The organism is Thioclava nitratireducens (assembly GCF_001940525.2).
GTDB classification, from domain to species: Bacteria; Pseudomonadota; Alphaproteobacteria; order Rhodobacterales; family Rhodobacteraceae; genus Thioclava; species Thioclava nitratireducens.
Genome location: NZ_CP019437.1, coordinates 3,221,028 through 3,276,834, shown reverse-complemented (window position 1 = coordinate 3,276,834; position 55,807 = coordinate 3,221,028). Strand labels below are relative to the sequence as shown.

Annotated in this window: 55 protein-coding genes, 1 tRNA gene, 1 other RNA gene and 1 pseudogene (2 of these 58 only partly in view); 43 read left to right on the top strand and 15 right to left on the bottom strand. The window is 64.0% G+C overall.

Going from position 1 to position 55,807, the window contains the following annotated elements:
• Positions 1-68, bottom strand: partial view of a capsule biosynthesis protein gene (locus BMG03_RS15685; protein ID WP_075774218.1) — the 5' end (the start) only. Its footprint begins 1,219 nt before the window's first position; 68 of the gene's 1,287 nt are visible here — the first part of the coding sequence; the start codon lies at positions 66-68; its stop codon lies off the left edge, out of view.
• Between the two features lie 208 nt (positions 69-276).
• Between BMG03_RS15685 and BMG03_RS15680 the strand changes: the two genes are divergently transcribed.
• The 5 genes from BMG03_RS15680 to BMG03_RS15660 all read left to right on the top strand — a co-directional run bounded on the left by BMG03_RS15680 (position 277) and on the right by BMG03_RS15660 (position 3,594).
• Complete coding sequence (locus BMG03_RS15680) at positions 277-900, top strand: riboflavin synthase (protein WP_075774219.1); 624 nt, start codon at positions 277-279, stop codon at positions 898-900.
• On the top strand, positions 897-2,054 hold the full coding sequence (gene ribB, locus BMG03_RS15675) for a 3,4-dihydroxy-2-butanone-4-phosphate synthase (protein WP_075774220.1): 1,158 nt from the start codon (positions 897-899) through the stop codon (positions 2,052-2,054). The genes BMG03_RS15680 and ribB overlap by 4 nt, the downstream gene beginning before the upstream one ends.
• Before the next feature lie 3 nt (positions 2,055-2,057).
• Entirely contained in the window at positions 2,058-2,603 is a 546-nt protein-coding gene (locus BMG03_RS15670; protein WP_075774221.1) for a 6,7-dimethyl-8-ribityllumazine synthase, read from the top strand.
• Positions 2,600-3,118, top strand: a complete 519-nt coding sequence (gene nusB / locus BMG03_RS15665) for a transcription antitermination factor NusB (RefSeq protein WP_075774222.1) — start codon at positions 2,600-2,602, stop codon at positions 3,116-3,118. The genes BMG03_RS15670 and nusB overlap by 4 nt, the downstream gene beginning before the upstream one ends.
• Before the next feature lie 131 nt (positions 3,119-3,249).
• Positions 3,250-3,594 carry a hypothetical protein gene (locus tag BMG03_RS15660; RefSeq protein ID WP_075774223.1) on the top strand — a complete coding sequence of 115 codons (345 nt, stop codon included), beginning with the start codon at positions 3,250-3,252 and terminating at the stop codon, positions 3,592-3,594.
• Between the two features lie 77 nt (positions 3,595-3,671).
• Here the strand turns inward: BMG03_RS15660 and ssrS are convergent.
• Positions 3,672-3,826, bottom strand: a non-coding RNA gene (gene ssrS, locus BMG03_RS21350) — 6S RNA.
• A gap of 166 nt (positions 3,827-3,992) precedes the next feature.
• On the opposite strand from ssrS, the gene BMG03_RS15655 reads away from it, so the two are divergent.
• On the top strand, positions 3,993-4,451 hold the full coding sequence (locus tag BMG03_RS15655; RefSeq protein ID WP_075774342.1) for an MmcB family DNA repair protein: 459 nt from the start codon (positions 3,993-3,995) through the stop codon (positions 4,449-4,451).
• 9 nt (positions 4,452-4,460) lie between these two features.
• On the opposite strand, the gene BMG03_RS15650 is transcribed toward BMG03_RS15655, so the two are convergent.
• Positions 4,461-4,676, bottom strand: coding sequence for a DUF6324 family protein (locus tag BMG03_RS15650; RefSeq protein ID WP_075774224.1), 216 nt, complete (start codon positions 4,674-4,676; stop codon positions 4,461-4,463).
• Positions 4,677-4,806: 130 nt separating this feature from the next.
• On the opposite strand from BMG03_RS15650, the gene BMG03_RS15645 reads away from it, so the two are divergent.
• The 4 genes from BMG03_RS15645 (at position 4,807) to BMG03_RS15630 (ending at position 9,492) form a co-directional block, all read left to right on the top strand.
• Positions 4,807-4,883, top strand: a tRNA-His gene (locus BMG03_RS15645).
• A gap of 98 nt (positions 4,884-4,981) precedes the next feature.
• Positions 4,982-5,545, top strand: a complete 564-nt coding sequence (locus BMG03_RS15640; RefSeq protein ID WP_075774225.1) for a PAS domain-containing protein — start codon at positions 4,982-4,984, stop codon at positions 5,543-5,545.
• A gap of 166 nt (positions 5,546-5,711) precedes the next feature.
• Positions 5,712-9,128, top strand: coding sequence for a CheR family methyltransferase (locus tag BMG03_RS15635; protein WP_099049367.1), 3,417 nt, complete (start codon positions 5,712-5,714; stop codon positions 9,126-9,128).
• A complete protein-coding gene (locus tag BMG03_RS15630; protein WP_075774227.1) occupies positions 9,103-9,492 on the top strand; it encodes a response regulator in 390 nt (129 codons plus the stop codon). Before BMG03_RS15635 ends, BMG03_RS15630 begins: the two co-directional genes overlap by 26 nt.
• Here the strand turns inward: BMG03_RS15630 and BMG03_RS15625 are convergent.
• Entirely contained in the window at positions 9,476-10,372 is an 897-nt protein-coding gene (locus tag BMG03_RS15625) for a LysR substrate-binding domain-containing protein (protein WP_075774228.1), read from the bottom strand. The two genes, BMG03_RS15630 and BMG03_RS15625, sit on opposite strands and share 17 nt — an antisense overlap.
• Positions 10,373-10,487: 115 nt before the next feature.
• Between BMG03_RS15625 and BMG03_RS15620 the strand changes: the two genes are divergently transcribed.
• The 4 genes from BMG03_RS15620 to BMG03_RS15605 all read left to right on the top strand — a co-directional run bounded on the left by BMG03_RS15620 (position 10,488) and on the right by BMG03_RS15605 (position 15,028).
• Positions 10,488-11,552: a YeiH family protein gene (locus BMG03_RS15620; protein WP_077701294.1), complete on the top strand. Its 1,065-nt coding sequence runs from the start codon at positions 10,488-10,490 to the stop codon at positions 11,550-11,552.
• A 149-nt stretch (positions 11,553-11,701) separates the two neighbouring features.
• Positions 11,702-12,181: a MarR family winged helix-turn-helix transcriptional regulator gene (locus BMG03_RS15615; protein ID WP_077701293.1), complete on the top strand. Its 480-nt coding sequence runs from the start codon at positions 11,702-11,704 to the stop codon at positions 12,179-12,181.
• The gene (locus BMG03_RS15610) at positions 12,178-13,983 is read left to right on the top strand and encodes an MFS transporter (RefSeq protein WP_077701292.1); all 1,806 of its coding nucleotides are present in this window, start codon (positions 12,178-12,180) and stop codon (positions 13,981-13,983) included. Before BMG03_RS15615 ends, BMG03_RS15610 begins: the two co-directional genes overlap by 4 nt.
• Before the next feature lie 4 nt (positions 13,984-13,987).
• A complete protein-coding gene (locus BMG03_RS15605) occupies positions 13,988-15,028 on the top strand; it encodes an HlyD family secretion protein (protein ID WP_075774229.1) in 1,041 nt (346 codons plus the stop codon).
• Positions 15,029-15,431: 403 nt separating this feature from the next.
• Here BMG03_RS15605 and BMG03_RS21345 read toward each other — a convergent pair whose 3' ends face one another.
• A complete protein-coding gene (locus BMG03_RS21345; RefSeq protein ID WP_075774230.1) occupies positions 15,432-15,860 on the bottom strand; it encodes an SH3 domain-containing protein in 429 nt (142 codons plus the stop codon).
• A gap of 101 nt (positions 15,861-15,961) precedes the next feature.
• On the opposite strand from BMG03_RS21345, the gene BMG03_RS15595 reads away from it, so the two are divergent.
• From BMG03_RS15595 to BMG03_RS21390, 16 genes and pseudogenes are all read left to right on the top strand, one after another.
• Positions 15,962-16,435, top strand: coding sequence for a hypothetical protein (locus tag BMG03_RS15595; protein ID WP_208858027.1), 474 nt, complete (start codon positions 15,962-15,964; stop codon positions 16,433-16,435).
• Between the two features lie 185 nt (positions 16,436-16,620).
• Positions 16,621-18,192: an acyl CoA:acetate/3-ketoacid CoA transferase gene (locus BMG03_RS15590; RefSeq protein ID WP_075774231.1), complete on the top strand. Its 1,572-nt coding sequence runs from the start codon at positions 16,621-16,623 to the stop codon at positions 18,190-18,192.
• Positions 18,189-18,956: an enoyl-CoA hydratase/isomerase family protein gene (locus tag BMG03_RS15585; RefSeq protein WP_075774232.1), complete on the top strand. Its 768-nt coding sequence runs from the start codon at positions 18,189-18,191 to the stop codon at positions 18,954-18,956. Before BMG03_RS15590 ends, BMG03_RS15585 begins: the two co-directional genes overlap by 4 nt.
• A 2-nt stretch (positions 18,957-18,958) precedes the next feature.
• Complete coding sequence (locus BMG03_RS15580) at positions 18,959-20,485, top strand: aldehyde dehydrogenase family protein (RefSeq protein ID WP_077701291.1); 1,527 nt, start codon at positions 18,959-18,961, stop codon at positions 20,483-20,485.
• Positions 20,486-20,541: 56 nt separating this feature from the next.
• The gene (locus BMG03_RS15575; protein WP_075774233.1) at positions 20,542-21,792 is read left to right on the top strand and encodes an ABC transporter substrate-binding protein; all 1,251 of its coding nucleotides are present in this window, start codon (positions 20,542-20,544) and stop codon (positions 21,790-21,792) included.
• A 73-nt stretch (positions 21,793-21,865) separates the two neighbouring features.
• On the top strand, positions 21,866-22,759 hold the full coding sequence (locus BMG03_RS15570) for a carbohydrate ABC transporter permease (protein WP_075774234.1): 894 nt from the start codon (positions 21,866-21,868) through the stop codon (positions 22,757-22,759).
• Positions 22,759-23,643 carry a carbohydrate ABC transporter permease gene (locus BMG03_RS15565; RefSeq protein WP_075774235.1) on the top strand — a complete coding sequence of 295 codons (885 nt, stop codon included), beginning with the start codon at positions 22,759-22,761 and terminating at the stop codon, positions 23,641-23,643. Before BMG03_RS15570 ends, BMG03_RS15565 begins: the two co-directional genes overlap by 1 nt.
• Before the next feature lie 5 nt (positions 23,644-23,648).
• Entirely contained in the window at positions 23,649-24,761 is a 1,113-nt protein-coding gene (locus tag BMG03_RS15560; RefSeq protein WP_075774236.1) for an ABC transporter ATP-binding protein, read from the top strand.
• Positions 24,758-26,257: an FAD-dependent oxidoreductase gene (locus tag BMG03_RS15555; RefSeq protein ID WP_075774237.1), complete on the top strand. Its 1,500-nt coding sequence runs from the start codon at positions 24,758-24,760 to the stop codon at positions 26,255-26,257. Before BMG03_RS15560 ends, BMG03_RS15555 begins: the two co-directional genes overlap by 4 nt.
• A gap of 41 nt (positions 26,258-26,298) precedes the next feature.
• On the top strand, positions 26,299-27,885 hold the full coding sequence (locus BMG03_RS15550) for a GMC family oxidoreductase (RefSeq protein ID WP_075774238.1): 1,587 nt from the start codon (positions 26,299-26,301) through the stop codon (positions 27,883-27,885).
• Between the two features lies 1 nt (position 27,886).
• Positions 27,887-28,219: a Dabb family protein gene (locus BMG03_RS15545; RefSeq protein WP_088722447.1), complete on the top strand. Its 333-nt coding sequence runs from the start codon at positions 27,887-27,889 to the stop codon at positions 28,217-28,219.
• A 1-nt stretch (position 28,220) separates the two neighbouring features.
• A complete protein-coding gene (locus tag BMG03_RS15540) occupies positions 28,221-29,246 on the top strand; it encodes a LacI family DNA-binding transcriptional regulator (protein ID WP_075774240.1) in 1,026 nt (341 codons plus the stop codon).
• 93 nt (positions 29,247-29,339) lie between these two features.
• Entirely contained in the window at positions 29,340-30,509 is a 1,170-nt protein-coding gene (locus tag BMG03_RS15535; RefSeq protein WP_075774241.1) for a Gfo/Idh/MocA family protein, read from the top strand.
• Positions 30,510-30,533: 24 nt separating this feature from the next.
• Positions 30,534-32,624 (top strand): FAD-dependent oxidoreductase, encoded by a 2,091-nt coding sequence (locus BMG03_RS15530; RefSeq protein ID WP_075774242.1) that lies wholly within the window; start codon positions 30,534-30,536, stop codon positions 32,622-32,624.
• Complete coding sequence (locus tag BMG03_RS15525) at positions 32,621-33,565, top strand: sugar kinase (RefSeq protein WP_075774243.1); 945 nt, start codon at positions 32,621-32,623, stop codon at positions 33,563-33,565. Before BMG03_RS15530 ends, BMG03_RS15525 begins: the two co-directional genes overlap by 4 nt.
• Positions 33,566-33,962: 397 nt before the next feature.
• Positions 33,963-34,043: pseudogene (locus tag BMG03_RS21390) on the top strand (ATP-binding protein); the annotation flags it as partial.
• 53 nt (positions 34,044-34,096) lie between these two features.
• On the opposite strand, the gene BMG03_RS15515 reads toward BMG03_RS21390, so the two are convergent.
• Positions 34,097-34,792, bottom strand: coding sequence for a helix-turn-helix transcriptional regulator (locus tag BMG03_RS15515; protein ID WP_075774244.1), 696 nt, complete (start codon positions 34,790-34,792; stop codon positions 34,097-34,099).
• An 86-nt stretch (positions 34,793-34,878) separates the two neighbouring features.
• On the opposite strand from BMG03_RS15515, the gene BMG03_RS15510 reads away from it, so the two are divergent.
• Positions 34,879-36,483, top strand: coding sequence for an FAD-dependent monooxygenase (locus tag BMG03_RS15510; protein WP_075774245.1), 1,605 nt, complete (start codon positions 34,879-34,881; stop codon positions 36,481-36,483).
• Positions 36,480-36,659 carry a hypothetical protein gene (locus BMG03_RS15505; RefSeq protein ID WP_075774246.1) on the top strand — a complete coding sequence of 60 codons (180 nt, stop codon included), beginning with the start codon at positions 36,480-36,482 and terminating at the stop codon, positions 36,657-36,659. Before BMG03_RS15510 ends, BMG03_RS15505 begins: the two co-directional genes overlap by 4 nt.
• A gap of 104 nt (positions 36,660-36,763) precedes the next feature.
• Here BMG03_RS15505 and BMG03_RS15500 read toward each other — a convergent pair whose 3' ends face one another.
• The 5 genes from BMG03_RS15500 to BMG03_RS15480 are packed head-to-tail and all read right to left on the bottom strand — an operon-like array spanning position 36,764 to position 42,585.
• On the bottom strand, positions 36,764-37,996 hold the full coding sequence (locus tag BMG03_RS15500; protein ID WP_075774247.1) for a Tm-1-like ATP-binding domain-containing protein: 1,233 nt from the start codon (positions 37,994-37,996) through the stop codon (positions 36,764-36,766).
• A 10-nt stretch (positions 37,997-38,006) separates the two neighbouring features.
• Positions 38,007-39,491: an aldehyde dehydrogenase gene (locus BMG03_RS15495; RefSeq protein ID WP_075774248.1), complete on the bottom strand. Its 1,485-nt coding sequence runs from the start codon at positions 39,489-39,491 to the stop codon at positions 38,007-38,009.
• A gap of 3 nt (positions 39,492-39,494) precedes the next feature.
• Positions 39,495-41,018 carry a tripartite tricarboxylate transporter permease gene (locus BMG03_RS15490; RefSeq protein WP_075774249.1) on the bottom strand — a complete coding sequence of 508 codons (1,524 nt, stop codon included), beginning with the start codon at positions 41,016-41,018 and terminating at the stop codon, positions 39,495-39,497.
• 12 nt (positions 41,019-41,030) lie between these two features.
• Positions 41,031-41,642 carry a tripartite tricarboxylate transporter TctB family protein gene (locus tag BMG03_RS15485; RefSeq protein ID WP_077701290.1) on the bottom strand — a complete coding sequence of 204 codons (612 nt, stop codon included), beginning with the start codon at positions 41,640-41,642 and terminating at the stop codon, positions 41,031-41,033.
• Complete coding sequence (locus tag BMG03_RS15480) at positions 41,632-42,585, bottom strand: tripartite tricarboxylate transporter substrate binding protein (RefSeq protein ID WP_075774250.1); 954 nt, start codon at positions 42,583-42,585, stop codon at positions 41,632-41,634. The genes BMG03_RS15485 and BMG03_RS15480 overlap by 11 nt, the downstream gene beginning before the upstream one ends.
• Positions 42,586-42,597: 12 nt before the next feature.
• Between BMG03_RS15480 and BMG03_RS15475 the strand changes: the two genes are divergently transcribed.
• The 3 genes from BMG03_RS15475 to BMG03_RS15465 are packed head-to-tail and all read left to right on the top strand — an operon-like array spanning position 42,598 to position 45,504.
• Positions 42,598-43,500 (top strand): IclR family transcriptional regulator, encoded by a 903-nt coding sequence (locus BMG03_RS15475; RefSeq protein ID WP_233242983.1) that lies wholly within the window; start codon positions 42,598-42,600, stop codon positions 43,498-43,500.
• Complete coding sequence (locus BMG03_RS15470; protein WP_075774252.1) at positions 43,493-44,140, top strand: HAD-IA family hydrolase; 648 nt, start codon at positions 43,493-43,495, stop codon at positions 44,138-44,140. Before BMG03_RS15475 ends, BMG03_RS15470 begins: the two co-directional genes overlap by 8 nt.
• Positions 44,141-44,151: 11 nt before the next feature.
• On the top strand, positions 44,152-45,504 hold the full coding sequence (locus tag BMG03_RS15465) for an aminotransferase class III-fold pyridoxal phosphate-dependent enzyme (RefSeq protein ID WP_075774253.1): 1,353 nt from the start codon (positions 44,152-44,154) through the stop codon (positions 45,502-45,504).
• 136 nt (positions 45,505-45,640) lie between these two features.
• Here BMG03_RS15465 and hpaR read toward each other — a convergent pair whose 3' ends face one another.
• Positions 45,641-46,123, bottom strand: a complete 483-nt coding sequence (gene hpaR / locus BMG03_RS15460) for a homoprotocatechuate degradation operon regulator HpaR (RefSeq protein ID WP_075774254.1) — start codon at positions 46,121-46,123, stop codon at positions 45,641-45,643.
• Positions 46,124-46,227: 104 nt separating this feature from the next.
• On the opposite strand from hpaR, the gene BMG03_RS15455 reads away from it, so the two are divergent.
• The 7 genes from BMG03_RS15455 to BMG03_RS15425 all read left to right on the top strand — a co-directional run bounded on the left by BMG03_RS15455 (position 46,228) and on the right by BMG03_RS15425 (position 53,185).
• The gene (locus tag BMG03_RS15455) at positions 46,228-46,626 is read left to right on the top strand and encodes a 5-carboxymethyl-2-hydroxymuconate Delta-isomerase (RefSeq protein ID WP_075774255.1); all 399 of its coding nucleotides are present in this window, start codon (positions 46,228-46,230) and stop codon (positions 46,624-46,626) included.
• Positions 46,626-48,134 (top strand): 5-carboxymethyl-2-hydroxymuconate semialdehyde dehydrogenase, encoded by a 1,509-nt coding sequence (hpaE, locus tag BMG03_RS15450; RefSeq protein ID WP_075774256.1) that lies wholly within the window; start codon positions 46,626-46,628, stop codon positions 48,132-48,134. The genes BMG03_RS15455 and hpaE overlap by 1 nt, the downstream gene beginning before the upstream one ends.
• A gap of 54 nt (positions 48,135-48,188) precedes the next feature.
• Complete coding sequence (hpaD, locus tag BMG03_RS15445) at positions 48,189-49,169, top strand: 3,4-dihydroxyphenylacetate 2,3-dioxygenase (RefSeq protein WP_075774257.1); 981 nt, start codon at positions 48,189-48,191, stop codon at positions 49,167-49,169.
• Between the two features lie 38 nt (positions 49,170-49,207).
• Positions 49,208-50,620 carry a pyridoxal phosphate-dependent decarboxylase family protein gene (locus BMG03_RS15440; RefSeq protein ID WP_075774258.1) on the top strand — a complete coding sequence of 471 codons (1,413 nt, stop codon included), beginning with the start codon at positions 49,208-49,210 and terminating at the stop codon, positions 50,618-50,620.
• Positions 50,617-51,498, top strand: coding sequence for a fumarylacetoacetate hydrolase family protein (locus BMG03_RS15435; RefSeq protein WP_077701289.1), 882 nt, complete (start codon positions 50,617-50,619; stop codon positions 51,496-51,498). Before BMG03_RS15440 ends, BMG03_RS15435 begins: the two co-directional genes overlap by 4 nt.
• Positions 51,492-52,292, top strand: coding sequence for a 2-oxo-hept-4-ene-1,7-dioate hydratase (hpaH, locus tag BMG03_RS15430; protein ID WP_075774259.1), 801 nt, complete (start codon positions 51,492-51,494; stop codon positions 52,290-52,292). The genes BMG03_RS15435 and hpaH overlap by 7 nt, the downstream gene beginning before the upstream one ends.
• A gap of 143 nt (positions 52,293-52,435) precedes the next feature.
• A complete protein-coding gene (locus tag BMG03_RS15425; protein WP_075774260.1) occupies positions 52,436-53,185 on the top strand; it encodes an HpcH/HpaI aldolase family protein in 750 nt (249 codons plus the stop codon).
• A gap of 487 nt (positions 53,186-53,672) precedes the next feature.
• Here the strand turns inward: BMG03_RS15425 and BMG03_RS15420 are convergent, their stop codons facing one another.
• From BMG03_RS15420 to soxR, 3 genes are all read right to left on the bottom strand, one after another.
• Positions 53,673-53,891, bottom strand: a complete 219-nt coding sequence (locus tag BMG03_RS15420) for an FCD domain-containing protein (RefSeq protein ID WP_075774261.1) — start codon at positions 53,889-53,891, stop codon at positions 53,673-53,675.
• A gap of 262 nt (positions 53,892-54,153) precedes the next feature.
• Positions 54,154-54,570 (bottom strand): GFA family protein, encoded by a 417-nt coding sequence (locus BMG03_RS21340; RefSeq protein ID WP_075774262.1) that lies wholly within the window; start codon positions 54,568-54,570, stop codon positions 54,154-54,156.
• A gap of 225 nt (positions 54,571-54,795) precedes the next feature.
• Positions 54,796-55,236 (bottom strand): redox-sensitive transcriptional activator SoxR, encoded by a 441-nt coding sequence (soxR, locus tag BMG03_RS15410; RefSeq protein ID WP_075774263.1) that lies wholly within the window; start codon positions 55,234-55,236, stop codon positions 54,796-54,798.
• Positions 55,237-55,671: 435 nt separating this feature from the next.
• Between soxR and BMG03_RS15405 the strand changes: the two genes are divergently transcribed.
• A protein-coding gene (locus BMG03_RS15405) for a VOC family protein (protein WP_240497832.1) crosses the window boundary here: on the top strand, positions 55,672-55,807 show its start. Its footprint extends 293 nt past the window's final position; 136 of the gene's 429 nt are visible here — the first part of the coding sequence; it begins with the start codon at positions 55,672-55,674; the stop codon falls past the right edge of the window.

Here is a 55,807-nt window from a genome sequence, read left to right as displayed (position 1 = left end):
AGCTGATGAAAGAAGGGGCCGTGGGGCCCCTGGAGCATCAGGAAGTGGCGATTTTCGAAGCGGTTCATCCAGTCTTGTGTCCTTGGCCTGCCTCCCTGATTGCGCAGGATCCGCGCGAAGTCACGGAGTTTGTGGGGTAATCCCTTAAATATTGGACAATTTTAGGGCAGGCGCTGTGCGGGGCTGCGCATAGCGTGACGGGACGGCGGGGCGCTCATCTCTTGCGAAGGCGCGCCCTGCGGGCTAGCTAAGGTCCGAAATCTGAGGGGATATGCCATGTTCACCGGGATCGTGACCGATATCGGAGAAATTCTCGAGCTGGAGCAGCGCGGCGATCTGCGCGCGCGGATCGGCACAAGCTATGACGTGGGCAGCATCGAGCTGGGCGCGTCGATCGCTTGCGACGGCTGCTGTCTGACCGTGATCGCCACCGGCACCGAGCCGAAAAACTGGTTCGACGTGGAGATCTCCGCCGAGAGCCAGGCCAAGACCAATATCGGCGGTCGCGGCAATGACGCCAGCGGCGGCTGGCAGGTCGGGCAGAAGATCAATCTCGAACGCGCGCTGAAAGTAGGCGACGAGCTGGGCGGTCATATCGTCTCGGGCCATGTCGATGGCGTGGCCGAGATCGTGGCGATGGTGGATGAGGGCGACAGTACGCGGTTTACCTTCCGCGCGCCTGACGCCCTCGCGAAATACATCGCGCCGAAAGGCTCGGTTGCGCTGAACGGTACCTCGCTCACCGTGAACGAGGTCGACGGCGCGACCTTCGGCGTGAACATCATCCCGCACACCAAACAGGTCACCAACTGGGGCCACGCCAAGGCAGGCGACCGGATCAATCTCGAGATCGACACGCTCGCGCGTTACGTCGCGCGGCTGCAGGAGTGGAACGCATGACCTCCGACGGAAAGCCCCTCACCCCGGTCGACAAGTCCGGCACCCATGACGTCCCCGGCGAGGTCGAGGAAAGCCTGCGCCACGCCATCTCGCCTGCCGAAGAGATCATCGCCGAGGCAAAGGCCGGGCGCATGGTGATCCTCGTCGATCACGAGGATCGCGAGAACGAGGGCGACCTGTATATCCCCGCCGAGAAGTGCACCCCCGAAGCGGTGAACTTCATGGCGACATACGGGCGCGGGCTGATCTGCCTGCCGCTCACTGCAGAGCGCGTCGACCAACTGGGCCTTGCGCCGATGGTGCGCGCCAATTCGATGCGCCATGAGACGGCCTTCACCGTCTCGATCGAGGCGCGTGAGAACATCACCACCGGGATTTCCGCCCATGACCGGGCACAAACGATCAAGGTGGCAATCGACCCGAGCAAGGGGCCGCAGGATATCGCCTCGCCCGGCCACATCTTCCCGCTGCGCGCGCGCGACGGCGGGGTGCTGGTGCGCGCGGGCCATACCGAGGCTGCCGTGGACGTGGCCCGTCTGGCCGGGCTCAAGCCCGCTGGCGTGATCTGCGAGATCATGGGCGATGACGGCCACATGCTGCGCCTGCCGGGGCTGATCGCCTTCGGCAAGAAACACGGCCTGAAGATCGGCACGATCAGTGACCTGATCGCCTATCGTCGCCGTCACGACAATCTCGTGCGCGAGGGCGTGCGCCAGATGGTAAGTTCCAGCCATGGCGGCGACTGGGAGATGCGCGTCTTCACGGATATGGCGGAAGGCGTCGACCACATCGTTCTGGTGAAGGGCGACATCTCGACGCCCGAGCCGGTTCTGGTGCGCACCCATTCGCTCAACATCCTCGATGATGTGCTGGGCATCGGTCCCGGTCCTGCCGACGAGGTGCGCCGCGCGATGGAGATCGTGGCTGCCGAAGGTCGCGGACTGGTCTGCCTCTTCCGCGACCCGTCGAACCGCCTCCTGCGCGAAGAGGATCAGGGGCCGCGCACGATCAAGCAGATCGGTCTGGGCTCGCAGATCCTGTCCTCCATGGGGCTTCACGACCTGATCCTTCTCACCGACAATCCGCAGACGAAATATGTAGGCATCGACGCATACGGCCTTCGTATCGTCGGCACCCGCCCCATCACGGAGTAAGACATGGCCGGAATTTCGCATTACACGCTCGAGCTGCCGAAATTCGACAGCGCGCCGCGCCTGCTGATCGTGGTCGCGCCCTATTACAAGGATATCGCGGACAACCTGATCGCGGGCGCGAAGGCCACCGCCGAAGAAGCTGGCGCCCATGTCGACGTGATCGAAGTGCCGGGAGCCTTGGAAATTCCGACCGCGATCGCGATGGCAGCGCGGATGGCCGATTACGACGGCTTCGTCGCGCTTGGCTGCGTAATCCGGGGTGAGACCACCCATTACGAGACCGTCTGCAACGACAGCTCGCGCGGGCTGACGCTGATGGGGCTCGAGGGGATTTGCATCGGCAACGGTATCCTGACGGTCGAGAATTACGAGCAGGCCGCCGTGCGCGCCGATCCCGCCGATCAAAACAAAGGTGGCGGCGCGGCTGCTGCGGCCTTGCATCTTGTCTCATTGTCGCGCAAATGGGCGCGCCGGACGAAGGGCATCGGCTTCAAGCCTGCCGAATCCTTCCGTATCGCCGGCGACACTGACGGATCGAATAACGCATGACCGACGACGCCTCCTCCGACGCGCCCCAAGACGCCCCGAAACCGCGCAAGCTCACTCAAGAGGAGAAGCGCCAGATGAAATCCGCCTCGCGTCTTTACGCGGTTCAGGCGCTGTTTCAGATGGAAGCGGCCGGGCAGGGCGCGGACAAGGTGCGCCGGGAGTTCGAGACCTATCGCTTCGGTGCGGTGGACGAGGACGGTACCGAGATGGCCGAGGGCAATCCCGACCTGTTCCGTCGCCTGATCGACGATGCGGTGACGTGGCAGGCGAAGATTGACCAGGCGACCGACCGCGCGCTCGTGGCGAAATGGCCGATCGACCGGATCGACCCGGTGCTGCGCGCCCTGTTCCGCGCCGCCGGGGCCGAGCTGATCACCCCCGCGACGCCGCCGCGCGTCGTCATCACTGAGTTCGTCGATGTGGCGCGCGCCTTCTTCCCCGAGGGCAAAGAGCCGAAATTCGTCAACGCGGTGCTCGATCACATGGCGCGCGCGCTGCAGCCCGACGCGTTCTGAGCGAACGCACCCCGCCCCTTCGCGACACCATGTCACGGGCAAACCCCCGCCGATCTCGCCGTCACCGCATGTTTCCCCGTTTGAAACTTGGGAATATGCACTAAATTGTGAGGTAAGCAGGAGGATTTTTCATGCCCGAACTGGTCCGGCTCTACATCAAGAACGTCGTCATCGGCTTCTTCATCGCGCTCGCCTTCGTTGGCCTGCTTCTCGGCTTCAACGTCGGCAATCTGCGTCACCTGATTTTCACCTCGGATGTCGGTTACATCGCGATGGCGCTGCTGATCGTCTTCAACACGGTCGTCTTCTCCGGTGTGCAATTCGCGATCGCCGTGATGCGCATGGCCGAGGATGAGGACAGTTCCGGCGGCGGTAAGCGCGACGGTATCCCCACCGATATGGCCGCCGAGCAACTGGCGATCCCGGTGCCCGTCGATACGCCCAAGTCGCGCTGGCAGATGCAGCTGCGTCGCTGAACGTGTCCACGTCCCAAGACGGCAAAAGCCCCGACCGATCCGGCGGGGCTTTTTGCTATCTGGCGGGAAGCGAAGTGACGGAAACCGCAGCAGACGTGTAGACGAGAGTTCCCGGAGACCTGAAAAGTCAGGTGGGCGCCAGATACCGAGGCCAGGACCCCGGCAGAGCCAGCTCCCTCAGGAATGGTATAGGCCACTGGAAAAGGGTCTTTCACGGAAAGAGCAGTAACCGTCAGACCCCGAGATAGGGGCGAAAACGCGTTCCGACAAGGGGGTGAATTCAACGAGGTGAACGACGCATGGGGACGACTGCCTCGCACGGGCGGAATTGCCTGCAGGGTCAGGGCGCGCCGCAGCGGCGGCTGGACATTTGTTCATACTTCGTTCATGGTTTCCGCATGACACAAATTCCGCTTTCCGATCTGCAGCCGGGGCAGGTGCTTGCGCGCGGGACGGCTCGGGCGCTGTCCGAGCTTGGTCTCGACAGCGTGCCGGAGATGGTGCTGCGCCCGCGGCTGCGCGCCGATCTGATGGCAATCGACCGGAAAGGAGAGATCTGGATCGTGGAGTGCAAGTCGAGTCGCGCCGATTTCACTTCGGATCGGAAATGGGACGGCTATCTCGAATGGTGCGACCGCTACTTCTGGGCAGTGGACCAGGATTTCCCGACCGATCTGCTGCCCGAGGGAACGGGACTCTTCATCGCGGATGGCTACGGTGCCGAGATGATCCGCGAGGCGCCACTCTCCAAGCTCGCGCCAGCGCGGCGCAAGGCGCTGACGCTCGATTTCGCGCGCGCGGCGGCGCGGCGGTTGCAGAGGCTGTACGATCCGGGCGCGAATCCGCCCGGAGTCTGATGCCCGGGCTCAGCGCTTCTTGCCTTTGCCCTTGCCGCCCTTGCTCATCTCGCGCGCGGCTTCGGCAGCGGCTTGCAGTTCTTCGGCGATTTCCATCGCCTCGTCGGGATCGAAATCGAGCGGCAGCTCTACGCCTTCGCCCTCGACATAGATCCGCACCATCCCGAGCGAGGTCGGGCCGATTTGCAGATTCGCGGAGATGTCGCTTTCCTTGTCGATGCTCATCGAAAACTCCTGAGAGGTTGGATGGAAAATGCACCTAACCCCCGCGACGTGCGCAGGCAAGACTTGGTGCGAATTTCTCGTCATCGGACACTTGCATTCCGCGCGAGAGGGGGCTAAATCCCGCGCCAGTGCCGCCTTAGCTCAGTTGGTTAGAGCGCTGGATTGTGGATCCAGAGGTCCCCCGTTCAAGCCGGGGAGGCGGTACCATCCTCCCCTGAAAACCGTTATAGATGATATTTCGCCTTATGCGCTGGACTTTTCCGCGCAGTGATCAATCTTGTCTCCTCGAACAATGCGGAGGCTGAATGCCCGTCTATACTGAATACGAATTACCGGACACGCTCGTCAGCTATTGCGACAAGTCGAATGTCGCGCTGACCATCGCCGCCGTCGATCGTGAGGACGTGCCGCTTGTCTACGTGAATCAGGCGTTTCTCAATCTGACCGGGTATTCCGCTGATGATGTTTTGGGGCAGAACTGCCGCTTCCTGCAGGCAGGCGCCGCGACTGAAGAAGAACGCGCCGCGATGCGGGAGTTCATCGACGACGAGGAGATTTCCGCGGGTCGCTTTCGCGTCACCAACAGCCGCGCGAATGGCGAGACTTTCCAGAATTTCGTCTTCATGACGCGGTTGCGCAAACCCGATGGCGAAACGCGGTTGATCCTCGGGTCGCAGTTCGACCTGACCTCCGCCGCCGAACGTCAGAACGTGAAGGCTGATCTTGCGGCGAATGACTCGAGCCTGCTACGCAATGCCGACGATCTCGCCGCGATCTCGCGCGGGTTTGGCCTGGCGATGATCGGCTCCGCCAAGGTCCTGTCGGAGAGTCTTTCAACCATGGCTACGATCATCTACCGTGAGGGCTGAGAATGGCTGCGGCCACGGTTATGTGTTCGACACTATGTCAAATGTTATTGCAGGGTTCTGAGACCAGTGACACCGATCTGCGGATGAACTGCAAAGATAACGATAGAGAAGGGCGCGCGGGCCGCGTCCTTTTGATCGCGCGCTGCGCGGATCGGCGGGCCATAAGGTGACCGACACCCCCGAGGATCTATATGTTGTCGGCATCGGCGCCTCCGCCGGTGGGCTTGAAGCGCTTCGCGATCTGCTGGAGCCTGCGCGTGCGGACGACCCGAGCGCCTATGTCGTCGTCCAACACCTCGATCCGAACCACGAATCCCTGCTGGCCGAGTTGCTCGGCCGGTCGACCTCGCTGGAAGTGCTACAGGCCGAAGATGGCGCCAAGCTGGAGGCTGGGCACGTCTACACGATCCCACCGGGCTATGGGCTGGAGGTAGAGAACGGCCATCTGAAGCTTTCGGAATTCGCCCAGCCGCGCGGTCTGCGCCGACCGATCGACGATTTCTTCGTGTCGCTGGGGCAGGATCTCGGGCGTCGGGCAGTCTGCGTGATCCTGTCGGGGACAGGCACGGATGGCTCGGTTGGGTTGCGCGCGGTCAAGGAACACGGCGGGTTCTGCATCGCGCAGGATGCCACCGCGCGCTACGACTCGATGCCCAATTCGGCTGTCGCGACCGGGATGGTCGACGTGGTCAGCGCGCCTGCCGATGTGATCGCGCGGATCACCGAATTCCGCAATGTCGATCCCGAGCAGGTCAATACCGCGCCGCCGGTTTCAGGCACGCTGGACGAGATCTGCTCTGCGCTGAATCGCCTGACGGGGCATGATTTCTCGCAGTATAAACGCTCGACGCTCGAGCGCAGGATTCAGCGCCGGATGCAGGTCGTGGGCATTCTTCATCCGCGCGAATATCTTGAACGGCTCGAACGAGAGGAAGACGAGCCCCTGGCACTGCTCGGCGATCTTCTGATCAACGTCACCCGCTTCTTCCGCGACAGCGAGCATTTCGAGGCGCTCAACGAGGCAGCCATCAAGCCGATGGTCGAGAAGGCCGAGGATGGCGGCGCGCTGCGCATCTGGGTGCCCGGCTGTTCGAGCGGCGAAGAGGCTTACACGCTGGCGATGCTCATCGATCGCGCGATCCATGCGAGCGGCAAGGAAATCGATTTCCAGATCTTCGCTACCGATATCGACGAACGGATGCTCGCGATCGCACGCGAGGGACGTTATCCGGTCTCGGTTCTGCTCGATCTGCCGGAAATGTATCGCGACACCTATACGGTCGGACGCGATGGCAATTTCCAGATCACCGTCGCGCTGCGCGACCGGGTGCGCTTCTCGCCACATTCGCTGATCAAGGATCCGCCATTTTCGCGTCTCGACATGGTCTCCTGCCGCAACTTGCTGATCTATTTCGGTGACAAGCTGCAGGCGCGGGCGCTGCCGATCTTCCATTACGCGCTCAACCCGGGCGGCGTTCTCTTCCTCGGCCCATCCGAGACGATCGGGCGGCACGAGGAGCTGTTCGAGCCGATCGACGGGGCGATGCGCATCTTCCGCAGCATTGGACCACGGTCACCTTACCCGACCGAACTGCCTATGCGCTCCGACCCTCATACGCGGCTTGCTCCGCTTCGACCAAAAACGACTGATAGAAGACCCAGAGACTGGAACACGACCTTGGCCAGCAATCGTATCCTCGATCTTTATGCGCCCGCGACGCTGAATGTCGATCGCGATGGGGCGATCCTCGCCGCTACCGGGCGCTTGGGCAAGTATCTCGAGATCGATCCGTCCGAGACCGGGCAGGGCTATGCGCAATCGCTCGCACGGGCGGGGCTGCGCGAGGCGCTTTCCGCCGTCATCCACGAGTCGGCTGAACTCGGGACGCGCAAGATCGTCCGCGACGTCGAAGTGATCTCGGAAACCGGGCGGCAGCGCGTCGACGTGCTCGCCGATCCGCTCTCGGACGACACGCTGCTGATCGTGTTCCGCGACCGTGGCCCGTTCGAGGCGCTCGACGAATACGATTTCGACGAGATCGCGCCCTCCGAGAGCCATGTGCAGGTCTTGGAAGCGGAGCTGCGCGCCACCCGCAACCGCCTGCGCACCACCGTCGAAGAGTTGGAAACCGCTAACGAAGAGCTCAAATCCTCCAACGAGGAAATGATGTCGATGAACGAGGAGTTGCAATCGACCAACGAAGAGCTCGCGACGGTCAATGACGAGCTGAAGACCAAGGTCGAGGAGCTTTCGACCGCGAATGCCGACCTGCGCAATATCTTCGATTCCAAGCTTCATGCGCTGGTGACGGTTGATCGCAAGCTACGCCTGCGCAACTTCACCGACGGCGCGAGCGAGATGATCCGCCTGCGCGGCAGCGATCGTGGCCGACCGCTCGGCGACATCAAGAACATGCTCGACACGCCGGAAGTCATGATCGAGTTGATCGATGCGGTGCTCGAGGGCGAGCTGCCGCGGCCCTGTCGGGTCAAATCCACCGAGCTCGACAAGGTCTGGTCGCTTGCCGCCACGCCTTATCTGAATGCGCGCGGCAATGTTGAAGGCGCGACGCTCGTCTTCACCGACATCACCGAGGCGCTGCGTCTCGAGACCGAACTCACGCAGAAGGGCGAACGGCTCCAACTCGCGCTGGAAATCGCACAGATCGGCATCTGGTCGATCATCGAGCCTAGCGGCGAGGTGGAGGTCGACGAGGCTGTCGCCGCATTCTTCGAACTCGAGGCTGCGGGCACCTATCCGCTCGAGCGGTTCTTCGAACGCGTGGCCGAGCATGACCGGGACGCCGTAGAACAGGCGGTGCGCGAAGCGCGCGAAAAGGGCGTCGATATGGAGGTCGACCACGAGCTCGACCTTCCCTCCGGGACGAAGCGCCACCTGCGCGCCACTGGCCGGATGATGGGCGAAGGCAAGGAAAGCCGTCTGTTGGGCCTCAGCGTCGATATCACCGCCGATGAAGAGGCCGCGCAGATGCGCGAATTGATGCTGCGCGAGATGAACCACCGGGTGAAGAACCTGTTTTCCATCGTTTCGGGCATGCTGCGCATCGCGGGACGTACCGCCTCGAGCCCGCGCGAGCTGGTCGATGACGTCGGTCAGCGGATCAACGCGCTCGCGCGCTCGCACGATCTGGCGCGCACCCGGACGAGCGGTGCGGCTATTCCGCTGCGCGAGGTTATCGAGACGACCCTCGCGCCCTATGACGATCCCTCGAAGTTCCTGATCGATGGGCCGGAGGTCGACGTTCCGACGCATCACCTGACCGCACTTGCGTTGATTTTCCACGAATGGAGCACCAATGCCGCGAAATACGGGGTATTGGGGCCACGCGAGGGCGATCTCGAGATCACTTGGTCGAAGGAAAACGACGACACTGTGATACTTTCGTGGAACGAGCGCTACCGTGAGGCGTTGCAGCTCGACACGAACAAACAGGGCTTCGGCTCGACGTTGGTCGATATTTCCGCCAGCCAGATTTCGGCGCGGGTCGACACGCGTCAGACGCCGGAAAGCCGTTGCAACAGGATTATCTTCGCACATGAAATCGACGGCGACGCTGACTGAGAAAGCACCGAGCGAGGTGCTCCTTGTCGAAGATGAAGCCGTCGTCGCGCTTGATCTTCAATTCATGCTGGAAGATCTCGGGATGGAGGTCTGGGGCCCCTGCGCCACGGTTCGCGCGGGTCTGGACTTGGTCCGCGAGCGTCTGCCCGGTGCCGCGATCCTCGACGTGATGCTGGCCGATGGCGAGGTCTACGAACTGGCCGACCGGCTCCACGAAGCGGGGGTGCCGCTCCTGTTCCATTCCGGACATGCGGAGGCCTCTCAGCTGCGCGAGCGCTACCCCGGTGCCGCGGTCTGCCCGAAGCCGGCTATGCCGTCCGAGATCGAAGCGAAGCTCGCGAAATGGTTCATTCCATCTGATTGAAGTCGTCCAACTGCGACTGATCGATCCGCGCCAGAAGATCGCCCGCGGCGTGGCTGACATGGTGGTCGCGGTGGCGTAGCGCGTAGAAGGGCCGCGGGGCGAGTTGCAGCTCCCAATCTCTGACCGTGCCAAGGCTCAGCGCCCGCGCGACGACATGGGCCGAGAGAATGGTGATCCCGGCCCCCGCCTCGACCGCGCTCAGCACCGCCTCGTTCGATGGCAAAACCAGCGCGGCCGAGAGCGCACCGGGCGCGACGCCCAGGTCGGCGAGGGCGGCCTCGGCGGTGGAACGCGTGCCCGAGCCGGGTTCGCGCAGAACCCAGTTCGCTTCGCTCAACGCGCGCGCATCCAGTTTGCCGGGCGGCGGGGCCGCACTGACCAATATCAGCTGATCCGCGCCGATCTGAACGCGCTCCAGCTTCGCATCCTCGACATCGCCTTCGACCAGCGCGAGATCGTGCAGGCCCGCGCGCAGCCGGTCCGCGGCTTCCTGTGTATTGCCGATTTCCAGCGTCACCTCGATCCCCGGGCGCGCCTGCCGGAAGGCGGCAAGATATGGCGGCAGCCAATAGCCCGCGATGGTCTGACTGGCGACTAGACGGATATGCCCTCGTTCGAGCCCGCGGGTCTCGGCGAGCATCGCCTCCGCCTCGGCGAGCCGTGCCAGCACCGCGCGCGCCTCGGGCAGAAAGGCGCGACCTTCCTCGGTCAGAGAAATTCCCCGCCCAATCCGGTCGAACAGGGCGATCTGATGACGCGACTCCAGGGCCGCGATGGCGGCGGAGGCGGTGGATTGCGTCATGTTCAGCCGCGCCGCGGCGCGGGTCATGTGCTGCTCTTCCGCGACCGCGACAAATACGCGGAGCTGTTCAGGCGTCATTCCTGCGTCCCTTTAATTAATCGATTTAACCGATCATATCGACAAAAACATTTTGTTTGAAGAATGAATTGTGGCGGGCAAATACAGGGTACGTGCTGCCCCCGAGGAGACCGTCTTGCCGCTTCATTCGATCCTGCCCTGCCGTTTCGCCCGTCCGCAGCTCGCGCTTCGCGCTTACGCTCCTGGGGTCGGGTTGAGCATCGGCGTCGCCGCGCTCGCGGCGTTGGGCGGTATGGCAGAGCACGCGCTGTTCGGGGCGAAATGGCTGGAGCCGTTGGTGCTGGCGATCCTGATCGGGGCGGTGGTGCGCTCCCTCTGGGCTCCGCCTGCACGTTTCGAGGCCGGTATCCGCTTCTCGGCCAAGACGGTGCTGGAGATCGCGATCGTGCTGCTCGGCGCCTCGGTGAGCGCACAGACCCTGTTGTCGGTCGGTCCGGGCTTGCTGGCCGGGATTGTCGCCGTGGTCGCGCTCATGGTGCCCACCGCATATCTGCTGGGGCGGGCCTTGCGCCTGCCGGCCCGGATGGCATTGCTGATCGCCTGCGGCAACGGTATCTGCGGCAATTCCGCCATCGCCGCCGTCGCCCCGGTGATCGACGCAGACAGCGACGATGTTAGTGCCGCGATCGCGTTCACCGCCGTGCTCGGCGTGGCGGTGGTTCTGTTGCTGCCGGTCGTCGGCCATGTGGCGGGAATGAGCGTCAACGGTTACGGGATCCTGTCGGGGATCACCGTCTATGCGGTGCCGCAAGTTCTGGCTGCAGCGGCGCCGATGGGGGCCGGGGCGATCCAGCTCGGCACGCTGGTGAAGCTGGTGCGGGTCCTGATGCTGGGGCCGATCACCGTGGTACTGTCGTTCCTCGCGCCGCACCTGCCGGCGGATGGACGCACTGCCGCACCGGAAGGGCGTGTGCGGCGTGGACTCATGCCGCCGCTTTTCATCCTCGGGTTTCTCGGGATGATCGTGCTGCGCTCTGCCGGGGCGCTGCCGGAAGTCGCGCTGGCGCCGATGGGGCAGGGGGCGTCGATCCTGACGGTGATCGCGATGGCAGCGCTGGGGCTTGGCGTCGACGCTCGCGCGGTGGCAGCCGCCGGGCCGCGCGTGATCGCGACGGTGACGCTGTCGCTGGTGATGCTCGTGGCGGCTGGTCTCGGCCTTGTGAGCTTGCTCGCAGCCTGAGCTCTCGCGCTGGATGCACGGCCAGATCGCTCCGTTTCGCAATTTCGCACGGCCCCCTGTGCAGGGGACCCATGTTGATCCTCGCGACACAGAAGATATGTGGGATGGGACAAAAACGTTAGCAGGCTAACTTTATTCCCGAGGCCCCCATGTCCGACCGTGCCGCAGAACTATCCGTGCCCAGCGAAGCCGCCCGCCGCGACCGTGCCGAGTTGACGCGCACGATGATGCTGACGGCGCGTTCGGTGCGCGCGATGTTCGACGCACAGGCGCGGGACATGGGGCTGACCTTCGCGCGGGCGCAGGCCATCCTTGCGATCTCGCGCGACGAGGGGATGAGCCAGCGGCAACTGGCGGAAACGCTGGTGATCGAGACGCCGACGCTGAACCGCACGCTCGACGGGCTGGAGAAGCTCGGCTTCGTGGAGCGGCGCGCCGATCCCAAGGACAAACGCGTCCGCCAGATTTTCCTGACCGATCACGCCCGTGCGAACGCCTCCGAGATCGAGACCTTCGTCGAGGCGCTGCGCGCGCAGCTCTACGAAGGACTCGACGCCGACGAGGTCGCCCGCGCCCGCAAGACGATGGAGCGGATGCAGGCCAACCTCGAAAGGATGCGCGGCCAATGAATTCCCAGATTCGCAATCTCAACGGCCCGGATGCGCGTCCGACGGCCGCCGAACCGGTATCGCCGGACGAGCGGACGCTGCGCGAGCGCGCGCGGTCTGAAGAGGCGGAGACGCGACCCGCAACCGAGGCCGCCGCAGAGCGTGAAGTCAAGCAAGACGAAGCCACAGCGGCAGAGACCGCAGAGCCGGACGCCGCGCCGCAGCCCGCCGCTCCGCCAGAGCCCGACCATTCCGGTGCAAAGCGGATCGTCTATGCCAGCGCAGCCGTTTTCGTGGCGCTGTCGCAATCGCTCGCGACCGGTTTCGTCTCGGCCAACCTGCCGCAGCTGGCGGGCGATCTTCACGCCACCACGAACAACACCTATTGGGTGATGGCGGCCTTCATGGCGCCGCGCGCCTCTATGCCGCTGATGCTGATCCGTATCCGCGACCAGTTCGGTCTGCGGCGCTTCGCCGAGGTGGGGATCGTTAGCTTCGTCCTGGCGATGGTGCTGAATCTCTGGGTCGACGACCTGCATTCCGCAGTGATCGTGGCGTTCCTGAGTGGCTGCGCCGCCGCGCCGCTGTCGAGCCTCGGCTTTCTCTACATGCTGGAGGCCATACCCGCTGCACAGCGTCTGAAGGTGGCTATCCCCGCCGTTCTGACGATGATCATGGTGGGCAGGCCTCTGGCGCGGGTGCTGCTGCCGGACCTCACCGCGAATGCCAGTTGGCACGCGGTGAGCCTTTTCCAGATGGGCATGGCGCTGGTGGCGCTGGCGCTGATTTTCGCGCTGCCGCTGACGCCGCGCCCTCTGCAAAAGGTGCTCAAACCGCTCGATTTCGTCTCCTTCAGCCTGCTCGCGTTCGGGTTCGGGGCGTTCACCAGCGTCTTCATGTTCGGGGCGCTAGATTACTGGACGCAGACCGAATGGTTGGGCGTGGCGCTCGTGGCGGCCATCGGGATGGTCGCGGGCGCGGTGCTGATCGAGATGCAGCGCCCCAATCCGCTGATTGATTTCCACTGGCTACTGAGCCCGCCAATCCTGCATCTGGCGGGAACGCTTCTAGTGTTCCGCATCGCGCTCGCCGAGCAGAGCGCGGGCGCGGTCGGCTTCCTGCGCACCATGGGGCTTCAGCCCGGGCAGGAGCAGTTGCTGTTTGGGATCATCGCGCTGTCGATGCTCGCCGCGACCGGCGTGCTGATGCTGACCAATAGCGGGGCGCGTGCGCCGCTGTTTCACGGCATCGCACTGGTTCTGATCGCGGCTGGAGCGTGGCTCGATTCGCAATCGACCGCGCTCACCGGGCCCGAGCAGATGTATCTCAGCCAGGCGATGGTCGGTTTCGCGGGCATCCTGTTTCTGCCGCCCGCGATGGCGAAAGGGCTGGGGGCGGCCTTCGCGAAGGGACCGCATTACCTGCTGAGCTTCGTCGTGCTGTTCCTAGCCACGCAATCCATCGGCGGGGTCATCGGCTCCGGCCTGTTCCGCTCGCTGGTGGTCGACCGCACCGCCTATCACATGGCGCAGCTTTCGCCGCAGATTTCGCCCGACAATCCGATGTTGAGCCAGACCCTCGCGCAGAGTGCTGCTTCGCTTGGTGGCCAGACCGCGGATGCGGGCGCACGGGCCGGGGGCGCGCTGTCCTCCGTCGCCTCCGCGGTGCAGCAGCAGGCCGCGATCCTCGCTTATGACGATGCGTTCCGCGCGGTCTTCTGGTTCGCGCTGGCGGCGCTCGCCGGGCTGATCGTCCATGTCGCATTGCACCGAAGCTGGCCGCTCCCGCGCCTTACGCCCTCCACCCCTGTTTCCACGAGTTGATCCGATGTCTCAGACCCGCCGCTATATTGCTTCTGCCCTGATCCTTTTGATCGCGCTCGCCGGTGTCGCGACCGTGCTCTATGCATGGCGCCTTCCGCCTTTCCGTTCCGACGTCGCATGGACCGACAATGCCTATCTGCAGGGCAAGGTCACGCCGATCTCCGCGCAGGTCGCGGCCGAAGTCACGGCGGTGCCGGTCAGCGATTTCGAGGAGGTCAAGAAGGGCGATGTGCTGGTGCGGCTGGACGATCGCGCGTTGAAAGCGGCGGTGGAACAGGCGCAGGCCGCGCTTGAGACGGCGAAGGCCGCGCAATCCAACGGGGCGCAGGCGGTGAACTCGGCCAAGGCGACGCTGGAGGCGAAACAGGCCGCGCTGGCCTCGGCGAAAGCGGCGCAGGCCACCGCGCAGACCGCGCGCGACCGGGCCTCGAAGCTGACGAAGAAAAGCTATGTCTCGCAATCGGATGCCGATCAGGCGCAGCTTACGCTCGATCAGGCGAAGGCGGGCGTGCAAGAGGCGCGAAGCGCCATCGATGTGGCCCAACAAGCGGTTCAGACGGCGGAATTGAACAAACGCTCGCTCGCCGCGAAGACCGATGCCGCGCAGGCGTCGCTGGATGCGGCGCAGGTGGCGCTCGATCATGCGGTGATCCGTGCGCCCCAGGATGGGCGACTGGGTCAGGTTTCGGCTCGGGTCGGCAAGTTCGTCAGCGCCGGGAGCACGCTGGTTTCGCTCGTGCCCTCCGACCTCTGGCTGATCGCGAATTACAAGGAGACCCAGCTGGCAGGGCTGCGCATGGGTGAGCCGGTGACCTTCACCGTCGACGCTCTGGGGAAGACCGAGTTCAGAGGCCATATCGAACGGTTCTCGCCTGCCACGGCAGGGCAGTTCAGCCTGCTGTCGGGCTCCAATGCGACCGGCAACTTCACCAAGATCGCGCAGCGCGTGCCGGTGCGCATCTCGATTGACCCGGATCAGCCGCAGACTGCGAGATTGGCCCCGGGACTATCGGCCGAGGTCAGCGCGCCGCAGCACGGATCCTGACCTTGCGACAGCTATGCGGAAGATGCAGCGCGGCTATGTCGAATAAGCTATTTCTGCGGCGCAGCATCTGTGCGAAAACAATCCCAACGCAGCGGGCAATTCGCTGCACCAGTTCCTGAGGCTCTCTCCTCCTCCCTGAGCCTCGGAAATTGGCGGTGGCCTCTCTCCTCCTCCCTGAGGTCACCGCCTCCTCCTCCCCTCCGATGACTGACGTGGGCCGCTTAACCGCGGTATTTCCTGTGTGGGAAGCGCTTGACGGTGGCCTGTGTCATGCGGGCTGCGTCGCGCGCTTACTTGACCGCGACGAGACGCTCATAGCTCGAGGGCGCATTGGTGCTGTTGATCACCTCGATCACATGATCGCCCGACTGGAAAAGCTGACCGCGGTAATCCTTGCTCTTCGTCATTTCGCCCAAGAGAGGGCTCTTGTCGGGGTTGTAGATTCGGTAGGTGAGGGGGCTTCCTGCACCATCACCCGAAGGTTGAGATCCTGCCGTCCCGCGCGTTGAGCAGGTAACGGCGCGATTTCCCGGGCTGGAGCCCCCCCCTGAAGTCGCGCATCCGAACTGCCTGAGGTGAAACCCACGCGTTCCTGACCTGAGCCTGTCACGATCTTCGGTTTCGGACTCGGGACGGCTTCCGCTCGAGTCGGTGTCCCGGTGCCTTCGATCAAATACTCTCCCGCAGCCCAGCCCTCGAAGCCAGGATCGGCGAGCGTCGCAACTTGGCACCAACGGCGCCCCTCTGCCATGCGACACCCGAGATTGCGCAGATTCTGCCCATCCGCGAGGCGGGTGACGATGCTTGCCCCGGTCGACGGGGCCGAGCGCATGTTCAGGGTCGCGACGTCGTTGATCGGATCGGGTGAACTTACCCGTGATGATCGCCTCGTCCCCAAGTCCCTTGCCGGGCGCGCGAGAGGGGGCGTTCACGATGACAGGGTATCAGTTCGTGCTTAACCAAGATCGCGACCGTCGCGACGATTGGGCCGAGAAGCTCCTGTCCCTCTATCGCGACATCGACGGGTTCCTGCTCGAGCACAGCCCCGAAGGGCCGTACCTGTTCGATGAGTTCGGGCTTGTCGAGACCGTATTCACTCCGATGTTCAAGAGGTTCTGGTTCCTCGACTATTACGAAGGTTTTCAGTTGCCCGAGGGTGTCGGGTATGACCGGGGCCGCGTGTGGCGGGAAGCCTGCATGGCCCACGAGGCGACGGAGCAGGTGAGCCGCGAAGAGATCGTCAAACTCTATTACGACTACGCGCACGGAGCAGGAAATGGGGCGCTCCTCGACGGGCGGTCGGTCTCGAGCTTCATCTTCACGCCGCCTTGGCAGGACCGGCCGTGGCCGCCGCGCGACAAGTATTCCGGCGCCGCAAGTGACGAGGCGCTCGGCCTCGTGGCCTGAACGCTTCGGAGGGACGGAGGGCACCGAAACTCCTTCGTTTCCTAGCTGTAGCCATGCCTTTCGGCACTCCTTGGGCCCCGCACTCAAAAAAGACGTTTGACAAAAAATTGGAACGTTCCTATCTATTTTGGAACGTTCCTAAAATTGTTTTAGCGGACGTGCGGTTGAACAGGGAGAAGCGGACTATGGGCACGATTGTCAGTGCGTCGGAAGCGGTAGGGAAGATTGCGGATGGTGCTGTCATCACGGTTTCCTCGTCTTCGGCGTTGGGGTGTCCCGACTCCGTGCTCAAGGCGATCGGCGAGCGCTTCGATCGGGAGCAGCATCCGAAAAACATCACTACAATCCACCCGATCGCCGCGGGGGACATGTACGGGGTGAAGGGCATCGACCACATCGCGAAGGATGGTCTGCTCGATACCGTTCTGGCAGGATCCTACCCGTCGGGCTCCTCGAACCTGCCGATGCCGGAAATCTGGAAGATGGTCGTTGAGGATCGGGTGGCAGCCTATAACGTGCCCTCCGGCATCCTGTTCGATATGCATCGCGAGGCGGCGGCGCGCCGTCCGGGCGTGATGACCAAGGTCGGCTTGAAGACCTTCGTCGACCCCGAGCGCGAGGGCTGTGCGATGAACGATCGCGCAGCAGGCGCGCCCATCGTGCGCCGGGTGGAGTTCGATGGTGACACCTGGCTCCATTTTCCGAATATTTACCCCGACGTCTGCATCCTGCGCGCCACCACCGCGGATGAGCGCGGCAATCTGACCTATGAGCACGAGGGAGCCTATCTCGGCGGGCTCGAGCAGGCGATTGCGGTGCGCAACAATGGCGGGCTTGTGATCGCGCAGGTGGAGCGCGTCACGGCTGCGGGCTCCCTGCGCCCCCACGATGTCCGGGTGCCGGGGCATCTTGTGGACTGCGTGGTCGTGGACGAGGATCAGAAACAAACCTGCGAGACGCCCTACGATCCGGCGATCTCGGGGCAAGTGATGCGTCCGTGGTCGAGCTTCGAATTGGCCGAACATGGCATCGAGAAGGTCATCGCGCGGCGCGCAGCAATGGAGCTTCGCGGCGGCATGACCGCCAATCTCGGCTTCGGGATTTCGGCGATGGTGCCGCGCATCCTGCTCGAAGAGGGCCACCATGATGCGGTCACCTGGGCGATCGAACAGGGCGCGGTGGGCGGGATGCCCTTGACCGGATTTGCTTTCGGCTGTGCATCGAACGCCGATGGCTACGTGCCCTCGCCGCAGCAATTCATCTATTTCCAGGGCGCCGGGTTCGACATGTCCTTCCTGTCCTTCCTCGAGGTCGATGTGCAGGGGAATGTGAATGTCTCCAAGCTCGGCAAGAAACCTTACCTCACCGCAGGCTGCGGCGGCTTCGTCGATATCACCGCCCATGCGCGCAAGATCGTCTTCTCGGGCTGGTTCGAGGCAGGCGCGCAGATGGAGATGGACGAGGCTGGCATCCGCGTCCGCGCGCCCGGCAAGTTCACCAAGATGGTCGACCGGGTCGAACATGTGACCTTCTCCGGGGAGCGTGCGCGAGAGCAGGGGCAGGAGGTGCTCTATATCACCGAGCGCTGCGTGATGCGGCTCGATGACAAGGGGCTCATCGCCACCGAAATCATGCCGGGGATCGATCCTGAGCGCGATATCGTCGGCGCCTCCGAGGGGCGTGTGCGCGTGGCGGAGAATGCCGTCACCATGTCCACGAAGTTGCTCGCCGACGCCCCGATGGGGTGGACGCCATGAGTGACATTCACCTGATCATCGACGGCGCGGTGGCAGAGCTGCGTCTCGACAACCCGGCGAAGATGAACGCCCTCACGGTCGAGATGCTGAGCGCGCTCGAGGCGCATCTCGATCGGATCGAAAGAGACGTCGAGATTCGCTGCGTGCTGGTGAGCGCCGAGGGCGACCGGGCCTTCTGCACCGGGGCGGATATCAACGGATGGGGCGATCTGAGCCCGACCGAGTTCGCGCGGCATTGGGTCCGCGACGGACATCGGATCTTCGACCGGCTCGCGCGCCTCTCGAAGCCGACGATTGCGGTGCTGAACGGACACGCCTTCGGGGGCGGTCTCGAACTTGCCGCAGCCTGCGACCTTCGGGTCATGGCACCCGGCGCCAGCCTTGCCCTCCCGGAAGCTGGCGTCGGGATCGTTCCCGGCTGGTCGGGCACGCAGCGGCTGATGCGTCTGCTGCCCGAACCGATGGTGAAGGAGATGGCGCTTTTCGGCCACCGCGTGAAGGTCGACCGGGCGCTGTCGGTCGGCTTCGTGGCCGCGGTCTCCGAAGATCCGCGCGCGGCAGCGCAGGCCCTGATCGACCGTGCGCTCGGGCTGTCGCCCCGCGCCGTCGAAATCACGAAATCGATGATCCATGTAGCGGCGGGTGAAGATCGCGGTGCAATGGCTGAGGCGCTTGGAAGTGCCGCCATTTCGGCCAGCGAAGATCGCGCCGAAGGGGTCACGGCCTTCCGCGAGAAACGCAAACCTAATTTTTCGGGACTTTGAACATGACCGAGCTGAACCTGATCTCTGCCGTTGACGCCGCGATCTCCGCAGAGCCCTTCATCTGCCGACACCTGATCGCAGGCGAGTGGCGCGACAGTGCCTCCGGCGAGACCTACGATCGGATGTCCCCGGCGCATGGTTGCCTCGTCAGCCGCGCGGCACTGGGCGCCGAAGCCGATGCGGAAGCCGCGATCGTCGCGGCGCGCGAGGCGTTCGACAGCGGCGTCTGGAGCCGGATCTCGGGCAAGGAGCGCGCGACAGTGCTGCTGCGCGTCGCCGATCTGATCGAGGGCAATGTCGAACGGATGGCGCTGCTGGAGACGCTCGAGAGTGGCAAGCCGATCTCGCAATCGCGCGCCGAAGTGTCGGGCGCGGCCGATCTGTGGCGCTACGCGGCGTCGTTGGCGCGCACGATGCATGGCGATAGCCACAATACGCTGGGGCCCGACATCCTCGGTGTCGTCGTCAAAGACCCAATCGGTGTTGTGTCGATGATCACGCCGTGGAACTTCCCGTTCTGGATCCTGAGCCAGAAGCTGCCCTTCGCGCTCGCCGCCGGCTGCACCACGGTAATCAAACCGTCCGAGCTGACGCCGTCGACCACGGTGATGCTCGGGGAGCTGTTGTTCGAGGCAGGGATGCCGCCGGGCGTCGTGAATATCGTTCTGGGCTACGGGGCGTCCGTGGGCAGCGTGATGACGACGCATGAGGCGGTTGACATGGTAACATTCACCGGCTCGACCGCGGTCGGCAAGGCGATCTCGGCGGCTGCGTCGAGCACGTTGAAAAAGGTCGCACTGGAGCTGGGCGGGAAGAATCCGCAGGTCGTGTTCCCAGATGCCGATATCGAGAGCGCAGCCGACGCGATCACCTTCGGCGTCTATTTCAATACCGGGCAATGCTGCAATTCGAGCAGCCGGATCATCGTCCATGAAGATATCGTGGATGAGGTGGTCGAGCGCGTCGTGGAGCTGTCGAAGCGCGTGGCCTTCGGCGATCCGCTTGACCCGCGCACGCAGGTCGGGGCGATCATCTCCGTCCAGCATCAAGGCAAGATCGACGACTACGTCCGCGCCGCGGTCACCGAGGGGGCCGAGATCGCGCTGGGGGGCGGGCCGATGACCGTGCCGGGGCTCGAGGGGCAATTCTATCAGCCGACAGTCGTGCGCGGCGTTTCGCCGGAGATGGCGATCGCCCGAGAAGAGGTGTTCGGGCCGGTTCTCTCGGTGCTGACCTTCCGGACGATGGACGAAGCTGTAGCGCTAACGAACGACGCAAGCTACGGTCTGTCTGCGGGCGTTTGGAGCGAGAACGTCCACACCTGTCTCGAGTTCTCGACTCGGGCGCAGGCGGGGACCGTCTGGACGAATACTTGGATGGACGGCTTTCCGGAATTGAGCTTCGGCGGAGTCAAGCAATCCGGTCAGGGGAGAGAGATCGGACGCTATGGCCTGGAGGAGTTCTTCGAGATCAAGACGCTCGTGATGCGCATCGGTCGCACGCGGGAGCCTTGGGTGAGACCCGAATGACCTGAAGGGTCGCGCGGGAGGGATGTGTAACGACAACGCAACAGGGAGGAAAATCAATGCGTAGTTACATCGGACGGACACTGAAAATGGCGAGCGTTCTGGCGCTCGTCGCAGGGTCGGCGCAAGCGAAGGATGTGGAGGTCCTTCACTGGTGGACGTCGGGCGGCGAGGCGGCCGCTCTCAACGTTCTCAAGGACGATCTGCAGAAGGAGGGGATCGGCTGGAAGGACATGCCCGTCGCCGGTGGCGGCGGCCAGAGCGCGATGACGGTGCTGCGTGCGCGCGTCACCTCCGGTGATCCGCCGACCGCGGTCCAGATGCTCGGCTTCGACATCTCCGATTGGGCACAGCAGGGCGCTTTGGCCCAGCTCGACAAGGTGGCGGCCGATGGCAACTGGGATGCCGTCGTGCCCGAGGCGCTCCAGAAGTTCTCGAAATACGACGGTCACTGGGTCGCGGTTCCGGTGAACGTGCACTCGACCAACTGGGTCTGGTCGAACAAGAAGATGCTTGCCGATCTGGGGATCGAAGAGCCGAAGACCTGGGATGAGTTCATCGCCGCGATGCAGAAGGTGAAGGATTCCGGGAAGATCGCGCTCGCCGCTGGTGGCCAGCCCTGGCAGGAAGCGACGATGTTCGATGGCGTCGTGCTCTCGGTCGGTGGCCCCGACTTCTATAAGAAGGCCTTCATCGATCTCGATCCCGACGCGCTCGGCGGTCCGCAGATGGTCGAATCCTTCAAGCGCATGGAGCAGCTCCACAGCTTCGTCGACCCGAACTTCTCGGGCCGCGATTGGAACCTCGCGACCGCGATGGTCATCAATGGCGAGGCCGCCTTCCAGATGATGGGCGACTGGGCCAAGGGTGAATTCCTGCGGGCCGGCAAAGAGGCCGAGGTCGATTTCGGCTGCTTCCGGACCCCGGGCACCGCGGACGATGTGACTTTCAACGCCGACCAGTTCGCGATGTTCAAGGTGGGCGAGGACGCACAGGCCGCACAGGACGCAATGGCGAAAGCCGTGATGTCGCCCTCGTTCCAGATCGCCTTCAACACGGTGAAAGGCTCTGTTCCCTCGCGCACCGACGTGTCGGACGAAGAGTTCGACGCTTGCGGCAAGAAGGCGATGGCTCAGCTGAAGTCGGCGAGCCAGAACGGCACGCTTCTGGGCTCTATGGCGCATGGCCATGCTGACCCGGCTTCGGTGAAGAACGCGATCTATGACGTGGTGACGGCGAATTTCAACGGCGACTATGACGCCGAGACCGCCGCCAAGGAACTCGTCAAGGCCGTGTCGCTGGCCCAGTAAAAGGCCCTCGGGCCGGTCTCTGAGACCGGCCCGTACGTCACCGATCCGTCTCATTTCCCTAAAGGAGAGAGCAATGGCCCGTCCGGTCCAGTCAGACTTGCGTACCCGGCTTCAGGAATGGATTCCCAAGATCGTTCTCGCGCCCTCTGTCGCGTCGATGCTGATCTTCGTCTACGGCTTCATCGTTTTCACCGGCTACCTGTCGTTCACGAACAGCCGAATTCTTCCAACGTTCGACCTTGTCGGGTGGCACAATTACTGGCGTCTCTTCCAATTGCCGACCTGGACGATCGCGGTGCAGAACCTCGCGATCTTCGCCTCTCTCTACATCGCGATCTGTATCGCGATCGGCCTTTCTCTCGCGATCTTTCTCGATCAGAAAATCCGCGGCGAGGGGCTTCTGCGCCCGATCTTCCTCTATCCGATGGCGCTCTCGTTCATCGTTACGGGGACGGCGTGGAAATGGCTTCTCGATCCGGGCATCGGGATCGAGCACACGCTGCATCTTTGGGGCTGGGAGAGCTTCCATTTCGGCTGGATCAAAAGCTCGTCCATGGCGATCTACACCGTGGTGATCGCCGCGGTCTGGCAAAGCTCGGGCTTCGTCATGGCGATGTTCCTCGCCGGGCTCCGCGGGATCGACAACGAGATCCTGAAAGCGGCGCAGATGGATGGCGCCTCGAACTGGAACCTCTATCGCCGCATCATCATTCCGCAGCTTCGGCCCGCGTTCCTGTCGGCCTTCGTCATCCTCGCGCATCTCGCGGTCAAATCGTATGACCTCGTGATCGCGCTGACCGGTGGCGGCCCGGGCCGGGCCACCGAGTTGCCCGCGACCTTCATGTATTCCTACACTTTCACCCGTAACGAGATGGGCGTGGGCGCAGCGTCGGCGGTTATCATGCTGATGACCATCGCCGCGATCATGATCCCCTATCTCTACGCCGAACTGAAGGAGCCGAAGTAATGTCCGGCGCCGTCGATACCGGGGTCGCGATCCGCACAAATCGCGTGACCCGCACCTTCATCTATCTTTTCCTGCTGCTGTTCGCGCTGTTCTACCTGCTGCCGCTCGCGGTGATGCTGATCAACTCGGTCAAACCTCTGAGCGAGATCACCGGCGGCAACATGATGGCGCTGCCCGATGTCTGGACTTTCGAGCCCTGGCGCGAAGCCTGGTCCTCGGCCCAGATCGGCGTGCAGCCGACCGGCCTGCGCCCCTACTTCATCAACTCGATCCTGATCGTGGTTCCGGCGGTGGCGATCTCGACCATCATGGGCGCGCTCAACGGATACGTGCTGACCAAGTGGCGGTTCCGCGGCGACACGATCCTCTTCGGGATGCTGCTGTTTTCCTGCTTCATCCCGTTCCAGATCGTGCTGATCCCGATGGCGCGGGTGCTGGGCATGATCGGGCTCGCAGGCTCGGTGCCGGGGCTGATCCTCGTCCACGTCGTCTACGGGCTTGGCTTCACGACGCTATATTTCCGCAACTACTACTCGGCCTTCCCGACCGAACTGGTGCGCGCGGCGCAGATCGACGGGGCCGGAATCTTCCGGATCTTCTACCGCATCCTTCTGCCGCTGTCGGGGCCTATCATCGTGGTCACGATCATCTGGCAGTTCACCAATATCTGGAACGACTTCCTGTTCGGGTCGTCCTTCGCCGGGCAGGCCAGCCAGCCGATGACCGTCGCCTTGAACAACCTCGTTCAAAGCTCGACCGGCGTGAAGGCCTACAACGTCCACTTCGCGGGTGCGATCCTTGCGGCGCTGCCCACTCTCATCGTCTACATCGTCTCGGGGCGCTTCTTCGTGCGCGGCCTGATGGCGGGCTCAGTCAAGGGGTAATGCCAATGGGTCTCCTCGATATTTCAAACGTCACCAAGTCCTACGGCGCGGTCGAAGTGCTGCACAGCGTCGACATCTCGGTCGATGAAGGTGAATTCCTCGTGCTGGTCGGCCCGTCCGGCTGCGGCAAGTCGACGCTTCTGAGCATGATCGCAGGGCTGGAAGGAATCACCTCCGGCGAGATTTCGATCAAGGGACGCACGATGAACGGTGTGCACCCGTCGAAGCGCAACATCGCGATGGTGTTCCAGTCCTACGCGCTCTACCCGAACATGACCGTCGGCCAGAACATCACCTTCGGCCTTGAGATGCACGGCACCCCCAAACCCGAACGCGAAGAGGCGATGAACCGGGTGGCGGAGATGCTGCAGATCGACAATCTGCTCGACCGCAAGCCGGGGCAGCTTTCGGGCGGTCAGCGCCAACGCGTCGCGATGGGACGTGCTCTGGTGCGTGACCCGGACGTGTTCCTCTTCGACGAACCGCTGTCGAACCTCGATGCGAAACTGCGCGTCGACATGCGCACCGAGATCAAGAAGCTGCACCAGAGCCTTGGCACCACGATCGTCTACGTGACCCACGACCAGATCGAGGCGATGACGCTCTCAACCCGGATCGCGGTGATGAACAAGGGCTATGTGCAGCAGCTCGGCACGCCGAAGGAAATCTACGACACGCCGTCGAATGTGTTCGTGGCGACCTTCATGGGCAGCCCCGCGATGAACGTGGTTCCGGCGCGGATCGTGTTGAAGGACGGTGCGCCCCACGCGGCCGTGACGGGCCATGACGGGGGGGAGCAACTGCTCCGCTTCCCGCAAGCCAATCTCGCCCAGTGGGACGGGCGCGAGATCCTTCTCGGCATCCGACCGGAGACGATTACGGATCCGGAGGGCGCGGATCGCAACGCCGCCCATATAGCGCCGCTGCGCAATCATATCGGCGTAACCGAACCTGCCGGGTCGGACACCTTCGTGACCATGACGCTAGGCGGGCGCGACGCCATCGCCCGGATGCGGGCCGATGTGACCGTGCGGGCGGGCGAGGTCTTCGATTTCGCCGTCAACATGGACAAGGCGGTGGCCTTCGATCCCAAGACGGAAGAGCGCATCCAGCCATGAGCGATGCCGACGTCATCATCATCGGCTCGGGTATGGGCGGTGCCACCACGGCGGCGGCACTGGCCCGGACGGGGCGGCGCGTGCTGGTGCTCGAGCGTGGCGAACGCCTGCCCGACACGCCGGATGCGCGCGACCCGGACGCGATCTTCGCGCGCGGTCATTACCGGCCCGAGGAAACCTGGCTCGATGGCGATGACGTGCCGTTCAGCCCCGGCAATTACTACAATGTCGGCGGCAATTCGAAATTCTACGGCGCCGTTCTGATGCGCTACCGCAAGGCGGATTTCTCGCCTGTCGCGCATCAGGGCGGGACCACGCCGGGCTGGCCGATCGCCTATGACGAGATCGAGCCGTTCTACCAGAGGGCCGAGGCGCTCTATCAGGTGCGCGGTCAGCTTGGAGAGGACCCGACGGAGCCGCGCCATTCCGGTCTCTACGCCCATGCGCCGGTCCCGGACGAGCCCGATATCAAGGCGCTCCGGCGGCGGTTGAAATCGGTCGGGCTGCACCCTTCTTCCCTGCCGCTTGGGGTCGATATCGACCGCTGGCTCGCGCATGGGCGGACGCCTTGGGATGCGTTCCCCGATACCTGCGGCGGCAAGATGGATGCCGAAAGCGTCGGTCTGGCGACGGCGCTGAAATCCCAGAACGTCGAGCTGATGACGGGCGCGCGGGCGCGGCGCCTGATCGTCGATGCCGAGAACCGCATAAGCGGGGTCGAGATCGAGAAAGACGGGCAGGTCCGGACGCTCACGGCGTCGGTCGTGGTGCTCTCCGCCGGGGCGGTGCAAAGCGCGGCCCTTTTGCTGGCCTCTGCGACTGAGCGCCATCCGACCGGGCTGGCGAATGGTTCCGATCAGGTCGGGCGCAATTTCATGAACCACAATTGCTCGGCCGTGCTGGCGCTGCACCCGCTGCGCCGGAACCGCGCAATCTACCAGAAGACGCTGGCGATCAACGATTTCTACCTCTCGGGCGGGGCGAACGGCGCGCCGCTAGGCAATATCCAGCTGCTCGGCAAAATCTCCGGTCCGATCCTCGCCTCGGCCTCGCCGCTGCCGCGTCCGGTGGCAAGCTGGATCGCCAACCGCTCGGTCGATCTCTACGCGATGTCTGAAGACCTGCCCAATCCCGAGAGCCGCGTGACGCTGAAGGAGGGCAAGATCCGGCTCGATTGGAAGCGCTCCAACTGGGAGACCCATCTCGAACTCGTCGACATGCTGCGCCGAAAGCTGCGCGCTGCGGGCTATCCGATCGTGCTCGCGCGGCCCTTCGACCGGCAGACCCCGTCACATCAATGCGGGACGGCGCGGATGGGTAACGATCCGGCGTCGAGCGTCGTCGACACGTTCTGCCGCAGCCATGATCACCCGAACCTGTTCATCGCCGATGCGTCCGTCCTGCCGACCTCGGCTGCCGTGAACCCCGCCCTTACCGTCGCGGCGCTCGCCCTGCGCGCGGCTGAGCATATCGCACAGACAGAGCTCGCCGCCTGAGCCACCGGGCTGCGGCGAGAGACTTGGCCAAGGAGGCCAGCATGAAGACGACTTACGATTTCATAATTATCGGCGGCGGTTCGGCGGGGTCGGTACTGGCCGGGCGTCTCTCCGAGAACCCGTCGGCGGACGTCCTGCTGCTCGAGGCGGGCGGCAGCGATCGCCACCCGTTCTATCATCTGCCCGCGGGCTTCGCGAAGATGACCAAGGGCATCGGCAGCTGGGGCTGGGAAACGGTTCCGCAGCGGCACATGCAGAACAAAGTCTTTCGCTACACCCAGGCCAAGGTGATCGGCGGCGGCTCCGCGATCAATGCTCAGGTCTATACCCGCGGCAATGCGCTCGATTACGACGAATGGCGCCAGATGGGGTGTACCGGCTGGGGCTATGAAGATGTGCTGCCCTATTTCCGCAAGGCCGAGGATAACGCGAGCATCGAGAACCGCTATCACGGCAAGGGCGGCCCGCTCGGCGTGAGCGATCCGCGCGCGCCCCTGCCGGTCTGCGAGGCCTATTTCGAAGCGGCCGCCGAGCTCGGCATTCCGCGCAATTACGACGTGAACGGTGAGAAGCAGGAAGGGGTCGCCTATTACCAGCTGACCCAGCGCAATGTGCGCCGCTCCTCGGCTGCGATGGCCTATGTCGCGCCGAACCGTCACCGCGAGAACCTCACGGTGAAGCTGGGTGCGCAGGTGCGCCGGATCGTGGTCGAGAATGGCCGCGCGACCGGGGTCGAGCTTGTCGATGGCACGCGCCTACGGGCAGAAAGTGAAGTGCTGCTATGTTCTGGGGCGATCGGCTCGCCGCGGCTGCTGCAGCTGTCGGGTATCGGACCGGCGGATGAGCTGGCCTCGCTCGGGATCGATGTCGTCTTCGACCAGCCGGAGGTGGGGTCCAATCTGCAGGATCACCTCGACCTCTACTGCATCAGCGAGCTTTCCGGCCCCTACAGTTATGACCGCTATGCGAAGCCGCATTGGGCGGCGTTGGCGGGGCTGCAATATCTGTTCGGACGGAAGGGGCCGGTTGCGTCGTCTTTGTTCGAAACTGGTGGCTTCTGGTATGCCGATCCCGAGGCACGGTCGCCGGATCTGCAGTTCCATCTCGGACTCGGGACCGGCATTGAACATGGCGTGGTTTCCATGCCGCAGGGAGGTATCACGCTCAATTCCTGTTACCTGCGCCCGCGCTCGCGCGGCAGCGTCCGCCTGCAAAGCGACGATCCGGCGGTCGCGCCGTTGATCGATCCGAACTACCTGCAGGACCCGCTCGATCGCGAAATGTCGATCCGGGGGCTGAAGCTGACGCAGGAAATCCTGTCACAAGCCCCGATGCGCAAATATATCCTCGCCGAGCGCCTTCCCGGTCCCGACGTGCGGACCGACGAGGACTATTTCGATTTCATCTGCACCCATTCGAAAACCTCGCATCACTGCGCAGGGACATGTCGCATGGGCGCCGATGCGGGTGCTGTCGTAGACCCGACATTGCGGTTCAACGGGATCGAGGGGCTGCGCGTCGTCGACAACTCGATTATGCCGCGTGTGATTTCGTCCAACACCAACGCTGCGGCAATCATGATCGGCGAGAAAGCCGCCGATATGATCCGCGCGGCACATGGAGGCTGACATGACAGTGCGCCACATCGTTCTCGTCAAATTCAAACCCGGGCTGAGCGAGGAAGAGATCGCACCGCTCTGGGAGGAGCTGCGCGCGATTGAGGGCAAGGTCGACGGCCTCGGTGCAATCTGCGCGGGCCGCTCCGAGAGCCCCGAGAAGATCGAGCGCGGTTACATGCATGGCTTCACCGTCGATTTCCGCGACTGGGAGGCGCTCGCCGCCTACCAGGAACATCCCGATCACCGGGCGCTCGGGGCGAAGCTCGTGGCCAACGCTCAAGGCGGGATCGACGGCATTCTTGTCTTCGATTTCGAGATCGCAACTCCGTCGCAGGGGGCGTGACATGGCGCCGAGCGACCGCAGACCGACGATCATCGACGTGGCCCGAAAGGCCGGGGTGTCGAAATCGACAGTCAGCCTCGTGATCCAGAACAGCCCCTTGGTGAAGCAGAAAACACGCGAGCAGGTGCAGGCTGCGATGGCCGAGATCGGCTATGTCTATAACCGCGCGGCAGCCAATCTGCGCAGCGCCGGAGCAGGGCTTGTCGGCCTGGTGATCAACGACCTGCGCAACCCTTTCTTCACTGAGTTCGCGACGTCGTTGCAGATGGCGCTGTCGAGCCGCGGCTATGCGGCCGTCGTGGCCAATACTGACGAAGACCCGCAGCTTCAGGCGCAGGTGGTCGAGGCGATGATCGAGCACGGCGTCTCCGCGATGATCCTCTCGCCCGCCTATGGCGACGAGGCGCTGAGCTTCGAGGCGCTTCAGCGGGCGGGCATTCCGGCGATGCAGGTGCTGCGCAAAGTCGAGATGCGGACCGAGCTTTTCCCCTTCGCCGCGCCGGACTATCCGAACGGGACGCGTATCGCGACCGAGCATCTCCTCGAACAAGGCGCGAAGCGGATCGCCTTCGTCGGTGGTCTGGAGGGCCGGGCCGTCACGCAGGAGCGCATGGCAGGGTATCTGACTGCGATAGAGAGCGCCGGGCTCGAACCCCATGTCCTGACCGGCAGTGCGAGCCGCGCCTTCGGCAGGCAGGCGGCGCATGAGCTGGCGGACGACCATCCGGAGGTGGATGGCGCGGTCTGCTTCAACGATCAGGTCGCGCTCGGGATGATTTCGGGCTGCGCCGAGATCGGGCGCAATGTCGGCCGCGATCTGCGCATCGTGGGCTTCGATGACATCGAGGAGGCAGCCCATTCCTGGCCCCCGCTCAGCTCGGTGCGCTGCGACATTGACGGCTTCGGGAAGCTTGTCGCCGAAACGATCCTCGCCTGGCTCGAGAACGACAAGGTGCCGCCGCCGGAAATCCGCACGCCGGTCTCGCTGGCCATTCGTGGCTCGAGTGGCGAGACGCCTGCGGGCTGAGACGACAGGTAGACGGGAGGCCCGCCCGTTCGGACGAAACAGAGACGAGACCGCGCAGAGAGACACCGGCGCGGACAGGAGAGGAGTGTTCAAATGACAGAGATTCGTGTTGCCGTGCTCGGCGCTTCGGGGTGGATGGGCAAAGTCCACACGATGGCCTATCAGACCTTTCCGCATTTCTTCGGCACTGAAGGTGGCACGGCGCGCGTCGTCACCCTCGTCGATCGCAATCCCGCGCGAGCGCAGGAGCTTGCGGCCCGGGTGCCCGGTGCGCGGATCGTTCAGGACTGGCGCGAGGTGATCGCCGATCCCGAGGTCGATCTCGTGGATATCTGCCTGCCCGACAACCTGCATTACGAGGTCGCGAAAGCCGCGCTCGAAGCGGGCAAGCATGTCTTTTGCGAAAAGCCCCTTGCCGAGTCCGCCGAGGAGGCGCGCGAGCTTGCCGATATCGCGAAGGCGCGCGGCCTTATCACCCGCGTCGGTCACGGCTTCCCGCGCAACCCCGTCCATGATCTTGCGAAGGAGATCATCGATGCGGGCGAAATCGGCGAGATCACGATGTTCAAAGGGTGCCAGCATGTCGACATGTATGGCGACCCGATGGTGCCCTATATGTGGCGCGCCGATGGGTCGCTCGCGCCGACCGGGATCGTCGGGGATACCGGCAGCCATGTCTTCAGCTTCATGGAATTCCTCGTCGGTCGCGTCTCGTCGCTGATTGCCAACAACATCATCGTCACGCCGCACCGTCCGAAGATCGAAGGTCTGGGGCTCGGTGAGACGGCAGAGCTGACCGGCAGCGAGGAATGGGCCGATATCACCAATCCCGACGCGAGCCAGATTCTGTGCACGTTCGAGAACGGCGCCAACGGGATCGTGGATTTCAGCCGTGTCGCGACCGGGCGCAAATTCATGCAGACCTACGAGATCTACGGCACGAAAGGCAGCCTCGCCTATACGTTCGACGAGGTGAACCGGCTGCGCTTCTACACCAATGCCGATCCGATCGGGCGCCGCGGCTACCGCGAGATCGATGTCGGGCCCGAGCATCCGACCTACGCGGCCTTCCTGCCGCTGCCGAATTTCGCGCTCGGCTATAACGAGACCAAGATCATCGAAGCGGCGGAGGTCATCCGCTCCATCGTCTCCGGCAAGGCGATGTGGCCGACCTTCGAGACAGGCCATCACATCACCCAGATCGTCGACGCCTGCATGAGCTCGTCCCGGCAACGCGCCTGGGTCGATATTCCGCAAAGCTGACCGGACCGCAAACGGAGCCAAGACATGGACAGTGCAATCCCTCAGGAAATCCTCGACGCCCTGACCGATATCGAGATGCCGCGGCTGCGGGCCGACGAGGCGGTCCCGGAGATGCTCGAGATCGCGGGCCTCTCCCTTCCGGTCTATCGCACCGGCTGCCTCGTGGTCGGCAGCGGGGCCGCGGGTCTTCGCGCCGCCGTCGAACTCAAGCGACGCGGCGGCGAGGTCATCGTCGCGAGCCAGAGCGCGTGGGGCGGAACCTCCGCATGCTCGGGCTCCGACAAGCAGACACTGCACACCGCGAATACCGCCGATCACGGCGATGATTTCCAGGCGATGGCGCGGGCGATCCGGGCTGGCGGCGCGATGGACGAGGACACGGCCTATATCGAGGCGGTCGGCTCGCCGCGCATGATGGCCTCGTTGCAATATCTCGGCCTGCCGCTGCCGCAGGACCGGTTCGGCGCGACGCTGCGCTACAAGACCGACCATGACGAAACCGGGCGCGCGACAAGCTGCGGCCCCCGAACCTCGCGGCTGATGGTCAAGGTGCTGGCGGAAGAGGCGCTGCGGCTCGACGTGCCGATCTTCAACCACACGACGGTCGTGCAACTGCTCACCGAAGGGGAGGGGGATGACCGCCGGGTCACCGGCGCGCTGGCCTTCCGCAAAGCCGACCGCAGCGCCGCCAACCCCTACGGTCTCGTGCTGTTTGCCGCGCCGAATGCCGTGCTCGCGGCGGGCGGGCCGGGCGAGCTTTATCGCGATAGCGTCTATCCCAATGGCTGTTTCGGAACGCTGGGTCTCGCGCTCGAAGCGGGGATCGAACTGGTGAACCTCACCGAGAGCCAGTTCGGCATCGGCACGCGCCGCGAGGGGTTCCCTTGGAACCTTTCGGGGACTTACGTGCAGTCCCTGCCGCATATCTATTCGGTCGATGCCGAAGGGCGCGAGCATCATTTCCTCGCGCGGTACTATCGCACCACGCAAGAACTGGCCTCCAACGTCTTCCGCAAGGGCTATCAGTGGCCGTTCCACGCGACGCGGATGCTGGATTTCGCGTCGAGCCTCGTCGATCTGGCGATTTGGCGCGAGAGCGCCGCGGGGCGGCGGGTCTTCATGGATTTCAACCGCAATCCGCTTCCGGTGCCCGGAGATCAGCCTTTCGATCTTACCCGCCTCGACGAAGACGTGCGGACTTATCTCGGCACCGCCGGGGCGGATCAGGAGCTACCGATCGACCGGCTGCGCCACATGAACCCGCTCGCGATCGAACTGTACCGCCGCTACAAGGTGGACATCGCCGCCGCGCCGCTCGAATTCGCGGTAAACAACCAGCATATGAACGGCGGGATCGCGGTCGATCCCTGGGGGCGCTCCAACCTGCGCGGTGTCTATGCCGCGGGCGAGGCGGCGGGCACGCATGGCGTGACGCGTCCGGGTGGATCGGCCCTCAATGCCGGTCAGGTCTTCGGCACCCGGGTGGGCGAGCATATCGGCGCGAGCCGCACGGCCCATGCGCCGGAGACTGTCGGATCGGAGGCCCTCATTTCGGCTGTGACGGATCTGCTTGCACGGTTGAACACGGACAGCGCACATTCCGTGAAGTCGGTCCGCGACGAAGTTCAGGCCCGGATGAGCGACCATGCCGGGGTGATCTGCAATGGCGCGGACGTCGCCGATGCGCTTGCAGCGGCGCGCGAGTTGAACCGGAAGTTGCGCGCCGACGGCATCGCCCCGGAGCGGTCGGGCGACGGCGCGCGCGCGATCCAGTGGCAGCAGATGGCACTCGCCTCCGAAGCCGTCCTTGCCGCGCTCGACCAGTATATCTCGCAAGGCGGTGGCAGCCGCGGCGCGCGCGCGATCTGCTCTGACGACGGGGAGGCGATCCCGATGGCGCGCGATACGGATCTGGCTGCGTTCCGTTTCAAGACAGAGCGGGAGATCGACAAGCAGACGCAAATCCTGGTCCGTCTGGAGGGGGAGGAGTTGAAGATCGCCACCCGCAAAAACCGAAGCTTCGACGAGAGTGCGCGTGCCTTCTTCGAGCGCGACTGGCCCGATTGGTTGACCGGCCGCATCTTTGACCTCGACGCGAAAGGCCTGCGCGAATGACAGAGACTCCTAAGAAAATGCTCGCCATCGGGGAGGCGATGCTTGAGCTCGCTCCGGTCGAGGGCGGCACGTTTCGGCTCGGCTATGCGGGCGACACGTTCAACACCCTCTGGCATGCGGCGCAACTCCTTGGGCCGCGTGCCCGGGCGGGCTTTGTGACGCGGATCGGAGAGGACAGGCTTTCCGACCGTTTCCTCGCCGAGATGGCGGCCGACGGGCTGGAACTCGCCGGCGTCCAGCGCGACCCCGAGCGCGAGATGGGGCTCTACATGATTGAGCTCGAGGGGACGGAGCGAAGTTTCCACTACTGGCGTCAGCACTCGGCAGCCCGTCGTCTCGCGGATGATCCTGATCTGCTTGACCAGGCTCTGTCCAGCGCAAATTTCGTCCATGTGTCGGGGATCACCCTGGCCATCCTCTCGCCCGAAGCGCGGGACACCCTGTTCGATGCAGTCGCCAATGCGCGCGAGGCGGGCGCGCGTATCTCCTTCGATCCGAACTACCGACCGCGGCTCTGGGCCTCGCCGTCGGAGGCGCGCGATACGATCACGCGCATGCTCGCCCATACCGATATCGCGTTGCCCAGTTTTGACGACGAGGCAGCGCTCTGGGGTGATGCGAACCCGGAACTGACTTTGGAGCGTCTCCGCAGACATGGGCTCGCGGAGATCGCCGTGAAGGATGGCGCGCGTCCGGTCTGGCATTTGGCCGAAGGCCATACCGGTCGCTGCGACACGCCGGTTCTGACGGAGCTGCGCGACACGACCGGCGCGGGCGATGCTTTCAATGCGGGCTACCTCGCCGCCCGCCTCCTCGGGCATCCGGTTGAAGACGCGATCGGCTGGGGGCAGTCGGTCGGCGGAGCCGTTCTGGGCGAGCCGGGCGCGCGTTTGAGCAAGGCATCAGCGCGCACCCTCGCGGCATCACTCGCGGGCCTGTGACGGTTCGTCCGGTGGGCTCCGGTCAGGTGGATGATGTTGTTTCCGTCCGGCGGCCTATCCGTGAATCCGGCTGAATGGTCGGGAATAAATATCCCGGCTGCATGGTAGCTGCATCGCGCGCGAGGGTCACGGCGCGCACGGCCGCGAGTCGAGCCCCCTATTTCTGCGACCGACCCGAAGGCTGAGCACCTCGATGGCGCCGCTGCCTTGTGAGGCGGAGGCTGTCTCCCGCGACGCAACGCTCGAGCTTTGGTCCTCCCGGGAGTATGCGTCACCTGCGGTCCAAGCGACAGCGCTCGGTGTCGAATTCTTCCTAGGTGATCTCGCCTCGGTTGACCGAAAATGCCCGGAACGATGAGCCACACCGCGGGCTTGCTTGAGTGGCTTCGATTTCCTGATCCCCGACGAGCTTGGCTACCTGCCATTCGCTCCGACCGGCGGACCGCTTTTATTTCACCGCATCAGCCAGCTCTACGAGTGAACGTAGATCATCGTGACGACGAACCTAAACTTCGGCCGAGATTGTCGCTCCTATCCCGCGCAAATTGCGAACAGGCCGGCGCGGGAGGAAATGCCCAGCTTGCCATAAGCGCGCTTGCGGTAGGTGATCACGCTGGAGGGGGCGATGCCGAGCTCTGCCGCGATGGCCTCTGATTTGCGGCCAGAGAGGATGCCGAGGCAGACGGCGCGCTCGCGGTCGCTGAGCACCGTGAGCGGGGCCGGGACACCGGTGTCGAGGGCGTGCTCGAAATGCAGCAGGGCGAGCCGCGCGGCCAGGCGGGCGAGGTCCGGATCGCAGACGTCGCCCTCCGCCTTGACCGCATAGAAGCTGACGAAGAGGCGTAATGTCTCGCCTACGGCGAGCACCGTCGTTTTCGCCTTGAGGCCCGGTGCGTCGAAGAACCGCTCGCGGTAGCCGTCGTCCATCTCCGAGGCCACGCCCTCCAGACGGTGCAGCTGAACGCTCCCCGAAGCCGCTGTTTCCAGGGCGGGAAGCAGGGGATCGCGTCGGAACCCGCCCGCGATATAGGCCGCCGCCAGTTCTCCGGCGAGCGCCGCATTGGCGAAGTGACGCGACAGCAGGCAGCGTGCCGCCCCTGTCTCGATCGCGAAGATCATCAGCTGATCGACACCCAGCGTCTCGACGAAATCCGCGAAAACCGGCGCGAACGCGTCGGCGCCGAGCGTCTCGAGGCAGGCATCGATCATGCGGGCGGTGGAGGACATGGGCCTTCATAGCATGTCCCCCGACAAAGGGGACAGACAGCGTGCGTCGCGATTGACTATCACCGGGCCAAAGGGAGGACTGAAGCATGAGACCAGACGGGCGCGGCGAGACGGAGTCGCTCTATTTCGACTACCCGCATTTCGAACCGCCGAGTGATCGCGCTGGCCTCACGCGCCGGGCACGGGTCGCCATCGTCGGCGCGGGGCCGGTGGGGATGACGGCGGCGCTCGCCCTGGCAAAGGAGGGCATCGCCTCTGTGCTCTTCGACGCGAAGGCCAGCTTCAACGACGGCAGCCGTGCGATCTGCGTGGCACGGCAGAGTTTCTACATTCTCGACCGGATCGGTGCGGTTGCGCCGTTTCTCGAAAAGGCGCTCGGATGGACCACGGGGCGCAGCTTCTACCGTGGGCGGCAAATCCTCGAATTCGACATGCCCGAGAGCCCGCGCGAGAAATATCGCCCGATGTACAATATCCAGCAGCAGTTCATCGAGCAGTATCTCTGGGAGACGATCGAGCGGGAGCCGCTGATCGAGGCACGCTGGCAAAGTGAAGTGACAGGGATCGAGGATACCTCGGACGGTGTCACCCTCACCGTGCGCGACCCTAAGGGGGGGTACGACATGGCCGCCGACTGGGTTCTCGCCGCCGATGGGGCGCGCAGCCCGACCCGCAAGATGCGCGGGCTGCGCCTGAAAGGCGAGAATTACGAGGGTCGCTATGTGATCGCCGACGTCCAGATGAACCATGACTATCCGACCATCCGGCGGGCGCTGTTCGACCCAGATTGTCGACGCGGCGGCACCGTGCTGGTCCACAAACAACCCGACAATATCTGGCGTATCGACTATCAACTGCGGGACGACGAAAGCACCGAGACCGCCATGGCCGAGGGTGAGGTACGGCGCTCCGTCACCGCCGTGCTCTCCGATCTCGGCCATGACGGCGCATGGGAGCTGGAATGGTGGAGCGTCTATTCCGCCAACACGCTGGCCCTGGACGACTACCGCGACGGCCGGGTGTTCTTCATCGGGGACAGCGCGCATATCGTGCCGATCTTCGGCGTGCGCGGGCTCAATAACGGGCTGGCGGATGCGCAGAACATCGCCTGGAAGCTGGCGCGGGTGATCGCTGGGCGCGCGCCCGAGGGCCTGCTCGACAGCTACACGCCCGAACGGCGCGGGGCGACGCTGGATGTCTTCGCCAATGCGTCGAAATCGGCCCGTTTCATGACGCCGCCCACCGAGGGTTGGCGGCTGATGCGCGACGCGGCGCTCAGCCTCGCGCTGACGCATCCCTTTGCCGGCGAGCTGGCAAATCCGCGGCAGATGACGCCCTACACCTATGCCGACAGTCCGATCGTGCTGCCCGACGAGAGCGGTTTCGAGGGTGGTCCCGTGCCCGGTGCGGCTTTGCCGGAAGCGCGGGTGGGTGACGGGTTCCTGTCCGACCTTCTGGGCCCGGGGTTCAACCTGTTGACCTTCGATCCGGAGCTCGAGGGTCTCGCGAAGGACGATCTTACCATCGTGGTCCTTCAGGCAAAGACCGAGGCGGAAAGCGCGCTTGGCACTGGTCCGGGCGTGACGTATCTCGTCCGCCCCGACGGCCACGTCGCTGCGCGCTGGCGCGAGGCCTCGCCGGAGGCCGTTCGCGCGGCGCTGCACCGGTCCATCGGAGGAGATGAGCCATGACACCCGAACAGCTCGAAACCATCTACGAGGCGCTCGCGACACAGCTGGACGCGATACCCCAACCACAGCGCGAACTGTTCCTGGCGAAGCTGGTCCTGTTGCAGGCGCACGAGGCAGCCGATCCCGACACGACGCTGCGCCACATCGCGGAAGCAGAAAGGGATCTCGACGACTGAGGCGGGCCTATGCGGCGAGGATGGTTCGACCTACGCTTTGCGGAGGCCGAGGAGATCGCGCCGTCGCTCTCCGAATGGGCCGGTTGCTGCCGGGCCGATGTCGCTTAGCCCTTGATCACCCCGTCCTCGCGCCATGCATCGAAGATCGCGAGCGCGGTTGCGGCGAAGTCGGGGTCGTTGATATGCGCGTCCACCTCGTGCAGCGCGACGGTGTCGGGCGCACAGGCGCGGATTTCCTCGAAGAAGCCCGCAAGCCCCTCGGAGTCGTGCAGATCAAGACCGGGACGGTCCAGCTCGTGCACCCCGCCCAAGGGCAGCAGCAGCGCGGTCGGTCCCTTTGCCCCAGCCAATTTCTCGCAATGCGCACGCGCCACGGCTCTGCGCTCCGCATGATCGAGCACGACCGAGGTCAGCAGCCGGTTATGCGCATGGCTCGGATGTTCGGCCCATTTGTCGGGCAGGGGCTGCCATCCGATCATGTCGACGAGGTCGTGACAGGCAGGGGCGACGATCTGCGGCGTGCCCGATGCGCCTGCGTTGGTCATCCGGTCGCCGCCTGCGCTGATCGCGGAGCCATGCAGATGGTTGCCGATTTCCTGCGTCGCGAAGTCGAAGACGCAGGCGAAGGCGCCCTGTGCCGCGAGGCTCTCGAAGGCACGCCCGCCCATGCCGGTGGCGTGGAACACCGCGACCTCGTAGCCGCGCGCTTCCAGCTCGGGTTTCAGAGTCACCATGTATTTCAGGAAGGATTTCCCGAAGGATGTCATCCCGATCAGCGGTTTCGACCGGTCGGGCCGTTCCACCGCGCGGGCCGCGCCCAGAACCGCGCCCGCCGCCTGGCTGAGCGAGGCTTTGCAGATCGAGTTCAGCCCGTAAAGCCCGCCCGCCCAGAGGATCATCTGCACATCCGCCGCGATCCGTTCGGGCGGCAGCAGCGGCGAAAAGGAGACCGTCGAGACGATGTATTTCGGCACCCCGATCGGCAGCGCCGCACATAGGTCGAGCGCCAGATCGGTGCCCATCGTTCCGCCCAGCACAACCATTCCGTCGAAGACGCCATCGGCGTGGAGTTGAGCGACCAGCGTCGCGCCCCCGCGCGCCATGATCTGCATCGCCCGGTTTTCGTCGCCGCTCGCAATTGCGGCCTCGATAGAGGAGCCGCCCGCTTCGGCCACCTGATGCTTGCTGTATTCGACCGGGGTCGAGGGGTCGCCCAGCACCGAGACATCCATGCGCAGGACACGCCCGCCCTGTGCCTCGATCACCTCGCGAAGATAGGTCAGTTCATCGTCCTTGGTGTCGTAAGTGCCGACAACGAGAATGGTACGATCGGTCATAGGCGCCCCCTCACAGTTTGATCCAAGCGGTTTTCAGATCGAGATATTTGTCGAACGCATGCAGAGACTTGTCATGCCCGTTGCCCGATTGCTTGACGCCGCCCAAGGGCACTGTCAGGTCGGATCCGCCATAGGTGTTCACATGCACGAGCCCCGCGTGGATGCCCCGGATCATCCGGTGCGCGCGGCTCAGATCTGCGGTCCAGACGGCCGCGGCGAGCCCGTAATCGGTGCCGTTGGCGATTTGCAGGGCCTCTTCCTCGGTATCGAATGGGATAACCGCCAGAACCGGGCCGAAGACTTCGCGCTGCGCGATCGAATCTTCGGGGGCGACCCCGGTGACTATCGTGGGCTCCATGAAGAAGCCGCCGGTTTCCTCGCGGATGCGCTTGCCGCCGAAGACCTGACGCCCCGCGGCCTCGGCCTCGCTGACGAAGCGCAGGTTCTGCTCCAGCTGGCGGGCGGAGTTCACCGCCCCGGCCTGCGTCGCGGGATCGAGCGGGTCGCCCACCTGCATCGTCTCGGTAAAGGCGCGCAGCTTCTCGACGAACGCGTCATGGATCGACCGCTCGACCAGCAGTCGCGATCCGGCGATGCAGACTTGCCCCGAATTGCGGAAGATGCCGTTGGCGGCGACCTTCACCGCCGTGTCCAGATCGGGCGCGTCGGCAAAGACGATATTGGGGGACTTGCCGCCCAACTCCAGATAGACGCGCTTGAGGTTCGACTTCGCGGCATTTTCCAGCAGACGCCGACCGACCGGGGCGGAGCCGGTGAAAACCATCACGTCGATCTCCATCGACAGTGCCATCGCTTCGCCGACCACCGCGCCTTCGCCCAGTACGACGTTGAAGACGCCCGGGGGTATCCCGGCCTCGAGCGCCAGATCGGCGACCCGGCGCAGCGTGAGCGACGCGGTCTCGGCCGGTTTCAGCACGACCGTATTGCCCGCCGCCAGCGCCGGACCCAGTTTCCATGCGCCAATCATCAGCGGGAAATTCCACGGCACGATCGCGCCGACCACGCCGACGGGTTCGCGATGCACCAGCCCCAGCGCGTCGGGCGCGGTGGGGGCGATCTCGCCATAGATCTTGTCGATCGCCTCGGCATAGTAGCGGATCGTCGCGGCAGCCGAGAACGGTTCGGCCTTCAGCGCCATGCCGATCTCGGTGCCATTGTCGCGCACACCCAGAACGGCGAGTTCGAGCGCGTTCGCCTCGATCAGGGCGGCCCATTTCAACATCACCGCCTTGCGCGCGCCCGGGGCGAGCCCTGACCAGCGCCCGTCGTCGAAAGCCGCCCGCGCACTGGCAATTGCCGCTTCGGCATCGGCAGCCGTGCCGCGCGCCAGCGTGGTGAGTTCCTTCCCGTCGAGCGGGGAGATCACCGGCAGGGTGCCACCGTCGGAGGCGGGCTGCGCCGCACCCTCGATCAGATGCAGAGCAGGGGGAACGTCGGCGCTGCGCAGCGCGGCGATCTTGTCGGTGTCGAGCATTGCTTACCTCGTGAAACTGTCGTGCATGTCGTGGTCGTGCGCGCCCTCTGGCTCGCGGTTCTGGCGCTCGCGGTAGAGGCTCGCGAAATGGGCGATCAGAAGCCCGCAGATCGCCAGACCAAGGATCGCCGCGATCGGGCGGTCGAAGAAGTCGATCGGCACGTGCACCCGGGCCATCGACGACCGCAGCTTGGTCTCCATGATGCCGCCCAGAACCATGCCCAGAACTATCGGCACGATCGGCAGGTTTTGCCGTTTCAGGATCAGGCCGAGGACGCCAAACGCCGCAGCAATCGCGCAGTCCACGATCGAATTGCGCAACGAATAGACGCCCACGAAGCTGAGCACGAGGATCATCATGCCGAGGAAACGCGTCGGGATCTGGATGATCTTGAGCAGCCAGTTCGACGAGACGAGCATGAACAGCACCACGATGATGTTGAGCAGGATCATCGCGATATAGAGCGCGTAGACGAAATCGAGCTTGTTCTGGAACAGCTGCGGGCCGGGGATCACGTTATGGACGTAGAAGACCGACAGCATCATCGCGGTCAGGGCCTCACCGGGAATGCCAAGCGCCAGAAGCGGGATCATTGCCGCGGCAGGCACTGCGTTATTTGCGGCCTCCGAGGCGATCAGGCCTTCAGGGCTGCCCTTGCCGAATTCCTCGGGCGTCTTCGAGGTCTTCTGCGCGTAGGTGTAAGATAGAAACTGCGCGGTAAACTCGCCGACGCCGGGGATCATCCCCATCATCACGCCGCAACTCGCGGCAAACCCCGCCACCCGCTTGTGGCGCAGCACACCCATCATCGCGCGTCCCATCGAGCCTTCGATGCGTTGCGCATGCGGTGCGGATTCCGGCTCAATCAGCAGCAGGAACGCCTGGCTCAGCGCGAACAGTCCGAGGACCACCACGATCAGGTCGAAGCCCGAGTTGAGGAAGTCGAAACCAAAGGTGAAGCGCATCGTGTATTTGACGGGCTCCAGACCTACGGTCTGCAGAAATATCCCGAAGGCCGCCAGCATGCCGGCCGCGAAAGTCTGGCCGCGATGGGCGAGGATCACCAGGACGATGCCCAGCAGCGCGGCCAGGAAAATCTCGCGCGAGCCGAACATCGGCGCGATCTTCGCCAGCACCGGCGAGAGCAGGATCAGAGCGATGATCGAGGCGATGCCACCGAAGAACGAGGCACCATAGGCGAGGCCGAGCGCGCGCAGCGCTTCGCCCTTCTTCGTCATCGGGTGGCCGTCATAGGTGGTCAATGCGTTGACTGCCGTGCCGGGCGTGTTGATCAGGATCGCGGGAAGCGAGCCGCCAAACATCGACGAGCCGTAGATGCCCAGCAGCATGGTCAAGCCGACCAGCGGCGGCATTGCGAAGGTCGCGGGCAGCAGGATGGCGATCGCGACGGCAGGGCCGACACCGGGGATCGCACCGATGACCACCCCGCCGATTGAGCCGATCAAGAGAGCGACCATAACGTCGAGGCGCATCAGCATCTGTGCGCCGGAAAGCAGCATGTCCATGAGGGACGCTCCTTAGAAGTAGGTCATCAGAATTGCGCGGAAGGGCGCAGGCGCGGCCTCGTAGATCATTCCGGCAGGAATTTTTACTTGCAGGAAGCTTTTGAAAAGCACCACGACGACAACGGAAAACAGCACGGAGACCAGCATCCAGCGCCAGCCGCGATAGCCAAGGCGCAGCGTCATCATGCAACTGAACAGGATCGTGGCGAGCAGGTAGCCGATGAGCGGCACCAGCGCGACATAGACCATGAACCACACGGCATATTCGAGCGAGCGCAGCCATTGCGCGACTTCGCGCCAGCGCCCGGGAATGCGCTCCGAGACGAACGAGCCGAGCAGGTGAAACATGCTGAACACGACCATCGCGAAGATCGAGACCATCGGCCAGAATGCGGGCTGTGCGTAGGTCTTGGTGCGCTTGACCCATTCGGTCTGCCAGGGCAGGGCGATCAGCAATCCGATCGAGAGTGCGAAGAACAGCACGGCGAAGGCCATGTCTCCGGGACGGCGATAGCGTTTGAACAGATCTTCCAGGTTCTTGGTGCGGATCGCCCGGACCGAGCGGGCACCCGCGCGCTGTGGTTCCTTGCGCGCGGGACCCGAGGAGGACGGCTCATTCGCCATTGATGAGACCGTCGATCGTGCCGAGGGTTTCACTGTCATGCGCGATGCGCTGCTGCGCGGTCGCCGCATCCTGCCAGTAGACCAGCGCACCGGTCTGATCGGCCAGTTCCTTGGCCTTGTCCGAACTCATGACCTTTTCGGCGACGGCGGCGATCTTCTGGCGCACGTCTTCGGGGGTGCCTTTCTTGACGAAGAGGCCATCCCACAGCGCCAGGTCGAGATCCGGTTCCAGCTCGCCGACGGTCGGCGTGTCGGGCGTCAGCGGAATGCGCTTCTCTCCGATCGAGGCCATCACGTTCACATCGTCGAGGCAGGGCAGGATCAGTTGCAGCGTCGTGTTGATCACGTCCGCATCGCCCGAAGCCAGCGTGTTGCAGTCCAGCGCGTCGAACGCAGCCTCGGAGCCGAAATCGAACCCCTTCTTCTTTGCGAGCGCGAAGGTCACCTGCGTCGGGATCAGGAAGGAACCGAAATGCCCCAGGGCGACATCGTGGTCCTTGGCGTAGCTCGCGAGTTCATCGATCGTCGCGTAAGGCGCGTCCTTGGAGGCCGCGATGACGAACGGGTAGGTCAGGAAGATGCCCACCGGCTCGAACGGATCGGGGCTGAGCGCGGGGATGCCGACCGAAGGGCCGACCACCGGCACGTCGATCACGAAAGAACCGATCGTGTAGCCATCGGCGGGCGCCTGCGCGACTTCGGCCGCTCCGGGGAAGGGACCGCCACCGCCGCCGGGCTTGTTCACCACGGCAGCGGGAACGCCATAGGTCTTCTGGAACTCGTCCGCGATCATCCGGGTCAGCACGTCTTCCAGATCGCCCGGCGGGAACGGAACGACGAATTCGACGGGTTTCTCTGGATACTCGGCCTGCGCGGGCAGGCCCGCGGCAAGCGGGAGGCCGAGGGCGAGCGCCCCTGCCAGCAGCTTGAAGGTCGACGTCATGAAGCTCTCCTGTTGAGTGGTTTATTATTTGAACCGTTGGTAGCAAATATTCTTGCATCGGGTTTTCTTTTCTGTCAACGTTTCAGTTGCAACGAACGGAAATTTTACGGGAGGCTGCCAAAGGGCTCGATGGGAACGATCAAAAAGGCATTGGAATTGCTGGATTATATTTCCACTCAGCGTCCCGAGATCGGGCTCGGCGAGTATGTTCGCCTCACGCAGCGCGATAAGGCCACCGTGCACCGCCATCTCGTCGAACTGGCCGAATGCGGCTTTCTGGAACAGAACCCGGAGACGCGTCGCTATCGGCTGGGCCCCGCGATTCTGCGTCTCTATGGCGTGCGCGAAGCGAATATGCCGCTGCGGTCGGTATTGCGTCCTTTCATCGAAGAGATGGCGCAGGAGGTCGGCGAGCTGGTCCATGTCTCTCTGTTGCAAGGCCAGCAGCTGTCGCCGGTCGTGCATCACGATCCGCGCCTGCACGGGACGCAGGTCGCGTTCGACGAGTCGCAGCTTCTGCCCCTGCACGCGACCGCCTCTGGTTTGGTGATGCTCTGCTTCGGCGGAGACGATCTACGGGCGCGGGTTCTGGATGCGCCGCTCGAGAGCTTCACCGCCCAGACCGTCGTCGATCCCGATAGTCTGCGCGAAAAGCTGGCGGAATGCCGTGCCAATGGCAGCGTCTGGGTGGAGAAGGGCTTCGACGACGAGGTTTCCTCCCTCGCGGGGCCGATTTTCGGGCTCGGTGGCGCGGTGATAGGCGCGGTTTCGATCGCGGTCCCTTCGTCGCGCGCGGTGGGCGACAAACGCGCAGCCATGGTGGAGGCGCTGCGAAAATGGGTGCCCCGCCTGTCCGAACTCATGGGCGGTTCGCTTCCTGCGGATTATCAACAACGCGAGGTATCGCATGGCTGAGCGCGCGCTCGTGCTCGACTTCGGTGGCGTGATCTCACGCACGCTTTTCGAAACGCATGATCTGACCGAGGCTGCGTTGGGGCTCGCTTCGGGAAGCTTGAATTGGCGCGGTCCGTTCGAGCCTCAGACCGACCCGCTCTGGCGCGCGATGCAGGCAGATGAAATCTCGGAGCGCGACTATTGGCGCCAGCGCACGCAGGAGGTGGCGGCTCTGGTCGGATGCGACTGGAGCGACATGTCCGACTTCGTGCGCGCGGCGCGCGGGGCGAGCCCTGCCGACGTGATCCGCCCGGAATTCCTCGCGGCGATCGACAAGGCCGAGGCTGCAGGGTGCCGCCTCGCTATCCTGTCCAACGAGCTCGACCTGTTCTACGGCGCCGACTTCCGCAAGAAGCTGCCCTTCCTGCGCCGGTTCGATGCTGTGATCGACGCGACTTACACCAAGATTCTGAAACCCGATCCGCGCGCCTATCAAGGTGTGCTCGACGCGCTCGGCCTTCCGGCCGAAGCCTGCGTTTTCGTCGATGACCAGCTGCGCAACATTCGCGGCGCCGAGGCTGTCGGCATGATCCCCGTTCACTTCGACGTGCAATCTCCCGCCCAGGGCTACGCCACCGCGCTGCGCCTGTTGGGCCTATGATGAGGACCGACATGAAAGACGAGAATTTCCTGAAAGAGCGTAACGCCCGTTCGATCTGGCACCCGATGGCGCACCCTGCGGATAGCCAGAAGAACCTGCCCGAGATCATCGTCGCCGGCGACGGTGTGACGATCACCGATGTCGATGGCCACAAGGCGGTCGACGGCGTGGGCGGGCTGTGGAACGTCAATCTCGGGTTCTCGTGCCAGCCGGTGAAGGACGCCATTGCCGCGCAGCTCGACCGTCTGCCCTATTACTCGATCTTTCGCGGCACCACGAATGACGCGGTGATCGAACTGGGGGAGATGCTCGCCGAATTCTTTGCCCCCGACGGGCTGGAGCGCGCCTTCTACACTTCGGGCGGTTCGGATTCGGTCGAGATCGCGCTGCGTCTGGCGCGGCAATATCACAAGGTGCGCGGCGAGGCGGGGCGGGTGAAATACCTCTCGCTCAAGAAGGGCTATCACGGCACCCATACGTTGGGCGCGAGCGTCAACGGCAACGCCAATTTCCGAACCCAGTACGAACCGCTGATGCCGGGCTGCTACCACATCCCGGCACCCTATACTTATCGCAACCCCTTCAACGAGACAGATCCCGAGAAGCTGGCCCAGCTTTGCCTCGCCGCGCTGGAAGACGAGATCAAGTTCCAGGGCGCGGAGACGATCGCCGCGATGATCATGGAGCCGATCCTGGGCGCAGGCGGTGTGATCGTTCCCCACGAAAGCTTCATGCCCGGCGTGCGCGCGATCTGTGACAAATACGGCATTCTACTGATCGCCGACGAGGTCATCACCGCCTTCGGTCGCACTGGCGCATGGTCGGGTTCGCGGCTCTGGGGCGTTCAGCCGGACATGATGACCACCGCCAAGGCGATCACCAACGGCTATTTCCCCTTCGGCGCCGTGATGATCTCGGGCCGCGTCGCGGAAGTCTTCGAATCCGACACCAGCGGCAAGGCGGCGATCGGGTCGGGCTACACCTATTCGGGCCATCCGGTCGGCGCGGCGGCGGCTATCGCCTGCCTGAAGGAAACGCAGGCGCTCAACGTCAAGGACAACGCGGCAGCCCGTGGAACGCAGCTTCACGAAGGGCTCTTGGCGCTTCAGGAGAAACACGACATCGTGGGCGATGTGCGGGGCGGGCGTGGCTTGATGTGCGCGCTGGAGCTGGTTTCGGACCGCGCGACCAAGGCGCCGATCGACAAGGCCAGCATCGCCAAGGTCCACCGCGGTGCCTACGAAACGGGCGCAATGGTTCGGGTGTCGGGCAACAACGTGATCCTGTCGCCCTCGTTGATCGTGACCGAAGGCAATATTGCGACGATCCTCAACGCCCTCGATGCGGGTCTCGCGGCGGTCTGATCGCAGAACGCCCGGTCGGCTGCTTTGGGCCGGGCGATTTCAATTCATCGCATTCACCGCTTGACGCGGGGTTTCCTCGGGATGCGCCGCGGCACTGGAGGGCGGGATCGCGAAGCGCGCGCCAATCCGGGCTGTTTCACGCGCGCTCGTCATGTTCCAGCGCGGCGACGAAAGCTTCAAGCTCATCGAGAAGCCGGGTGATCCGCTCTGCGCCGATTTCGGCCTCGAGCTTGGCATAGATCTCGGCGCTTTGCGGCGAGACGTCACGAAGGAAGGCGGTGCCGGCCTCGCTCAGGCCGACGCGGGCCCGTCTTCGGTCTTCGCCGTCGCGGCGGATTTCGATCAATCCACGAGTCTCGAGCGCGCGCAGCATCCGGGTCAGCGAAGGGGCCAGCACGCAGGCACGTTCGGCCAGCATCGTGGCGTCGAGCGGTCCGCTCTCGCGCAGCACCCGCAACACGCGCCATTGCTGCTCAGTCACGTCATGCGCGTTGAGCATCGGGCGGAACCGCTCCATCACCAATTCCCGCGCCCGCAGCAGGGCGATCGGCAAGGAGCGACGCGGGGCGTTCAACTCGAACCCGTCGGGCCGCTGTCGGGGGGCGCTGTCTTGGGGCATCGAAACCTCGTTCCTGTCAGGTGGCGCGCAAAATCGGTGGGTTTGGAGCAGTTGACAAGTCTGGATAAGCTTAACATGTTAATGAAAAGCACGGGAGGAGAATCGTGCCGCATCTCAAGATCGAATATTCCGCAGGGCTGGCGGAGCGCGTCGATATGTCGGCGGTCTGCCATGCGCTGCATGCCGCGATGGTCGAATGTGGTCTGTTCCCGGTGGCCGGAATCCGAGTGCGCGCCTTCCGCGCCGATCATGCGGTCGTGGCCGACGGATTGCCGGAGAATGACTTCGCCGCGCTGACGCTTTCGGTGGGGGCAGGGCGGGACACGGCGACCTTGCGCGCGGGGGGCGATGCGATTTTTGCCGCCGCCCAGACCGCGCTTGCCGGTCCGCTGGCCACCGAACATTTCGCGCTCTCGCTCGAAATCCGGGTGATCGATCCGGAGCTGAGCTGGAAGCAGACACCGATCCACGCCCGCCTGTCGGGCCAAGCCAAGGGTAAGTGATGACCGATCTGACGGAAAACCTGCGCCGTGCCGAAGGCTATATCGCGCATTTCGCGCAAACCGGCGTGCGCAATCACATCGGAGGCGAAAGCGTCGCGGCCGCATCTGGTGCCACGTTCGACACGCTGTCGCCCGTCGATCTGAAGCCGCTGGCAAAGGTCGCGAAAGGCGGGGTCGAGGATATTGACCGCGCGGTCGCCGCTGCGAAAGAGGCGTTCAAGACCTGGAGCAAGATGCCCGGGACCGACCGCCGCAAGCTCCTGATCAAAGTCGCCGAGGCGATCGAGGCGAATGCCGAGCGCATCGCCTTTACCGAATGCCTCGACACCGGACAGGCGCTGCGCTTCATGTCGAAAGCGGCACTGCGTGGTGCGGCCAATTTCCGGTTCTTTGCGGACAAAGCACCGGCGGCCGAGGATGGTCAGGCTCTGCGCAACGCGACGCAGATGAACGTGACCTCGCGCCGCCCGATCGGCCCCGTGGGCGTCATCACCCCGTGGAACACGCCCTTCATGCTATCCACCTGGAAGATCGCCCCCGCGCTGGCAGCTGGCTGCACGGTGGTGCACAAGCCTGCCGAATTTTCGCCGATGACCGCCAAGCTGCTGGTCGAGATCGCCGAGGAGGCCGGGCTGCCGAGAGGGGTTCTGAACCTCGTTAACGGCTACGGCGAGGATGCGGGCAAGCGGCTGACCGAACATCCCGACATCAAGGCGATTGCCTTTGTGGGCGAAAGCCGCACCGGTTCGATGATCATGGCGCAGGGCGCGGCGACGCTGAAGCGCGTGCATTTCGAGCTCGGCGGGAAGAACCCCGTGATCGTGTTCGACGATGCTGACATCGACCGCGCCGTCGATGCCGCGAGCTTTATGATCTACTCTCTCAACGGCGAACGCTGCACCTCGTCCTCTCGGCTTCTGGTGCAGGAGAACATCTACGACGAGGTCTGCACGCGCGTCGCCAAGGTGGCGGCGAATATCAAGGTCGGCCATCCGCTCGACCCTGAAACGGTGGTCGGCCCGCTGATCCATCCCGAGCATGAGGCCAAGGTGCTGTCCTATTTCGAGACCGCGCGCAAGGAAGGCGCGACGATCGCGACCGGCGGCAAGAAAGTTGGAGATCAGGGCTGCTACGTCGCGCCCACGCTGTTCACGCAAGCCCGCAACGACATGACCATCGCGCAGGAGGAAATCTTCGGCCCGGTGCTGACCGCGATCCCCTTCGCCGACGAGGATGAGGCGCTCGCCTTGGCCAATGACGTCGATTACGGGTTGGCCGCCTATCTGTGGACTGCCGATCTGGATCGCGCCATGCGGATGACCGACGCGCTGGAAGCGGGCATGATTTGGGTGAACTCGGAGAACGTGCGCCATCTGCCCAGCCCGTTCGGCGGTGTGAAGGCTAGCGGTATCGGCCGCGATGGCGGCGACTGGTCCTTCGATTTCTACATGGAGACGGTCAACGTTTCCTTCCCGCGTCAGGCACATCGCGTGCCACGCCTCGGCTAACGACAGAGGGCGGTCGGAGGAGGCCGCCCCGATCTTTCCTCAAGGGAGCGAGACATGCCCATTCCGGCCCCGAACCTGTATCCACCGTTCAACATCATCCGTCTCAGCCATGTCGTCTTCGGCGTGACCGATCTGGCCGCCAGCCGCGCCTTCTATGTCGATACGCTTGGGCTTCAGGTGACCGACGAGGACGATCGTCATATCTTCCTGCGTGCGATGGAAGAGCGCGGGCATCACTCGGTCGTGCTGGTCAAGACTCCCGAGGCCAATGTGCGCTCGCTCGCATTCAAGCTGTTCGACGAGGGCGAGCTGGACAAGGCGCATGACTGGTTCGAGGCCGAGGGTCATTCGGTCGAATGGGTCGAGCGCCCTTATCAAGGCCGCACCCTGCGCACCCATGACTGTTTCGGCATGCCGATCGAGTTCTATTTCCGGATGGACCGGCTGGAGCCGATCCACCAGAAATACGCGCTCTATCACGGCGTCAAACCGCTCCGGATCGACCATTTCAACTGCTTTGCCAGCGATGTCGACAAGGCGGTCGAGTTTTACAATCGCATCGGTTTCCGCGTCACCGAATATACCGAGGACGAAGAGAGCGGGCGGCTTTGGGCGGCATGGACCCATCGCAAGGGCGGGGTGCATGACATCGCCTTCACGAATGGGCTTGGCCCGCGTTTGCATCACACCGCGTTCTGGGTGCCGACGCCGCTCAACATCATCGATCTGCTCGACCTGATGTCGACCACCGGCTATGTCGCCAATATCGAGCGCGGACCGGGCCGCCACGGCATTTCGAACGCGTTCTTCCTGTATATCCTCGATCCCGATGGTCACCGGATCGAGATCTACTGCTCGGATTATCAGACCGTCGATCCCGATCTCGAGGCGATCCGCTGGGATCTGAAGGACCCGCAGCGTCAGACGCTGTGGGGGGCGCCCGCTCCGCGCTCGTGGTTCGAGCATGGCTCGCGGTTTCAGGATGTCGAGCCGGTCGCCAGCGACATGAAGGCCACTCCGATCATCGCGCCGTGAGCGGGCCCCGTACACGAGACCCTTGCAGGAGAGACAGGATGGATGCTCAGGATTTCGAGACATGGTCGCGGCGCGCGGCGGAATGGGGCGTTAAATATCGCGAAACACTCGATGCCCGCCCGGTGCGCGCGCGCACGACGCCCGGCGAGATCTACCGCGCGATCCCGCCCAGGCCGCCCGAGAACGGCTGCGAAATGGAGCGGATCTTTGACGAGTTCGAGAGCCTGATCGAGCCGGGCATGACCCATTGGCAGCATCCGCGCTTCTTCGCTTACTTTCCCAGCAATGCCGCCCCTGTCTCGGTGATGGCGGAATATCTGGTCACCGCTATGGCCGCGCAATGCATGCTGTGGCAGACCTCTCCGGCCGCGACCGAGCTGGAAACCCGGATGATGGAATGGCTGCGCGACGCGCTGGGGCTGCCCGAGGCGTTCTCGGGCGTCATTCAGGACAGCGCCTCGTCCGCGACGCTGGCGGCGGTCTTGATGATGCGCGAGCGTACGTTGGGCTGGCAGGGAAATCGCGCGGGGCTCAGTCAAGCGCTACGCCTGCGGATCTATTGCTCGGATCAGGTGCATTCCTCCATCGATCGGGCGATCTGGATCGCGGGGATCGGGCAGGACAACCTTGTGAAACTGCCCGCCGATCTGCGTAGTGGCGCGCTCCCGCCCGAAGCGCTGGAGGCGGCGATCCGCGCTGATCTGGCGGCCGGGTATCAGCCCGCCGGGGTAATCGGCTGCGTCGGGGCGACCAGCACCGGGGCCTGCGACGATATTGGCGAGCTGGTTGCGGTCGCGCATGCCCATGATCTGTTGATCCATGTCGATGCGGCCTGGGCGGGTTCCGCAATGATCTGTCCCGAGTTCCGCACGCTTTGGGCCGGGATCGAGGGTGCGGATTCCGTCGTCTTCAATCCGCATAAATGGTTGGGCGCGTCTTTCGACTGCTCGGCCCATTTCATTCGCGACCCCGAGATGCTGGTGCGCACGCTGGCGATCCAGCCCGAGTATCTCAAGACCCATGGTCGCGATGGGGTCGTCAACTATTCCGAATGGTCCGTCCCCCTGGGGCGCCGTTTCCGCGCGCTCAAGCTGTGGTTCCTGCTGCGCTTTCACGGGCTTGAGGGGCTGCGCGCGATGATCCGCGATCACGTTCGCTGGGCGGGGATGCTGCATGACCGGCTGGCTGCAACCCCGGGCGTTGAGATCGTGACCGCCCCGGTGCTGTCGCTGTTCTCGTTTCGCCGCGCGGGCGCATCGGACGACGATACGATCTCGCATCTGAGCGCGATCAACGATGACGGGCGCATCTACCTTACCCAAACGCGGGTCGGCAGCCAGCTTGCGATCCGCTTCCAGGCCGGGTCCTTCGCGATGCGCGAAGCCGATATCGACATCGCCTACAGCGCCATTCTCGATGGCCTGGGACTTTCACAGGAGGGAATGTCATGACGCTGACACTGCCGCGCATCGCGGCGTTTCGCACCGTTGGCACGGATCGCTACGGCGTGGTGCAGGATGGCGGCATCGTCGATCTGACGCCGGAGTTCGGCGCGCGGTTCGCGACCCTGCAGCAGGTCGTCGAGGCCGGCGCGCTGGAAGAGGTGATCGCGGCGGCGGAGGGCCGCGCGCCTGATTACCGCGCCGACGAGGTCGAGTTCCTGATCCCGATGGCCGCGCCTGAAAAGCTGATCTGCATCGGGGTGAACTTTCCCGACCGCAACGCGGAATACAAGGACGGGCAGGCCGCGCCGCCTTATCCCTCGATGTTCATCCGCTTCCCGCGCAGCTTCACCGGGCATGGCCAGCCGCTGATCCGTCCGCCGGAAAGCTCGCAACTCGATTACGAGGGCGAGGTGGCGATCGTGATCGGCAAGGCGGGTCGCCGGATCGCGAAGGAAGACGCCTACGATCACATCGCCGCGCTGACCCTGTGCAACGAGGGCACGATCCGCGACTGGGTGCGCCATGCGAAATTCAACGTGACCCAGGGCAAGAACTGGGACCGCTCCGGCGCGATGGGCCCGTGGCTGGTGCCGTTCCGCGAGGCCGCGCAACTGGACGACATCGAGCTAACCACCCGCGTCAATGGCGAGATCAGGCAAAAAGACCGCACAGGCCGGATGATCTTCGATTTCCGCTATATCGTGAATTACGTGTCCACCTTCACGACGCTGGCGCCAGGCGACGTGATCGTGTGTGGCACGCCGACCGGGGCGGGAGCGCGGTTCGATCCGCCGATCTGGCTGCAACCGGGCGACGTGATCGAGGTCGAGGCCGAAGGCATCGGCTTGTTGCGCAACTCCGTCGCGGATGAGCCAACATGCTGAGCCCCGATCAGATCGCGCAGGCCGCCGACGAGTTGCTGGCCGCCGAAGAGGCGCGCAGACAGATCGGGCTGCTGAGCCTGCGCCATCCGGAGATGACGCTTGACGACGCCTATGCGATCCAGTCGGCGCAGATGGCGCGCAAGCTTGCGGCGGGGCGGTCGATCCTTGGCTGGAAGATCGGTTTGACCTCAAAGGTGATGCAAGCCGCGCTGAAGATCGAGACGCCGGATTCGGGCGTGCTATATGACGATATGCTGTTCGCCAATGGCGCAAACGTGCCCGCGGGCCGTTTCATCCAGCCGCGGATCGAGGCCGAGATCGCCTTCGTGATGAAAGCGCCGCTCGATGCCACGGCGGATCGCGCTGCGGTGCTGGCGGCGACCGATTACGTGGCCCCGTCGCTGGAGATCCTCGACACCCGCATTCTGCGCGCCGATCCCGCGACCGGGCAGGCGCGTGTGATTGTCGATACCGTGTCGGACAACGCGGCGAATGCGGGGATCGTGCTAGGCGAGGCGCGCCACGATCCGGCCAAGGTCGATCTGCGCTGGACCGGTGCGATCCTGCGCAAGGATGGCGAGGTCGAAACGACCGGGCTAGGCGCGGCGGTGCTGGACGATCCGGTGCAGGGTCTGGTCTGGCTCGCGCGGCGAATGGGCCAATACGGCCAGCGGATCGAGGCGGGGCAGGTGATCCTGTCGGGCTCGTTCATCGCGCCGATCGAGTGCCCGCCCGGGACCCGGATCGAGGCCGATTTCGGCACCTTCGGGAACGTCGCTATTGCCTTCGACTGAGACGGCACGTCATCCAAATCCGGCGGATCGCTGTTTGCGAAGTGCGACCCGCGTCTGTTTCGAATAAGCTCCGAACCAAACTTTTCAAGACGGCCCCGGGCATCCCTCCCGCGCGTGCCGAGGTCAACAGAGAGAAAGTCACGATGGTCGATCTGCCAAGGAATTCGTTCAAAGCCGCGCTGAAAGCCTTCGAGGTCCAGCGGGGCTGTTGGTGCACGATGAGCGATCCGCTCGCCACCGAGCTGATCGCCGGCTGCGGTTACGACTGGATGATGTTCGACACCGAGCATTCGGCGCTCGACGCGCGCAGTGTTTTGCCGCTGCTGCAGGCGGTGGCCCCGTATCCTCTCTCGCCGATCGTGCGGCCCGGCTCTCTCGACGCGGCGGAGATCAAGAAAATCCTCGACCTCGGCGCGCAGACGATCCTCGTGCCGATGGTGCACGACGCAGAGATGGCGCGCGCTGCGGTGGCGGCGGTCGAATATCCGCCGCGGGGCATGCGTGGGGTCTCCGGCATGAACCGCGCCACGCGCTTCGCGACGGTCCCGGGCTATCACAAGGTCGCACGTGAAGAGATCTGTCTTGTCGTACAGATCGAGAGCGTCGAGGGCCTCTCCAATCTCGAAGAGATCGCGGCCGTGCCCGGGGTTGACGGAATCTTCGTCGGACCTGCGGATCTGGCCGCCTCGCTTGGGCACCCGGGCGAGCCTTCGCACCCCGAGACTACTGCGGCGGTGCTAGATGCGATCACGCGCATCCGCGCCGCGGGCCTGCCGCCGGGCATCCTGACCACCGACGACGAGGTCTATCAGCGTGCGCTCGAGGCCGGCGCCGTTTTCGTCTCCCGTGACATTGACCTGATCGCACTGCGCAAGGGGCTCACCCTTGGGTAAGGGCACCTTCGGACGCGAAAGAGGTCACGCCTGATGCCATGACGTTACAGAGCTTGGTCAGCGCTGAGATCGGCGACGGCACGTTCTTTTGGAGCTGTTGCATGCCGAGCTGGCTCTGTACCCACGCGACGCGCGCAGCGGTAGAGGAGGATGTCGCCGGCTTTGATCAGGGTGGCGGGCTGGTGACGCCACCCCGATTTCGTCAGCGTGATCGGGGCCTTGTTGCCTGTCGCGCCGTGCTTTGCTCGCCTTCTTGCGATTGCACTTCTCTTACAGCCAAGGAAGCGTAGCGGAAAATTCCAGTTTCAAACGGTCCAATTTTCTCGGGGCGGAGCTGGGCTCAGCCCATCCCGCGGGAGCGTAGACATTCATCGCTGGAGCGCTCCAGGACGGCTTCCATCGCTTTCTTTGCGGCCTCCGGCTCGCGGTTCTCGACGGCCCTGACGATTGCGCTATGAAGGGCGACGACCTCGGCCATTTTGGACGGTCAGCGCTTCTGGTCCTCGGTCTCGCTCGCCAAGAGCGAATAGAGCGCGGTCTGCAGGGGATCGCAGAGCGACTCGAGAAAACGGTTACCGGACAGATGCAGGATCTGGCGATGGAGATCGAGAACCGCGAGCGCGAACTCACTGCGGCTCGCGGCAACCTCCAACGCATCGCAATGCGCCGACAAGGCGGCCAGAAAGGAAACCGGGCGCCGCTGCATCGTGTGTCAGCGCAGCACGCCCGTGTCGAACATGTTCCATTCCGTGGTCGGGCAGACGCGGGTGCCCACCTTCGCCTTGGAAACCAGTATGCTCTTCGCGATCAGCGTTTTCTTCGGTTCGCCGACAATCGATCTCTTCCCCGAGTAAGGCGGCCGAAATCACAGCTGCGGTCGCTCAGGCGGGGGCAAGAACGGCACGAATATAAGGACGCTGTGAGAGGCGCTTTTCCTTCTCTGGATGCAGTGCGTGACGGGCCCCAACCTACTCGGATCGACCGGGAAGCCCGTCGTGCCTTTCGATCGAGGCCAGGTCATTGTCCCAGTTCGCGCGACTGGAAACGCAAATATGCGCGGTGGGTCGTATTTCGAGCGGGCTATCGAGTGAGCCCGCTGGAACGACGAGCGAGCCATCATGCGCTTGAGAGAACGGCAGCGCCGACCCGCAGTCTGCACAGAAGCTCTTCACATGCTGTGTCCCGGGAACGCGAAACACCCTGATGTTTTCCGCCCCGGACATCCAGGTGATCTCAGCAGTCGATGAAAACAGGTTCGCGGAATGGGCCGTGCCGCTATCTTTGCGGCAGCGTCCGCAATGGCACAGGAAGAAGCTCTCGAACTCTCCCGATATACGAAACCTTACGGCTCCACACTGGCACTTTCCGTGCACCTCGTTATCCATTCCTAGCCCCCCGACACGCCCTGACTTCCGGCGCAAAGCCTCACAAGGAGCAACGCGAGCGTCAACATCTCACGCACACCCTAATGCCGATGATCGGCATATCGACGATCAGTGAGATCGTTCAGCGTCAAACGGGAGCCCGCTGTGAAAACTGACGTCTATTTCGAATTCACCCAAATCTTTTAGATGATCGCACTAATTTTCGGCCGTGCCTTTGCCACGCTCTCAGATATCCTCGATCCACTTTCGTGGGCCCGTTCCACGCTGACGCAGCTCATCCTTGGGATTGAACATCTCGCAGGATTTCAAGGAGAGGCAGCCGCAGCCGATGCAAGCGGTCAGAGTCTTTCGCAGGCGCTGAAGTTGGGCAATCTGCTCGTCGACCCGGTGCGTCCACTTCTCTGACAGCGCCGCCCAGTCTTCCCCGGTCGGAACATGGTCTGTCGGCAGCTTGTCGAGTTCGGTTTTTATCTCTTCAAGCGTCATGCCGAGGGTCTGAGCGAAAGTGATAAAGGCGAGGCGCCGCAGAACGTGGCGTGGGAAGCGTCTGTGCCCGGAGCCAGCCCGCTCGGACGAAATGAGCCCGCGCTCCTCGTAATAGCGCAGCGCCGAGGAGGCGATGCCGCTGCGGCGTGAAATTTGATTGATGGTCAGCGTCGTTTCCATGGTCCGGTCGTTTCTCAAATTTCAGCATTGACCTCAAGTTAGCTTGAACTTTTAGAACGCCGCTCGTCCGACAGTCAACGGAGAAAACCAATGCGACAGATTCACGCTTATCCTTCGGCTCAAAAGTCGCAGGCTTTCCACATGCCGGGACAGGTGGGAAGCAGTCGAGACCGGCTGAACGTTGGGAGCGCATCATGACGCCAGAGGCGCACCCGCAAGCTTTGCAGCTGCGCGATGAACTTCATTGCTTGCTCCGCCGCCATAGAGCGACGTCTGTCGTTTGCGCGCTGTTATGGGCGTTGCTGCGGTCACGGCAGAGATCCAAATCGATCGCTACGACTACCCTTTGCTCGAATATCCGGCGCGACGTTGGCCTACCACCCGCGCCGCCGGACGCGAGGCGATATAACGAATTGCACTGACAGGAGATCAGAAATGCCCATCGAAATCGACAGCGAAACCGCGCCCGCGAACAAGTTGACAGACATGATCGAATGTCATGGCCTCATCCTCTTCACCGAACGCTACGAGGCCTGCGTAGAGTTTTATCAAACCAAGCTCGGTCTGCCGC

Bases quoted from the DNA above. Each gene is read 5' to 3' on its own strand.
- BMG03_RS15680 (WP_075774219.1), top strand. From the start codon at position 277: ATGTTCACCGGGATCGTGACCGATATCGGAGAAATTCTCGAGCTGGAG.
- ribB (WP_075774220.1), top strand. From the start codon at position 897: ATGACCTCCGACGGAAAGCCCCTCACCCCGGTCGACAAGTCCGGCACC.
- BMG03_RS15670 (WP_075774221.1), top strand. From the start codon at position 2,058: ATGGCCGGAATTTCGCATTACACGCTCGAGCTGCCGAAATTCGACAGC.
- nusB (WP_075774222.1), top strand. From the start codon at position 2,600: ATGACCGACGACGCCTCCTCCGACGCGCCCCAAGACGCCCCGAAACCG.
- BMG03_RS15660 (WP_075774223.1), top strand. From the start codon at position 3,250: ATGCCCGAACTGGTCCGGCTCTACATCAAGAACGTCGTCATCGGCTTC.
- BMG03_RS15655 (WP_075774342.1), top strand. From the start codon at position 3,993: ATGACACAAATTCCGCTTTCCGATCTGCAGCCGGGGCAGGTGCTTGCG.
- BMG03_RS15650 (WP_075774224.1), bottom strand. From the start codon at position 4,676: ATGAGCATCGACAAGGAAAGCGACATCTCCGCGAATCTGCAAATCGGC.
- BMG03_RS15640 (WP_075774225.1), top strand. From the start codon at position 4,982: ATGCCCGTCTATACTGAATACGAATTACCGGACACGCTCGTCAGCTAT.
- BMG03_RS15630 (WP_075774227.1), top strand. From the start codon at position 9,103: ATGAAATCGACGGCGACGCTGACTGAGAAAGCACCGAGCGAGGTGCTC.
- BMG03_RS15625 (WP_075774228.1), bottom strand. From the start codon at position 10,372: ATGACGCCTGAACAGCTCCGCGTATTTGTCGCGGTCGCGGAAGAGCAG.
- BMG03_RS15615 (WP_077701293.1), top strand. From the start codon at position 11,702: ATGTCCGACCGTGCCGCAGAACTATCCGTGCCCAGCGAAGCCGCCCGC.
- BMG03_RS15610 (WP_077701292.1), top strand. From the start codon at position 12,178: ATGAATTCCCAGATTCGCAATCTCAACGGCCCGGATGCGCGTCCGACG.
- BMG03_RS15605 (WP_075774229.1), top strand. From the start codon at position 13,988: ATGTCTCAGACCCGCCGCTATATTGCTTCTGCCCTGATCCTTTTGATC.
- BMG03_RS21345 (WP_075774230.1), bottom strand. From the start codon at position 15,860: ATGCGCTCGGCCCCGTCGACCGGGGCAAGCATCGTCACCCGCCTCGCG.
- BMG03_RS15595 (WP_208858027.1), top strand. From the start codon at position 15,962: ATGACAGGGTATCAGTTCGTGCTTAACCAAGATCGCGACCGTCGCGAC.
- BMG03_RS15590 (WP_075774231.1), top strand. From the start codon at position 16,621: ATGGGCACGATTGTCAGTGCGTCGGAAGCGGTAGGGAAGATTGCGGAT.
- BMG03_RS15585 (WP_075774232.1), top strand. From the start codon at position 18,189: ATGAGTGACATTCACCTGATCATCGACGGCGCGGTGGCAGAGCTGCGT.
- BMG03_RS15580 (WP_077701291.1), top strand. From the start codon at position 18,959: ATGACCGAGCTGAACCTGATCTCTGCCGTTGACGCCGCGATCTCCGCA.
- BMG03_RS15575 (WP_075774233.1), top strand. From the start codon at position 20,542: ATGCGTAGTTACATCGGACGGACACTGAAAATGGCGAGCGTTCTGGCG.
- BMG03_RS15570 (WP_075774234.1), top strand. From the start codon at position 21,866: ATGGCCCGTCCGGTCCAGTCAGACTTGCGTACCCGGCTTCAGGAATGG.
- BMG03_RS15565 (WP_075774235.1), top strand. From the start codon at position 22,759: ATGTCCGGCGCCGTCGATACCGGGGTCGCGATCCGCACAAATCGCGTG.
- BMG03_RS15560 (WP_075774236.1), top strand. From the start codon at position 23,649: ATGGGTCTCCTCGATATTTCAAACGTCACCAAGTCCTACGGCGCGGTC.
- BMG03_RS15555 (WP_075774237.1), top strand. From the start codon at position 24,758: ATGAGCGATGCCGACGTCATCATCATCGGCTCGGGTATGGGCGGTGCC.
- BMG03_RS15550 (WP_075774238.1), top strand. From the start codon at position 26,299: ATGAAGACGACTTACGATTTCATAATTATCGGCGGCGGTTCGGCGGGG.
- BMG03_RS15545 (WP_088722447.1), top strand. From the start codon at position 27,887: ATGACAGTGCGCCACATCGTTCTCGTCAAATTCAAACCCGGGCTGAGC.
- BMG03_RS15540 (WP_075774240.1), top strand. From the start codon at position 28,221: ATGGCGCCGAGCGACCGCAGACCGACGATCATCGACGTGGCCCGAAAG.
- BMG03_RS15535 (WP_075774241.1), top strand. From the start codon at position 29,340: ATGACAGAGATTCGTGTTGCCGTGCTCGGCGCTTCGGGGTGGATGGGC.
- BMG03_RS15530 (WP_075774242.1), top strand. From the start codon at position 30,534: ATGGACAGTGCAATCCCTCAGGAAATCCTCGACGCCCTGACCGATATC.
- BMG03_RS15525 (WP_075774243.1), top strand. From the start codon at position 32,621: ATGACAGAGACTCCTAAGAAAATGCTCGCCATCGGGGAGGCGATGCTT.
- BMG03_RS15515 (WP_075774244.1), bottom strand. From the start codon at position 34,792: ATGTCCTCCACCGCCCGCATGATCGATGCCTGCCTCGAGACGCTCGGC.
- BMG03_RS15510 (WP_075774245.1), top strand. From the start codon at position 34,879: ATGAGACCAGACGGGCGCGGCGAGACGGAGTCGCTCTATTTCGACTAC.
- BMG03_RS15505 (WP_075774246.1), top strand. From the start codon at position 36,480: ATGACACCCGAACAGCTCGAAACCATCTACGAGGCGCTCGCGACACAG.
- BMG03_RS15500 (WP_075774247.1), bottom strand. From the start codon at position 37,996: ATGACCGATCGTACCATTCTCGTTGTCGGCACTTACGACACCAAGGAC.
- BMG03_RS15495 (WP_075774248.1), bottom strand. From the start codon at position 39,491: ATGCTCGACACCGACAAGATCGCCGCGCTGCGCAGCGCCGACGTTCCC.
- BMG03_RS15490 (WP_075774249.1), bottom strand. From the start codon at position 41,018: ATGGACATGCTGCTTTCCGGCGCACAGATGCTGATGCGCCTCGACGTT.
- BMG03_RS15485 (WP_077701290.1), bottom strand. From the start codon at position 41,642: ATGGCGAATGAGCCGTCCTCCTCGGGTCCCGCGCGCAAGGAACCACAG.
- BMG03_RS15480 (WP_075774250.1), bottom strand. From the start codon at position 42,585: ATGACGTCGACCTTCAAGCTGCTGGCAGGGGCGCTCGCCCTCGGCCTC.
- BMG03_RS15470 (WP_075774252.1), top strand. From the start codon at position 43,493: ATGGCTGAGCGCGCGCTCGTGCTCGACTTCGGTGGCGTGATCTCACGC.
- BMG03_RS15465 (WP_075774253.1), top strand. From the start codon at position 44,152: ATGAAAGACGAGAATTTCCTGAAAGAGCGTAACGCCCGTTCGATCTGG.
- hpaR (WP_075774254.1), bottom strand. From the start codon at position 46,123: ATGCCCCAAGACAGCGCCCCCCGACAGCGGCCCGACGGGTTCGAGTTG.
- hpaE (WP_075774256.1), top strand. From the start codon at position 46,626: ATGACCGATCTGACGGAAAACCTGCGCCGTGCCGAAGGCTATATCGCG.
- hpaD (WP_075774257.1), top strand. From the start codon at position 48,189: ATGCCCATTCCGGCCCCGAACCTGTATCCACCGTTCAACATCATCCGT.
- BMG03_RS15440 (WP_075774258.1), top strand. From the start codon at position 49,208: ATGGATGCTCAGGATTTCGAGACATGGTCGCGGCGCGCGGCGGAATGG.
- BMG03_RS15435 (WP_077701289.1), top strand. From the start codon at position 50,617: ATGACGCTGACACTGCCGCGCATCGCGGCGTTTCGCACCGTTGGCACG.
- hpaH (WP_075774259.1), top strand. From the start codon at position 51,492: ATGCTGAGCCCCGATCAGATCGCGCAGGCCGCCGACGAGTTGCTGGCC.
- BMG03_RS15425 (WP_075774260.1), top strand. From the start codon at position 52,436: ATGGTCGATCTGCCAAGGAATTCGTTCAAAGCCGCGCTGAAAGCCTTC.
- BMG03_RS15420 (WP_075774261.1), bottom strand. From the start codon at position 53,891: ATGCAGCGGCGCCCGGTTTCCTTTCTGGCCGCCTTGTCGGCGCATTGC.
- BMG03_RS21340 (WP_075774262.1), bottom strand. From the start codon at position 54,570: ATGGATAACGAGGTGCACGGAAAGTGCCAGTGTGGAGCCGTAAGGTTT.
- soxR (WP_075774263.1), bottom strand. From the start codon at position 55,236: ATGGAAACGACGCTGACCATCAATCAAATTTCACGCCGCAGCGGCATC.